At 71.9% G+C, this 57,671-nt stretch carries 53 protein-coding genes and 1 pseudogene (2 of these 54 running past the window's edge); 43 read left to right on the top strand and 11 right to left on the bottom strand.

Going from position 1 to position 57,671, the window contains the following annotated elements; all coding sequences use genetic code 11:
- The 15 genes from ftsW to ACUY4T_RS11745 form a co-directional block, all read left to right on the top strand.
- Window positions 1-884, top strand: the 3' portion of a protein-coding gene (gene ftsW / locus ACUY4T_RS11815; protein ID WP_446019136.1) for a putative lipid II flippase FtsW. 373 nt of this gene lie to the left of the window's left edge; 884 of the gene's 1,257 nt are visible here — the last part of the coding sequence; the start codon falls outside the window, past its left edge; it ends in the stop codon at window positions 882-884.
- A complete protein-coding gene (gene murG, locus ACUY4T_RS11810; protein WP_446019135.1) occupies window positions 881-1,981 on the top strand; it encodes an undecaprenyldiphospho-muramoylpentapeptide beta-N-acetylglucosaminyltransferase in 1,101 nt (366 codons plus the stop codon). Before ftsW ends, murG begins: the two co-directional genes overlap by 4 nt.
- 46 nt (window positions 1,982-2,027) lie before the next feature.
- Window positions 2,028-3,434 (top strand): UDP-N-acetylmuramate--L-alanine ligase, encoded by a 1,407-nt coding sequence (gene murC / locus ACUY4T_RS11805; RefSeq protein ID WP_446019133.1) that lies wholly within the window; start codon window positions 2,028-2,030, stop codon window positions 3,432-3,434.
- Between the two features lie 10 nt (window positions 3,435-3,444).
- A complete protein-coding gene (locus tag ACUY4T_RS11800; protein ID WP_446019132.1) occupies window positions 3,445-4,503 on the top strand; it encodes a cell division protein FtsQ/DivIB in 1,059 nt (352 codons plus the stop codon).
- A gap of 162 nt (window positions 4,504-4,665) precedes the next feature.
- Window positions 4,666-5,856, top strand: coding sequence for a cell division protein FtsZ (gene ftsZ, locus ACUY4T_RS11795; protein ID WP_446019131.1), 1,191 nt, complete (start codon window positions 4,666-4,668; stop codon window positions 5,854-5,856).
- Window positions 5,857-5,902: 46 nt separating this feature from the next.
- Window positions 5,903-6,574 carry a YggS family pyridoxal phosphate-dependent enzyme gene (locus tag ACUY4T_RS11790; protein ID WP_446019130.1) on the top strand — a complete coding sequence of 224 codons (672 nt, stop codon included), beginning with the start codon at window positions 5,903-5,905 and terminating at the stop codon, window positions 6,572-6,574.
- 33 nt (window positions 6,575-6,607) lie between these two features.
- Window positions 6,608-7,081 carry a cell division protein SepF gene (locus ACUY4T_RS11785; RefSeq protein WP_446019129.1) on the top strand — a complete coding sequence of 158 codons (474 nt, stop codon included), beginning with the start codon at window positions 6,608-6,610 and terminating at the stop codon, window positions 7,079-7,081.
- Window positions 7,082-7,090: 9 nt separating this feature from the next.
- The gene (locus ACUY4T_RS11780) at window positions 7,091-7,396 is read left to right on the top strand and encodes a YggT family protein (protein WP_446019128.1); all 306 of its coding nucleotides are present in this window, start codon (window positions 7,091-7,093) and stop codon (window positions 7,394-7,396) included.
- A 114-nt stretch (window positions 7,397-7,510) separates the two neighbouring features.
- Entirely contained in the window at window positions 7,511-8,200 is a 690-nt protein-coding gene (locus ACUY4T_RS11775; RefSeq protein ID WP_446019127.1) for a DivIVA domain-containing protein, read from the top strand.
- The gene (gene lspA, locus ACUY4T_RS11770) at window positions 8,190-8,810 is read left to right on the top strand and encodes a signal peptidase II (protein WP_446019126.1); all 621 of its coding nucleotides are present in this window, start codon (window positions 8,190-8,192) and stop codon (window positions 8,808-8,810) included. Before ACUY4T_RS11775 ends, lspA begins: the two co-directional genes overlap by 11 nt.
- Window positions 8,810-9,730, top strand: a complete 921-nt coding sequence (locus ACUY4T_RS11765; protein WP_446019124.1) for an RluA family pseudouridine synthase — start codon at window positions 8,810-8,812, stop codon at window positions 9,728-9,730. Before lspA ends, ACUY4T_RS11765 begins: the two co-directional genes overlap by 1 nt.
- A 95-nt stretch (window positions 9,731-9,825) precedes the next feature.
- On the top strand, window positions 9,826-13,356 hold the full coding sequence (gene dnaE, locus ACUY4T_RS11760) for a DNA polymerase III subunit alpha (RefSeq protein ID WP_446019123.1): 3,531 nt from the start codon (window positions 9,826-9,828) through the stop codon (window positions 13,354-13,356).
- Window positions 13,357-13,403: 47 nt separating this feature from the next.
- Window positions 13,404-14,717: a histidinol dehydrogenase gene (hisD, locus tag ACUY4T_RS11755; protein WP_446019122.1), complete on the top strand. Its 1,314-nt coding sequence runs from the start codon at window positions 13,404-13,406 to the stop codon at window positions 14,715-14,717.
- Window positions 14,718-14,741: 24 nt separating this feature from the next.
- The gene (nrdR, locus tag ACUY4T_RS11750; RefSeq protein ID WP_446019121.1) at window positions 14,742-15,215 is read left to right on the top strand and encodes a transcriptional regulator NrdR; all 474 of its coding nucleotides are present in this window, start codon (window positions 14,742-14,744) and stop codon (window positions 15,213-15,215) included.
- Between the two features lie 13 nt (window positions 15,216-15,228).
- Window positions 15,229-16,284 (top strand): quinone-dependent dihydroorotate dehydrogenase, encoded by a 1,056-nt coding sequence (locus ACUY4T_RS11745; protein ID WP_446019119.1) that lies wholly within the window; start codon window positions 15,229-15,231, stop codon window positions 16,282-16,284.
- 24 nt (window positions 16,285-16,308) lie between these two features.
- On the opposite strand, the gene ACUY4T_RS11740 is transcribed toward ACUY4T_RS11745, so the two are convergent.
- Window positions 16,309-17,367: an App1 family protein phosphatidate phosphatase gene (locus ACUY4T_RS11740; RefSeq protein ID WP_446019118.1), complete on the bottom strand. Its 1,059-nt coding sequence runs from the start codon at window positions 17,365-17,367 to the stop codon at window positions 16,309-16,311.
- Window positions 17,368-17,472: 105 nt separating this feature from the next.
- On the opposite strand from ACUY4T_RS11740, the gene ACUY4T_RS11735 reads away from it, so the two are divergent.
- From ACUY4T_RS11735 to ACUY4T_RS11715, 5 genes are all read left to right on the top strand, one after another.
- On the top strand, window positions 17,473-18,138 hold the full coding sequence (locus ACUY4T_RS11735) for a TetR/AcrR family transcriptional regulator (RefSeq protein WP_446019117.1): 666 nt from the start codon (window positions 17,473-17,475) through the stop codon (window positions 18,136-18,138).
- 110 nt (window positions 18,139-18,248) lie between these two features.
- Window positions 18,249-19,061 (top strand): ABC transporter ATP-binding protein, encoded by an 813-nt coding sequence (locus tag ACUY4T_RS11730; RefSeq protein WP_446019116.1) that lies wholly within the window; start codon window positions 18,249-18,251, stop codon window positions 19,059-19,061.
- Entirely contained in the window at window positions 19,058-19,750 is a 693-nt protein-coding gene (locus ACUY4T_RS11725; protein WP_446019115.1) for an ABC transporter permease, read from the top strand. The genes ACUY4T_RS11730 and ACUY4T_RS11725 overlap by 4 nt, the downstream gene beginning before the upstream one ends.
- Window positions 19,747-20,508 (top strand): ABC transporter permease, encoded by a 762-nt coding sequence (locus ACUY4T_RS11720; protein ID WP_446019114.1) that lies wholly within the window; start codon window positions 19,747-19,749, stop codon window positions 20,506-20,508. Before ACUY4T_RS11725 ends, ACUY4T_RS11720 begins: the two co-directional genes overlap by 4 nt.
- Window positions 20,505-21,443, top strand: coding sequence for an ABC transporter substrate-binding protein (locus ACUY4T_RS11715; protein WP_446019113.1), 939 nt, complete (start codon window positions 20,505-20,507; stop codon window positions 21,441-21,443). Before ACUY4T_RS11720 ends, ACUY4T_RS11715 begins: the two co-directional genes overlap by 4 nt.
- Before the next feature lie 164 nt (window positions 21,444-21,607).
- Here ACUY4T_RS11715 and ACUY4T_RS11710 read toward each other — a convergent pair.
- From ACUY4T_RS11710 to ACUY4T_RS11700, 3 genes and pseudogenes are all read right to left on the bottom strand, one after another.
- Window positions 21,608-22,246 (bottom strand): annotated as a pseudogene (locus ACUY4T_RS11710) (DedA family protein); the annotation flags it as partial.
- Between the two features lie 44 nt (window positions 22,247-22,290).
- Window positions 22,291-23,217 carry a M56 family metallopeptidase gene (locus ACUY4T_RS11705; RefSeq protein WP_446019112.1) on the bottom strand — a complete coding sequence of 309 codons (927 nt, stop codon included), beginning with the start codon at window positions 23,215-23,217 and terminating at the stop codon, window positions 22,291-22,293.
- A gap of 1 nt (window position 23,218) precedes the next feature.
- On the bottom strand, window positions 23,219-23,590 hold the full coding sequence (locus ACUY4T_RS11700) for a BlaI/MecI/CopY family transcriptional regulator (RefSeq protein WP_446019111.1): 372 nt from the start codon (window positions 23,588-23,590) through the stop codon (window positions 23,219-23,221).
- Between the two features lie 108 nt (window positions 23,591-23,698).
- Between ACUY4T_RS11700 and ACUY4T_RS11695 the strand changes: the two genes are divergently transcribed.
- The 10 genes from ACUY4T_RS11695 to holA all read left to right on the top strand — a co-directional run bounded on the left by ACUY4T_RS11695 (window position 23,699) and on the right by holA (window position 39,807).
- The gene (locus ACUY4T_RS11695) at window positions 23,699-25,111 is read left to right on the top strand and encodes a cytochrome ubiquinol oxidase subunit I (RefSeq protein ID WP_446019110.1); all 1,413 of its coding nucleotides are present in this window, start codon (window positions 23,699-23,701) and stop codon (window positions 25,109-25,111) included.
- A gap of 12 nt (window positions 25,112-25,123) precedes the next feature.
- Window positions 25,124-26,128, top strand: coding sequence for a cytochrome d ubiquinol oxidase subunit II (gene cydB, locus ACUY4T_RS11690; RefSeq protein WP_446019109.1), 1,005 nt, complete (start codon window positions 25,124-25,126; stop codon window positions 26,126-26,128).
- A gap of 1 nt (window position 26,129) precedes the next feature.
- Window positions 26,130-27,752, top strand: a complete 1,623-nt coding sequence (gene cydD, locus ACUY4T_RS11685) for a thiol reductant ABC exporter subunit CydD (RefSeq protein ID WP_446019108.1) — start codon at window positions 26,130-26,132, stop codon at window positions 27,750-27,752.
- Window positions 27,745-29,466, top strand: coding sequence for a thiol reductant ABC exporter subunit CydC (gene cydC / locus ACUY4T_RS11680; RefSeq protein ID WP_446019107.1), 1,722 nt, complete (start codon window positions 27,745-27,747; stop codon window positions 29,464-29,466). Before cydD ends, cydC begins: the two co-directional genes overlap by 8 nt.
- A gap of 132 nt (window positions 29,467-29,598) precedes the next feature.
- A complete protein-coding gene (locus ACUY4T_RS11675) occupies window positions 29,599-31,473 on the top strand; it encodes a PA domain-containing protein (protein WP_446019106.1) in 1,875 nt (624 codons plus the stop codon).
- A gap of 87 nt (window positions 31,474-31,560) precedes the next feature.
- Complete coding sequence (gene pabB / locus ACUY4T_RS11670) at window positions 31,561-32,955, top strand: aminodeoxychorismate synthase component I (RefSeq protein WP_446019105.1); 1,395 nt, start codon at window positions 31,561-31,563, stop codon at window positions 32,953-32,955.
- 89 nt (window positions 32,956-33,044) lie between these two features.
- Complete coding sequence (gene leuS, locus ACUY4T_RS11665) at window positions 33,045-35,621, top strand: leucine--tRNA ligase (protein ID WP_446019104.1); 2,577 nt, start codon at window positions 33,045-33,047, stop codon at window positions 35,619-35,621.
- A 96-nt stretch (window positions 35,622-35,717) separates the two neighbouring features.
- On the top strand, window positions 35,718-36,389 hold the full coding sequence (locus ACUY4T_RS11660; RefSeq protein WP_446019103.1) for a ComEA family DNA-binding protein: 672 nt from the start codon (window positions 35,718-35,720) through the stop codon (window positions 36,387-36,389).
- Window positions 36,390-38,762 carry a ComEC/Rec2 family competence protein gene (locus tag ACUY4T_RS11655; protein ID WP_446019102.1) on the top strand — a complete coding sequence of 791 codons (2,373 nt, stop codon included), beginning with the start codon at window positions 36,390-36,392 and terminating at the stop codon, window positions 38,760-38,762.
- Between the two features lie 28 nt (window positions 38,763-38,790).
- A complete protein-coding gene (gene holA, locus ACUY4T_RS11650; protein WP_446019101.1) occupies window positions 38,791-39,807 on the top strand; it encodes a DNA polymerase III subunit delta in 1,017 nt (338 codons plus the stop codon).
- Between the two features lie 113 nt (window positions 39,808-39,920).
- On the opposite strand, the gene rpsT is transcribed toward holA, so the two are convergent.
- From rpsT to ACUY4T_RS11630, 4 genes are all read right to left on the bottom strand, one after another.
- Complete coding sequence (gene rpsT, locus ACUY4T_RS11645) at window positions 39,921-40,181, bottom strand: 30S ribosomal protein S20 (RefSeq protein WP_067945396.1); 261 nt, start codon at window positions 40,179-40,181, stop codon at window positions 39,921-39,923.
- A 152-nt stretch (window positions 40,182-40,333) separates the two neighbouring features.
- Window positions 40,334-41,086, bottom strand: coding sequence for an alpha/beta fold hydrolase (locus ACUY4T_RS11640; protein WP_446019100.1), 753 nt, complete (start codon window positions 41,084-41,086; stop codon window positions 40,334-40,336).
- Between the two features lie 3 nt (window positions 41,087-41,089).
- Window positions 41,090-41,716 carry a response regulator gene (locus ACUY4T_RS11635; protein WP_446019099.1) on the bottom strand — a complete coding sequence of 209 codons (627 nt, stop codon included), beginning with the start codon at window positions 41,714-41,716 and terminating at the stop codon, window positions 41,090-41,092.
- Window positions 41,713-42,939 (bottom strand): sensor histidine kinase, encoded by a 1,227-nt coding sequence (locus ACUY4T_RS11630; RefSeq protein WP_446019098.1) that lies wholly within the window; start codon window positions 42,937-42,939, stop codon window positions 41,713-41,715. Before ACUY4T_RS11630 ends, ACUY4T_RS11635 begins: the two co-directional genes overlap by 4 nt.
- A gap of 79 nt (window positions 42,940-43,018) precedes the next feature.
- On the opposite strand from ACUY4T_RS11630, the gene lepA reads away from it, so the two are divergent.
- The 3 genes from lepA (at window position 43,019) to hemW (ending at window position 46,839) form a co-directional block, all read left to right on the top strand.
- A complete protein-coding gene (gene lepA, locus ACUY4T_RS11625; protein ID WP_446019097.1) occupies window positions 43,019-44,875 on the top strand; it encodes a translation elongation factor 4 in 1,857 nt (618 codons plus the stop codon).
- Between the two features lie 88 nt (window positions 44,876-44,963).
- On the top strand, window positions 44,964-45,611 hold the full coding sequence (locus ACUY4T_RS11620; RefSeq protein ID WP_446019096.1) for a DUF1990 domain-containing protein: 648 nt from the start codon (window positions 44,964-44,966) through the stop codon (window positions 45,609-45,611).
- A gap of 1 nt (window position 45,612) precedes the next feature.
- On the top strand, window positions 45,613-46,839 hold the full coding sequence (gene hemW / locus ACUY4T_RS11615; protein WP_446019095.1) for a radical SAM family heme chaperone HemW: 1,227 nt from the start codon (window positions 45,613-45,615) through the stop codon (window positions 46,837-46,839).
- On the opposite strand, the gene ACUY4T_RS11610 is transcribed toward hemW, so the two are convergent.
- Together ACUY4T_RS11610 and ACUY4T_RS11605 are read right to left on the bottom strand one after the other, a co-directional pair.
- Window positions 46,840-47,175 (bottom strand): DUF4870 domain-containing protein, encoded by a 336-nt coding sequence (locus ACUY4T_RS11610; protein ID WP_446019094.1) that lies wholly within the window; start codon window positions 47,173-47,175, stop codon window positions 46,840-46,842.
- Between the two features lie 264 nt (window positions 47,176-47,439).
- Entirely contained in the window at window positions 47,440-47,832 is a 393-nt protein-coding gene (locus ACUY4T_RS11605; protein ID WP_446019093.1) for a DUF4870 domain-containing protein, read from the bottom strand.
- Window positions 47,833-48,039: 207 nt separating this feature from the next.
- Here ACUY4T_RS11605 and hrcA point away from each other — a divergent pair, with 207 nt between their 5' ends.
- The 9 genes from hrcA (at window position 48,040) to ACUY4T_RS11560 (ending at window position 55,961) form a co-directional block, all read left to right on the top strand.
- Window positions 48,040-49,059 (top strand): heat-inducible transcriptional repressor HrcA, encoded by a 1,020-nt coding sequence (hrcA, locus tag ACUY4T_RS11600; RefSeq protein WP_446019092.1) that lies wholly within the window; start codon window positions 48,040-48,042, stop codon window positions 49,057-49,059.
- A gap of 61 nt (window positions 49,060-49,120) precedes the next feature.
- The gene (gene dnaJ, locus ACUY4T_RS11595; RefSeq protein ID WP_446019091.1) at window positions 49,121-50,221 is read left to right on the top strand and encodes a molecular chaperone DnaJ; all 1,101 of its coding nucleotides are present in this window, start codon (window positions 49,121-49,123) and stop codon (window positions 50,219-50,221) included.
- Between the two features lie 19 nt (window positions 50,222-50,240).
- Window positions 50,241-50,975: a 16S rRNA (uracil(1498)-N(3))-methyltransferase gene (locus ACUY4T_RS11590; protein ID WP_446019090.1), complete on the top strand. Its 735-nt coding sequence runs from the start codon at window positions 50,241-50,243 to the stop codon at window positions 50,973-50,975.
- A gap of 24 nt (window positions 50,976-50,999) precedes the next feature.
- Window positions 51,000-51,359, top strand: a complete 360-nt coding sequence (locus ACUY4T_RS11585) for an HIT domain-containing protein (protein ID WP_446019089.1) — start codon at window positions 51,000-51,002, stop codon at window positions 51,357-51,359.
- A gap of 76 nt (window positions 51,360-51,435) precedes the next feature.
- Window positions 51,436-52,470, top strand: a complete 1,035-nt coding sequence (locus tag ACUY4T_RS11580) for a PhoH family protein (RefSeq protein ID WP_446019186.1) — start codon at window positions 51,436-51,438, stop codon at window positions 52,468-52,470.
- A complete protein-coding gene (gene ybeY, locus ACUY4T_RS11575; RefSeq protein WP_446019088.1) occupies window positions 52,467-52,928 on the top strand; it encodes an rRNA maturation RNase YbeY in 462 nt (153 codons plus the stop codon). Before ACUY4T_RS11580 ends, ybeY begins: the two co-directional genes overlap by 4 nt.
- Before the next feature lie 2 nt (window positions 52,929-52,930).
- Window positions 52,931-54,253: a hemolysin family protein gene (locus tag ACUY4T_RS11570; RefSeq protein WP_446019087.1), complete on the top strand. Its 1,323-nt coding sequence runs from the start codon at window positions 52,931-52,933 to the stop codon at window positions 54,251-54,253.
- Window positions 54,250-55,143, top strand: coding sequence for a GTPase Era (gene era, locus ACUY4T_RS11565; protein WP_446019086.1), 894 nt, complete (start codon window positions 54,250-54,252; stop codon window positions 55,141-55,143). Before ACUY4T_RS11570 ends, era begins: the two co-directional genes overlap by 4 nt.
- Before the next feature lie 44 nt (window positions 55,144-55,187).
- The gene (locus ACUY4T_RS11560; protein WP_446019085.1) at window positions 55,188-55,961 is read left to right on the top strand and encodes an HAD family hydrolase; all 774 of its coding nucleotides are present in this window, start codon (window positions 55,188-55,190) and stop codon (window positions 55,959-55,961) included.
- On the opposite strand, the gene ACUY4T_RS11555 is transcribed toward ACUY4T_RS11560, so the two are convergent.
- Window positions 55,860-56,216 (bottom strand): hypothetical protein, encoded by a 357-nt coding sequence (locus ACUY4T_RS11555; protein WP_446019084.1) that lies wholly within the window; start codon window positions 56,214-56,216, stop codon window positions 55,860-55,862. The two genes, ACUY4T_RS11560 and ACUY4T_RS11555, sit on opposite strands and share 102 nt — an antisense overlap.
- Window positions 56,217-56,403: 187 nt before the next feature.
- Between ACUY4T_RS11555 and leuA the strand changes: the two genes are divergently transcribed.
- Window positions 56,404-57,671, top strand: the 5' portion of a protein-coding gene (gene leuA / locus ACUY4T_RS11550) for a 2-isopropylmalate synthase (protein ID WP_446019083.1). Its footprint extends 508 nt past the window's final position; only the first 1,268 of its 1,776 coding nucleotides appear in the window; it begins with the start codon at window positions 56,404-56,406; the stop codon falls past the right edge of the window.

The raw sequence follows: 57,671 nt of genomic DNA, 5'->3' as shown, positions 1-57,671 counted from the left end.
TCGGCGGCAACACCAACTGGCTCCGCCTCGGGCCGGTGCAGTTCCAGCCGTCGGAGCTGATCAAGGTGGCGCTCGTGCTCTGGCTCGGGCTCATCGTGACCAAGAAGAAGGACCAACTGGGCGACTTCGCGCACGGCATCTTCCCGATCCTGCTGGTCGGCGGAAGCGCCATCGGGCTCGTGCTCCTCGGCGGCGATCTCGGTACCGTGATGGTGATGGCGGGCATGCTGCTCGGCACGCTCTTCCTGATCGGCGTGCGACTCCGGCTGCTCGTCGTCCCGCTGCTGTTCGGCGCCGTCGCGCTCGCGCTCGTCGCCGTGTCCAGCGAGAGCCGCATGAAGCGCATCACGGCGTTCGTCCAGGAGCACTGCACGCAGTTCGACACGGCCGACTGCTGGCAGATCCAGCACGGCACGTTCGCACTCGCCAACGGCGGGATCTTCGGCGTGGGGCTCGGCAACTCGGCGGCGAAGTGGTCGTGGCTTCCGGCGGCCGACAACGACTTCATCTTCGCGATCATCGGCGAGGAGCTCGGCCTGATCGGTGCGGTCGTCGTGCTGGCCCTCTTCGTCGCCCTCGCCCTCGCCCTGGCCCGCGTCCTGCGGGCCGCCCAGACCCCGTTCGCCAGGACGGTGTCGGCCGCGGTGCTCGTGTGGGTCATCGGCCAGGCGTGTGTCAATATCGGTGTCGTGCTCGGCGTCTTCCCCGTCCTCGGTGTCCCCCTGCCGCTCGTCTCCGCCGGCGGCACGGCACTGCTCACCACGCTGTTCGCGATCGGCATCGTCCTGTCGGTCGCGCGCGATCCCGAGGCGCCGGCCCGCGCCGCCGCCCGGGCCGTGCAGCGGCGCGAGGCGCGCGCCACGAAGGCGGCCCGCGCACGATGACCACGTACCTGCTCGCCGGCGGAGGGACCGCCGGCCACGTCAACCCGCTGCTCGCCGTCGCCGATCGCCTGCGCGAGCGTCGGCCCGATGCCGAGATCCTCGTCCTCGGCACCGCCGAGGGACTGGAGGCTCGACTCGTGCCCGCCCGCGGGTACGAGTTGCTGACGATCGAGAAGGTGCCGTTCCCCAGGCGGCCCGATGCGGCCGCGCTGCGCTTCCCGGCGCGCTTCCGTCGCTCCATCGGCGACGTCGCGACGATCATCGCCGAACGCGGGGTCGACGTGGTGGTGGGCTTCGGAGGGTACGTCGCCACGCCGGCGTACCTGGCCGCCCGCCGGGCCGGCGTCCCGGTGGTGATCCACGAGGCGAACGCGAAGCCGGGTCTCGCGAACCGCCTCGGCGCCCGCTTCGCCCGCCGGGTCGGCGTCGCCTTCCACGGCACGCCCCTCCCGCACGCCGAGTTCGTCGGGATGCCGCTGCGGCGCGAGATCGAGGTGCTCGACCGCGCCGCACGCCGAGCCGAGGCCGCCGCGCTGTTCGGCCTCGATCCCGACCGTCCCGTCCTGCTCGCCACCGGCGGGTCGCTGGGGGCGCGCCGGATCAACCGGACGATGGTCGAGGCGGGAGCGCGGCTGGTGTCGAGCGGGTGGCAGGTGCTGCACGTCACGGGCGCGTCGTCCGACGTGGCGGACCCGGGACTGGACGACTACCGCATGGTCGAGTACGCCGACCGGATGGACCTCGCGCTGGCGATCGCCGACGTCGCCGTCTCGCGCGCCGGCGCCGCGACGGTCAGCGAGCTCTCGGCCCTCGGCATCCCCGCCGTGTACGTCCCGTACCCCGTCGGCAACGGCGAGCAGCGGTTCAACGCCGCCGACGTCGTCGGCGCCGACGGCGGGATCCTGGTCGACGATGCGGACTTCACGCCGGAGTGGGTGGAGCGCGAGCTCGTGCCGCTCCTGGCCGACCGCGAGCGCCTCGAGTCGATGGCCCGCGCCGCGGCATCCGCGGGCGCGCTGGACGGCACCGACCGCATGGTCGCGCTCGTCGACGGCGCGCTGGGCGGACCGGCCGCACCCCGCCCGCAGGGCGCGTAACGTTGACGTCGACCGCCGCACACCACCGAGGAAGCATCGCGACACCGTGACCATCAAGCCCGATCTCTCCGCCCCCGTCCCCGCCGACCTCGGCGCCGTCCACTTCGTCGGCATCGGAGGATCGGGCATGAGCGGCATCGCCCGGCTCGTGATCGGAGCCGGCCACCGGGTGACCGGCTCCGACGTGCGCGATTCCGACAACATCGCCTCGCTGCGTGAGCTGGGGGCGACGATCGCGATCGGCCACGCGGCGGAGAACCTGCCCGACGACGTCGACACGGTCGTCGTCACCGGCGCGCTCTGGCAGGACAACCCCGAGTACCAGCTCGCGCTGGAGCGCGGCGTCCCCGTCCTGCACCGATCGCAGGCGCTCGCGTCGGTCATCGCCGGTCAGCGACTCGTGTCGGTCGCCGGTGCGCACGGCAAGACCACCTCGACGGGCATGATCATCACGGGCCTGCTCGGCCTCGGCGAGGACCCGAGCTTCGTGAACGGCGGCGTGATCGAGGAGCTCGGCGTGAGCTCGGCCTCGGGCTCCGGGGAGCTGTTCGTCGTCGAGGCGGACGAGTCGGACGGATCGTTCCTGCTCTACGACACCTCGGTGGCGCTGATCACCAACGTCGACCCGGACCACCTCGACCACTACGGCTCGCTCGAGGCGTTCGAGCAGGCCTTCGTCGACTTCGCCGACCGCGCGCGCGAGTTCGTGGCGATCTCCTCCGACGACGCCGGCGCGAAGCGCGTCGCCGAGCGCCTGTCGCACCGGCGCGTGCTCACCTTCGGCGAGGCCGACGACGCGACGGTGCGCGTGCACGGGATCGAGACCTCGGGGCCGGTCGCGTTCGCGATCTCGTACGAGGGCGCGGAGTACCGCGCTCGCCTCCGGGTGCCGGGGCGGCACAACGCCATCAACGCGGCCGGCGCCTTCGCGGTGCTCGTGGGGCTGGGCTTCGACCCCGCAGCGTCGCTCGAGGGCATCGCCCGGTTCGCGGGGACCGGTCGCCGGTTCGAGCTGCACGGCACCGTCGACGGCGTGAGCGTCTACGACGACTACGCGCACCACCCGACCGAAGTCGCCGCAGCGCTGTCGGCCGCCCGCACCGTCGTGGGCGACGGGCGGATCATCGCGGTCCACCAGCCGCACCTCTACAGCCGGACCCGGCTCTTCGCCAAGGAGTTCGCCGAGGTGCTCGAGACGTACGCCGACGAGACGGTGGTCCTCGACGTGTACGGGGCGCGCGAGGATCCCGAGCCCGGCGTGACCGGCGCCCTGGTCAGCGAGCGCTTCGACCACCCCGAGCGCGTCGCGTTCATCGCCGACTGGCAGGAGGCCGCCGACCACACGGCGCGCATCGCGCGGCCGGGCGACTTCGTCATCACGCTGGGCTGCGGCGACGTGTACCGCATCGTGCCGCAGATCCTCGGCTCCCTCGAGCGCGAACAGCTCGACTGAGGCGGCGGACGTGAAGCGCCCGCAGGGGTTCGAACGGCCCGCCGGGGCCCGCCCGGGCGCGTCGCCGCGATCACGAGGCGCCACCCGACCCTCCGGGACTCCGGCCGACCAGACGCTGACCGAGCCGATCCGGCTGTCCGCCGAGCCGAAGGCGCCCGCGCGCCCGGCGCGATCGGCGGGTTCGACGCGCGCCGGGACCGCGCCGGCCGCCGACCCGGCGCAGCCCGGCGCAGCCGCGGGGCGGGACGGCGCCCGTCCGTCCGCGGGCGCGGGCGCGACGAAGGGGACCGATCCGCAGAAGGACGTCCGAGCGGCGCGACGCGCGCTCGCGTCCGCGGAGCGACGCCGCCGACGCTACGAGCGACAGGAGGTGCGGCGCTTCACCCGGCGCAGCCGACTGCGCCGGATGACCTGGATGGTCGGGATCGCCTCGGTCGCGGCACTCGCCCTGCTCGCCGTCGGCGTCGCGTACTCGCCGCTGATGGCGCTCCGCGAGATCCGCGTCGAGGGGGCCTCGCGCATCCCCGCGGCCGACATCCGTGCCGCGTTCGACGACCGCCTGGGCACGCCGCTCCCGCTGATCTCGACCGACGAGGTCCGCCGCACGCTGTCGGACTTCACGCTCGTGGAGACGTACTCGATCGAGACGGTGCCGCCCGGGACCCTCGTCGTGCGGATCGTCGAGCGGGTGCCGGTGGGCGTCGTCGCGATGGGTTCGGGATACGCCTCCGCGGACGCGGCCGGCGTCGTGGTGGATCGGTACGACGCGCCGCCGGACGGGCTGCCGCTCGTGACCGCGGAGGGCGGACTCGACGGCGACGCCTACCGGTCGGCCGGCGCCGTGCTGCGCAGCCTGCCGTCGGACCTCCGTGCCCGGGTCGCCCGGGTGACCGCCGACACGCCGGACGACGTCCGGCTCGAGTTCGCCGAGGGCGCCGTGGTGGTGTGGGGGAGCGCCGACGAGTCGTCGCTGAAGGCGACCGTCCTCGAGCGGCTGATGGCCGCGGCCCCGCCGGACCGCGTCGACCGGTACGACGTGTCGTCGCCGCTCAACGCGGTGACCGACTGACGCGGCCGGACCCTCGAATCCCATGCCGGATCGCGACACGCGGGACGGCCTCTCCGGCGGCTCGGGCTGCGCGGCTACCTTCGACTCAGGAATTGCATACTCGGCAAAACTTTAACCTTCGACTGGAGGTTGAGAGTTCAGAGTTCGCACGGAGGGCCGGACATGTCGACTAACCAGAACTACCTCGCCGTCATCAAGGTCGTCGGCATCGGCGGTGGCGGCGTCAACGCCGTCAACCGCATGATCGAGCTCGGACTCCGGGGAGTCGAGTTCATCGCGATCAACACCGACGCCCAGGCGCTGCTCATGAGCGACGCCGACGTCAAGCTCGACGTCGGCCGCGACCTTACGCGCGGTCTTGGGGCCGGCGCCGACCCCGAGGTCGGCCGGCGCGCGGCGGAGGACCACGCCGAGGAGATCGAGGAGGCGCTCGCGGGCGCCGACATGGTGTTCGTCACCGCAGGCGAGGGCGGCGGCACGGGCACCGGTGGAGCCCCGGTCGTGGCGCGCATCGCCAAGTCGATCGGCGCGCTCACCATCGGCGTGGTCACCAAGCCGTTCAGCTTCGAGGGCAAGCGGCGCCAGACGCAGGCGGAGCAGGGCGTCGCGCGCCTGAAGGAGGAGGTCGACACCCTCATCGTCGTGCCGAACGACCGGCTGCTCGAGATCAGCGACCGCGGGATCTCGATGCTCGAGGCGTTCGCCACGGCCGACCAGGTCCTGCTGGCCGGCGTGCAGGGCATCACCGACCTCATCACCACCCCGGGCCTCATCAACCTGGACTTCGCCGACGTGAAGTCGGTCATGCAGGGGGCGGGGTCCGCCCTCATGGGCATCGGCTCGTCGAGGGGAGCCGACCGTGCGATCAAGGCGGCCGAGCTCGCCGTCGCCAGTCCGCTCCTGGAGGCGTCGATCGACGGCGCCCATGGCGTGCTCCTGTCGATCCAGGGCGGTTCGAACCTCGGCATCTTCGAGATCAACGACGCCGCGCGCCTGGTCCAGGAGGCGGTGCATCCCGAAGCGAACATCATCTTCGGCGCGGTCATCGACGACACCCTCGGCGACGAGGTGCGGGTCACGGTCATCGCCGCGGGCTTCGATGGCGGCGACCCGATGCCGAAGCCGGTCGAGGCGAGGAAGCCCGCTGCCGTCCCGGCCGCCGTCGGCGCGGGAGTCGGGGGCGCGCTCGGCGGTTCCGACGCCGCGGAGCCGCTCGCGGAGATCGACATCGAGGAGCTGGTCGAGACGGCCAACTGGGGCGAGGCGGCCAGCACGACGGCCGACCAGATCGTCTCCGACCCGGCCTTCGCCGACGACTCGGACGACCTCGACATCCCCGACTTCCTGAAGTGACCGGCGGCGTCGCGCGGCGGCCCGCCCGTGGCCGGGCGGGGCTGCCGTGAGCCGGCTCGAGGAGCGCCTCGCCGGGGTGCGCACCGAGGTCGCCGACGCCGCACGGGACGCCGGCCGCGATGTCGCGGAGGTGACGACCATCGTCGTCACGAAGTTCCAGCCCGTCTCGCTCATCCGCGAGCTGGCGGCGCTGGGCGTCCGCGACGTCGGGGAGAACCGGCACCAGGAGGCGCAGGCGAAGGCGGCCGAGCTCGAAGGGCTCGGCCTCCGGTGGCACTTCGTCGGCCAGCTGCAGAGCAAGAAGGCCAGGCAGGTGCGCGCGTACGCGTCGGCCATCCACTCGGTGGACCGCGAGTCGCTCGTCGACGCGCTGCGTTCGGAGGAGACCGTCGTCGACTGCTTCGTCCAGGTGAACCTGACCGACGATCCCGGCCGCGGCGGCGTCGCGCCCGACGCGCTCGAGCCGCTGATCGAGCGGGTGCTCGCCACGCCGGGGCTCTCGCTGCTCGGCCTCATGGCGGTCGCGCCGCTGGGCGAACCCGCCCGGCCGGCGTTCGCGCGCGTACGGGAGCTCTCGTCGCGGGTGCGCGCGCTCGCACCTGAGGCGCGCTCCCTCTCGATGGGGATGTCGCACGATTTCCGCGACGCGATCATGGAGGGTGCGACACACCTTCGCATCGGCACCGCAATCACGGGCAATCGGCCGGCGGCCGGTTAGCCTCGAACCACGGAACCACTGACGGAGGCAGCGATGTCGAACCCGCTCAAGAAGACCATGGTCTACCTCGGCCTCGCCGACGAGGAGCTCGAGCCCGAGGCGCAGCAGCCCGCACCCGCGCCCGTCGTGCACGCCGCACCCGCGCCGGCTGCTCCCAAGGGCGGAGCCGCGGTCACGCCGCTCCGCAAGTCGCACGTCCAACCCACACCACCGCAGGCGGAGATGAACGAGATCCTCACGGTGCACCCGCGCCAGTACCGCGACGCCCAGATGATCGCCGAGTCGTTCCGCGAGGGGGTGCCGGTGATCATCAACCTGTCGCAGATGTCGGATGCCGACGCACGCCGCCTCATCGACTTCGCCAGCGGGCTCTCCCAGGGCCTGTACGGCAAGATCGAGCGCGTGACGAACAAGGTGTTCCTGTTGTCGCCCGCGCACGTCGTCGTCTCCGGCGAGGCGGGCGAGGGCGACGGCGACGTGGACGCGTCGTTCTTCTCGCACGCGTAGACTCCCGACGTGAGCGCCCTCGCCGTCGTCTGGAACCTGGTCTACACCCTCCTCCTCATTTACTTCTTCGCGATGTGGGCGCGGTTCGTGCTCGATCTCGTGCGCACGTTCAATCGGTCGTGGCGGCCTCGCGGCATCGTGCTGGTGCTCGTCGAGGCCGTCTACACCGTCACCGACCCGCTCGTGAAGTTCTTCCGGCGACTGATCCCGCCCATCCGTCTCGGGCAGGTCGCGCTCGACCTGGGGTGGAGCATCGCCATGCTCGTGGTCATCATCGCGATGACGGTGGTGTCCTCGCTCGCCGCCTCCTCCTGAGCGGATGACACGGCAGGGCGCGCCGCAGGTCGAGCCACTGCATCCGTGAGGGTCTCTTTGCTACCGTTAGCTGAACGTGATCGACAGTTCGACAGATTCGAGGGATGGGAAGCCATGGCGCTAACTCCGGAAGATGTGGTCAACAAGCGCTTCCAGGCGACGAAGTTCCGGGAGGGCTACGACCAGGACGAGGTCGATGACTTCCTCGACGAGGTGGTCGTCGAACTGCGACGGCTGAACCAGGAGAACGAGGAACTGCGCCAGCGACTCGCCGCTGCGGAGTCGCGCACGGGCGAGGCCGCGCCGGCGCCTGCGCCCGCCGCCGCGCCGGCCCCGGTGTACGCCGAGCCCGCCGCCGCGCCGCCCACGGTCGCCGTGCCCACCCACACCGCCTCCCCGCAGTCCGAGCTCGACGAGCAGACGAGCACGACGAACCTCCTCCAGCTGGCGCGCCGTCTCCACGAGGAGCACGTGCGCGAGGGCGTCGAGAAGCGCGACGCGCTCATCGCCGAGGGACACGCCACGGCTGCTCGGATCGTCGCCGAGGCCGAGGCGAAGCAGCGTGCGCAGATGGGCATCCTCGACCAGGAGCGGATGGCCCTCGAGAAGCGCGTCGACGAGCTGCGCGTCTTCGAGCGCGAGTACCGCCAGAAGCTGAAGAGCTACATCGAGGGTCAGCTCCGCGAGCTCGACACGGCGCAGCCGGTCCAGGTCTCCGGCGGCTCGGGATTCTCCGCACCGGTCGGCGGTCAGGGCATGTCGAACGAGCAGCCCTCTCCGACGTTCCAGGGCTTTGCGGGCTGACCGTCCGGCCAGGGGCGGCATCCTCGCGTTGCTCGTCCTGGTCGGCGTCGCCATCTCGATCTACGGCGTCGACCAGGCGAGCAAGCATCTCGTGGTCACGACCCTCGCCGAAGGCGAGGTCGTGCCGGTGCTCTGGAACGTGCTGCAGTGGCAGTTCGTCCGCAACCCCGGTGCCGCGTTCTCCATCGCCAGCGGGATGACGTGGATCTTCACGATCCTCGCCGCCGGCGTCATCACGTTCATCGTCTGGTTCGCCCGTCGCATCCGATCGATCGCGTGGGCGCTCGTGTTCGGCCTGCTGCTCGGCGGCGTGCTGGGCAACCTGACCGACCGGCTGTTCCGCGAGCCAGGCTTCGGCATCGGGCACGTGATCGACTTCATCTCGACGCCGTGGTTGATCCCGGCCATCTACAACGTCGCCGACATCGCGATCGTGTCGAGCATGGTGCTGTTCATGATCCTCACGATCCGGGGCATCGGACTGGACGGGAGCCGGCCGCCTCGCGACGGCGCCGGGCCCGCCGAAGCCGACGCGGGTCCCGGTGAGGCCGGGCCGGAGCGCGAGGCGCGCCGGGACGGCCGCGGGGTCGAACTCGCGCGCGAGTCCTGATGGAGCATCGATCGCTGCCCGTCCCCGACGGGCTCGACGGGGCGCGGGTCGATGCGGGTCTCGCGAAGCTGCTCGGGTTCTCGCGGACACAGGCCGCCGAGATCGCCTCTGCGGGCGGCGTGCGGCTGGACGCCGCGACGGTCGACAAGTCCGATCGGCTCCGCGCCGGCGCGTGGCTCGAGGTGAGCTGGGAACCGCCGAGGACCCTCGAGGTCGAGGCGATCGCGGTGCCGGACCTCGGCATCGTGCACGATGACGACGACCTGGTCGTGGTCGACAAGCCGTCCGGCGTGGCCGCTCACCCGTCGCTCGGATGGGACGGTCCCACCGTGGTCGGGGCACTGGCCGCCGCGGGCTATCGGATCTCGACCTCCGGCGCGCCGGAGCGGCAGGGCGTGGTGCACCGTCTCGACCAGGGCACGAGCGGGCTCATGGTCGTCGCGAAGTCGGAACGCGCCTACACCGATCTGAAGCGGAAGTTCCACGACCGCGAGGTCGAGAAGATCTACCACACGGTCGTGCAGGGACATCCCGACCCGCTGGCGGGCACGGTCGATGCGCCGGTCGGGCGCCACCCCCGCTCGGAGTGGAAGTTCGCCGTGACCGCCGACGGCAAGCACGCGGTCACGCACTACGAGACGCTCGAGGCCTTCCCGTACGCCTCCCTGCTCGAGGTCCACCTCGAGACGGGGCGCACGCACCAGATCCGGGTGCACATGGCGGCGCAGCGGCATCCGTGCGCCGGCGACGCGATGTACGGCGCCGATCCGACGCTGAGCGCACGGCTCGGGCTCGAGCGACAGTGGCTGCACGCGAAGCAGCTCTCGTTCGTGCACCCCGGGACGGGGGAGTGGACGACCTACGAGTCCGACTACCCGGCCGACCTGCAGCACGCGCTCGACGTCCTCCGCGGCGACTAGCCTCGCCGCGGGCCCGCGAGCGATGCGCTGCCGCGGGTCGGGCTCACGAGGTGGGCGGTGCGGAATACACTGTGAGCATCCCCGAAGCACCACCGATGAGGAGCCCTGTGGCCGCCGATTCCTTCGTCCACCTGCACGTCCACTCCGAGTACTCGATGCTCGACGGGGCCGCCAGGGTCGGCGAGCTGATGAAGGCCGCCGCGGCGGAGGGCATGCCCGCGGTCGCGATGACCGACCACGGCAACGTGTTCGGCGCGTACGACTTCTGGAAGCAGGCGACGGACGCCGGCGTGAAGCCGATCATCGGCACCGAGGCCTACCTCACGCCGGGAACCCACCGCACCGACAAGACCCGCGTCCGCTGGGGCAACGGCGGAGGCGACGACGTCTCGGGTTCGGGCGCGTACACGCACATGACGCTGCTCTCCGAGACCACCGAGGGCATGCACAACCTCTTCCGCCTCTCGAGCCGGGCGTCGATCGAGGGGTACTACTTCAAGCCGCGCATGGACCGCGAGCTCCTCCAGACGTACTCGAAGGGGCTCATCGCCACGACGGGCTGCCCGTCAGGCGAGGTGCAGACGCGCCTCCGGCTCGGCCAGTACGACGAGGCCGTCGCGGCGGCCGCCGAGTTCCGCGACATCTTCGGCAGGGAGAACTTCTTCGCCGAGATCATGGACCACGGCCTCGGCATCGAGAAGCGGATCATGGACGACCTGCTCCGCCTGGCCAAGCAGCTCGACCTGCCGCTCGTCGCCACGAACGACCTGCACTACACGCACGCGCACGACGCCAAGAGCCACGCCGCGCTGCTCTGCGTGCAGTCGGGCTCGACGCTCGACGACCCGAACCGCTTCAAGTTCGACGCCGACGAGTTCTACCTGAAGTCGGCCGCCGAGATGCGCCACCTCTTCCGCGATCACCCGGAGGCGTGCGACAACACCCTCCTCATCGCGGAGCGCTGCGACGTGCAGTTCAACACCAGCGCGAACTACATGCCCCGCTTCCCGGTGCCCGAGGGCGAGAGCGAGCAGAGCTGGTTCGTGAAGGAGGTCGAGAAGGGACTGCACGAGCGCTACCCGGCGGGCATCCCCGACGACGTGCGCAGGCAGGCCGACTACGAGGTCGGCGTCATCTCGCAGATGGGCTTCCCCGGCTACTTCCTCGTCGTCGCCGACTTCATCAACTGGTCCAAGCGCAACGGCATCCGGGTGGGGCCGGGCCGCGGCTCCGGCGCGGGCTCGATGGCCGCCTACGCGATGAAGATCACCGACCTCGACCCGCTCCAGCACGGCCTGATCTTCGAGCGGTTCCTGAACCCCGACCGCGTGTCGATGCCCGACTTCGACGTCGACTTCGACGAGCGTCGTCGCGGCGAGGTCATCAGGTACGTGACCGAGAAGTACGGCGACGAGCGCGTCGCGCAGATCGTCACCTACGGCACCATCAAGGCCAAGCAGGCGCTGAAGGACTCGTCGCGGGTGCTCGGATTCCCCTTCGGCATGGGCGAGAAGCTCACGAAGGCGATGCCGCCGGCGGTCATGGGCAAGGACATCCCGCTCTCGGGCATCCTCGACAAGGACCATGCGCGCTACAAGGAGGCCGGAGACATCCGCGCGCTCATCGAGACCGACGCCGAAGCGAAGACGGTCTTCGACACGGCGCTCGGGCTCGAGAACCTCAAGCGTCAGTGGGGCGTGCACGCCGCGGGCGTCATCATGTCCAGCGAGCCGCTCATCGACATCATCCCGATCATGAAGCGGGAGCAGGACGGCCAGATCGTCACGCAGTTCGACTACCCGGCGTGCGAGTCGCTGGGCCTGATCAAGATGGACTTCCTGGGCCTCCGGAACCTCACGATCATCGACGACGCGCTCGACAACATCGAGGCGAACCGCGGGTTCCGGCCGGTCCTGGAGGACCTGGCGCTCGACGACCAGGACGCCTACGCCCTGCTCTCCCGCGGCGACACCCTCGGCGTCTTCCAGCTCGACGGCGGGCCGATGCGGTCGCTGCTGCGGCAGATGAAGCCCGACAACTTCGAGGACATCTCGGCCGTCATCGCGCTCTACCGCCCGGGCCCGATGGGTGCGAACTCGCACACGAACTACGCGCTCCGCAAGAACGGCCTGCAGGAGATCACGCCGATCCACCCCGAGTTCGAGGAGTCGCTGAAGGACATCCTCGACACGAGCTACGGCCTGATCATCTACCAGGAGCAGGTCATGGCGATCGCGCAGCGCGTCGCGGGCTTCAGCCTCGGCCAGGCCGACATCCTGCGCCGTGCGATGGGCAAGAAGAAGAAGTCCGAACTCGACAAGCAGTACGAGGGCTTTGCAGGCGGCATGAAGGCGAACGGCTACTCCGACGCCGCGATCCAGAAGCTGTGGGAGATCCTGCTCCCGTTCTCGGACTACGCGTTCAACAAGGCGCACTCGGCGGCGTACGGCGTGCTCAGCTACTGGACCGCGTACCTCAAGGCGCACTACCCGGCCGAGTACATGGCCGCGCTGCTCACGAGCGTCGGCGACGCGCGCGACAAGCTCGCGCTCTACCTCAACGAATGCCGCCGGATGGGCATCAAGGTGCTGCCGCCCGACGTGAACGAGTCGATCGGGTTCTTCGCCGCCGTCGGCGACGACATCCGCTTCGGCCTGGGTGCGGTCCGCAACGTCGGCTTCAACGTGGTCGACGCGATCCGCGCCGCCCGCGACGCGAAGGGGCGCTTCGAGTCCTTCCACGACTTCCTCAAGAAGGTGCCGACTCAGGTCGCGAACAAGCGCACCGTGGAGTCGCTCGTCAAGGCGGGCGCCTTCGACTCGCTCGGACACACGCGCCGTGCACTCGTGGAGATCCACGAGGGCGCCGTCGAGGCCGCCGTGAAGGAGAAGCGCGCCGAGGAGAACGGCGACATCGGCTTCGACTTCGACAGCCTGTTCGACGACCACGAGAAGGCCGCCGCGCCGTCGCCGGTGCCCGACCGCCCGGAGTGGGCCAAGCGCGACAAGCTCGCGTTCGAGCGCGAGATGCTCGGGCTCTACGTGTCCGACCACCCGCTTGCGGGACTCGAGACGACGCTCGCCAAGCACGCGTCGACCACGATCACCGACCTCATGACCTCCGACGGCACGCAGGACGGCGACGTCGCCACGATCGCCGGCCTCGTCACGAGCGTGCAGCACCGCGTCGCACGCCAGTCGGGCAACCAGTACGGGATGATCCAGGTCGAGGACTTCTCCGGCGAGATCACCGTGATGTTCATGGGCAAGGCGTACCAGGAGTTCGCTCCCGCCCTGCGGGGCGACTCGATCGTCGTGGTCCGAGGGCGGGTCAGCCTGCGCGACGACGGGATGAACCTGCACGCCTACAGCGTCTTCGAGCCCGAGGTCGGCCAGGGCGACGAGAACGGGCCCGTGATGATCTCCCTGCCCGACGTGCGCGCCACCACCGAGACCATCTCGGCGCTCGGCGAGGTCCTCGTCCGGCACCGCGGTGACACCGAGGTGCGTCTGAAGCTGACGAAGGGTCGCACCGCACGGGTCTTCGAACTGCCGTACCCGGTCGCGGTGAGCGCCGACTTCTACGGAGAGCTCAAGAGCCTGCTCGGTCCGAACTGCCTGACCTGATGCGCGCCCAGCGGGTGCCCGGCGGCGATCGCTAGGCTGGGCGGGCCATGCTACGCACCATCGACCTCCGCGGCTCCCGCCCGACCGCCAACGAACTGCTCGCGCTCGTCCCGCGCGCCGCGACGGACGTCGCGGCCGCGCTCGATCCGGCTCGGGCGCTCATCGACGACGTCCGCGAACGCGGAGCGGCCGCGCTGCTCGACCAGGCCGAGCGGTTCGACCGTGCGCGGCCCGCGTCGGTCCGGGTCCCGCACGACGAGCTCGTCGCGGCGCGTGATGCGCTCCGCCCGGAGGTGCGCACCGCAGTCGAGTCGACCATCGACCGCGTCCGCGCCGCGAGCGCCGCGCAGGTGCCCGCTCCCAGGACGACCGTGCTCGCGCCCGGGGCCATCGTCGAGCAGCGGTGGCAGCCGGTCGCCCGGGTGGGGCTCTACGTGCCGGGCGGCAAGGCCGTCTACCCGTCGAGCGTCGTGATGAACGTCGTGCCCGCGCAGGTCGCGGGCGTCGGCTCCATCGCCCTCGCATCGCCGGCGCAGGCGGCGCACGGCGGCCGCATCCACCCCACCATCGCGGGCGTCGCCGCGCTCCTCGGCATCGACGAGGTCTACGCGATGGGCGGCGCTGGGGCGATCGGCGCCTTCGCCTACGGCGTCCCCGGCATCGGGCTCGACCCCGTGCAGCGCGTCACCGGTCCGGGCAACGTCTTCGTCGCCGCCGCCAAGCGCCTCGTGCAGGGGGTGACCGGCATCGATTCCGAGGCCGGCCCGACCGACATCCTGGTCATCGCCGACCGCACGGCCGACGCCGACCTCGTGGCCTCCGATCTCGTGAGCCAGGCCGAGCACGACGAACTCGCCGCCGCGGTGCTCGTCACCGATGCGCCCGAACTCGCCGAGCAGGTGCAGGCGCGGCTCGCGGTGCGCACGGCCTCCACCCGGCACACCGACCGCATCCGCGCAGCGCTCGAGGGGCCGCAGTCGGCGGTCGTGCTCGTGGACGACCTCGAGCAGGCGGCGGACTTCGCAGATGCGTTCGGCGCCGAGCACCTCGAGATCCAGGTCGCCGACGCCGACGCCGTCCTCGCCCGGATCGAGAACGCCGGGGCGATCTTCGTCGGGCCGTACTCGCCCGTGAGCCTGGGCGACTACGCGGCGGGCTCGAACCACGTGCTGCCGACCGGCGGTCAGGCGCGGTATGCGTCGGGACTGTCGGCGGCGACGTTCCTGCGCCCGCAGCAGGTCGTGCGATACGACCGGGCGGCGTTGCACGCCGTCGCCCCGGTCATCGCGACCCTCTCGGCGGAGGAGGACCTCCCCGCGCACGCCGAGGCCGTCACCGCGCGGTTCGGTGACCGACCCTGACCGTCCCGCTACGCTGGGAGCACCATGCACTGCCCCTTCTGCCGCCATCCCGATTCGCGCGTCATCGACTCCCGAACGAGCGACGACGGGCTCTCGATCCGCCGGCGCCGCCAGTGCCCCGAGTGCGGCCGCCGCTTCTCCACGACCGAGACGGCCAGCCTCGCGGTGATCAAGCGGTCGGGCGTGATCGAGCCGTTCAGCCGCGAGAAGGTGGTGCTCGGCGTCAAGAAGGCGTGCCAGGGCCGGCCCGTCACCGACTCCGACCTCGCCGTGCTCGCCCAGAAGGTCGAGGAGACCATCCGCTCGACCGGCGCGTCGCAGATCGAGGCGAACGACATCGGGCTGGCGATCCTGCCGCCGCTGCGCGAGCTCGACGAGGTCGCGTACCTCCGATTCGCGAGCGTCTACCAGGCCTTCGAGTCGCTCGACGATTTCGAGGCCGCCATCGGGCAGCTTCGCGAGGAGCACGGTCGGCTTCCGGCGCGCCCGGTCGAGTAGCCTGATCGTCGGCATGTATCGACTCCTCTTCTCCCAGGTCTTCTCGCGCATGGACCCCGAGCGCGCCCACCACCTCGCCTTCGGCGTCATCCGCCGCCTGCCGGCCCTGGGGATCGGCCGGCTCGTCGAGCGCTTCACGGCGCCGGCGCCCGAGCTCGCGGTCGACGCGCTCGGCCTGCGCTTCCCGTCGCCGTTCGGCGTCGCCGCCGGCTTCGACAAGGACGCCCTCGCCGTCGTCGGACTCGGCAACCTGGGCTTCGGCCACGTCGAGGTCGGCACCCTGACCGCACTCGCGCAGCCCGGCAACGACCGGCCCCGCCTGTTCCGCCTCATCGCCGACCGCGCGCTGGTCAACCGCATGGGTTTCAACAACGGCGGTGCGGATGCCGCCGCCGGCCGCATCTCGCGCCTGTCGCGTCGAGCGCGTCGCCCCGTGCTCGGCGTGAACATCGGCAAGAGCCGCGTGACCCCGGTGGAGCGCGCCACGGAGGACTACGTGCGCAGTGCGCGGGTCCTGGCGCCGCACGCGGACTACCTGGTCGTCAACGTCAGCTCGCCGAACACCCCCGGCCTCCGCGGCCTGCAGGAGCTCGATGCGCTCGCGCCGCTGCTCGAGGCGGTCCGCGACGCCGCCGGGCGCACGCCGCTGCTGGTCAAGATCGCGCCCGACCTCGATGATGCCGAGGTGGTGCGCATCTGCGGGCTCGTCCTCCGGCTGGGCCTGGACGGCATCATCGCCACGAACACGACGATCTCGCGAGCGGGCCTCGTCACGCCCGCCTTGGAGGTCGAGGCCATCGGTGCCGGCGGGCTCTCCGGGGCGCCGCTCGCGGCGCGATCGCTCGCGGTGCTGCAGCTGATCCGTGCGAACGTGCCCGAGGAGCTGTGCGTGGTCTCGGTCGGCGGCGTCGAGACCGCCGGCGACGTGCAGGAGCGGCTGGATGCCGGCGCGACCCTGGTGCAGGGCTACACCGGCTTCGTCTACCGCGGTCCGCTCTGGGCGCGGCAGGTCAATCGCGGGCTGGCCCGCCTCCGACGGGAGCGCCGCGCCGCGGCATCCGTCGCCTGACCCCGGTCGCCCACCGCCGGGCGCTCAGAGCATGCCGATGTCGGACAGCCGCTCGGCCAGCGTCGCGCCGTCGCTCGCGGACACCCACGGCACGTCGGCGCCGTGCTGCTCGGCCTTCGTGCGACCGCCGGCGAGGACGGCCTCGCCGACGGAGAGCTCGCGGATGGCCACGGCCGCGACGCGCTCCGGATGCTCGGCCGCGAACGCGGCGTAGAGCTCCTCGTCGTGCTGCCCGTCGTCGCCGATGAGGAGCCACCGGACGTCGGGGAACTCCTCGGCGAGACGCCGGAGGTTGTCGGACTTGTGCTGGCGGCCGCTCCGGAACCAGCGATCGTGCGTCGGGCCCCAGTCGGTCAGCAGGATGGGACCGGCGGGATACAGGTTGCGCGACAGGAAGCGCGTGAGCGTCGGCGCGACGTTCCAGGCGCCCGTGGACAGGTAGACCACTGGCGACCCGGGATGCCGGCGGACCAGCCGCTCGTACAGCACCGCCATTCCGGGCGTGGGGCTGCGGGCGTGCTCGTCGAGCACGAAGGTGTTCCAGAACGCGACGAACGGACGCGGGAGTGCCGTCACCATCACGGTGTCGTCGATGTCGGACAGGATCCCGAAGTCGACATCGGGCGCCACGACCCAGATCGGCGCCTCGACCGGTTCGGACCCCTCGACCTGCAGGACTGCGCGGTTCCACCCCGGGGCGAGCCGAGCGGGCACCCGCGTGTCGACGACGCCGCCGCGATCGGCGACGACCTGGATCTCCTCGCCGCCGACCCGGATGGTCACCCGCACGTCGCCGACCGGGACGCTCGTGAAGCTGCGCCAGCCCCGGATGCCCTGTTCCCGGCGGCGACGACGTCGCTTCGACGTGCGCTCGGCCGACGCGGGCCTCGAGAGCAGCACCCGGCAGAAGACGCGGACCCACTCCGTCGAGCCGTAGCCCGTGTACGGCACGACCGTCGGCACGTGGCCGCGACGGCGCGCCCACCCCTCCCGGACGTCGTGGATCCAGTCTTCGAGGCGCGCGGCCCCGTGCCGGGCCGGCCGACGCCGGGGACCGGCCGGGGCGGGGGAACTCACCGGCATCCCAACAGTCTCCATGCAGTCCCGAGGATGCGTCAAACCTGCCGGCGGGACGGTCCGCGTCCGCCGTTCGCGCAGGTAGAGTAGTCCGGCAAGTGAGGAGGTCCCGTGCCCAACATCGACCTGATCCTCGGGACCGACCACGGCCGGAGGCGCTCGGTCCGGACCGAGCCGACCCAGCGCCGCAGCAGCCAACGGCTGGACGCGCTGCTCGACGCCGCGGCCGAGATCGTCGACGACCTCGGCTTCGAACGGCTCACCACCCAGATGGTCGCCGAGCGCGCCGCCGCGTCGATCGGAACGGTCTACCGGTACTTCCCCGACCGCGTCGCGGTGCTGCACGCGCTGCGTGATCGCAGCGTCCGCCGCTACCGGGAACGGCTCGCCGAGGCCCTCGAGCGCGCCGAACTCGACGAGTGGTGGGACGTGGTCGACGTCGCGCTCGGCGTCTGCGCCGAGCTGTACCGCGACGAGCCCGGGTTCACCGTGATCCACGCCGCCCCGCGGGAGCTCTCCGACGACGGCGAGGCCGAGATCGCGCACCGGCTCGCGCGACTGCTCGAGCACGACTTCGGCCTCCGCAACGACGCCGACGCGCGGTTCCGGCTCGGCGTCGCGGTCGAGGTCGGCGAGGCGCTGATCCACCGTGCCTTCGCACGCGACGCCTCCGGCGACCTGCGGTACCTCGACGAGGCCCGCCGCGTCGTCCGCGCGCACCTCGAGGAGCATTTCGCCGAGCGGGTGCCGGCGCGCGCCGCGACGTCCGCCGCCTGAGAACCTGCCGAGACCGGCGCCCGGGCGACGCGTTCCGTTGCGACGGACTGCCGGGAGGTGTTTGGCTTGACCTTGCGCCGATCGGCGCCCCGCAGCAGGGGAGAGGCAGCATGATCGAGTTCCGCGGCGTCACCAAGCAGTTCCCCGACGGTACGGTCGCCGTCCGCGACGTGGACATCGTCGTCCCGCCGCGCCGGACCACGGTGCTCGTCGGCTCGTCCGGGTCGGGCAAGACCACCCTGCTGCGCATGATCAACCGCATGGTCGACCCCACCGCCGGCCAGGTCCTGATCGACGGCACGGATGTCGCGACCGTGGACCCGGTCAGGCTTCGGCGCGGTATCGGCTACGTCATGCAGAACTCCGGACTCCTTCCGCACCGGAAGGTCGTCGACAACGTGGCGACCGTGCCGGTGCTGCGCGGCGAGTCCCGACGCGAGGCGCGCGCCCGGGCGCTGGAGCTCATGGACACCGTCGGGCTCGACCGTTCCCTGGCCGACAAATACCCCGCCCAGCTGTCCGGCGGGCAGCAGCAGCGCGTGGGCGTCGCACGCGGGCTCGCGGTGGACCCGAACATCCTGCTGATGGACGAGCCGTTCGGCGCGGTCGACCCGATCGTCAGGTCCGAACTGCAGCAGGAGCTGCTCCGGCTGCAGGGCGAGCTCGGGAAGACCGTCGTGTTCGTCACGCACGACATCGACGAGGCGTTCCTGCTCGGCGACCAGGTGGTGATCCTGCGCACGGGCGGAGAGATCGTGCAGACCGGCTCGCCCGCGGAGATCCTGGCGAACCCCGCCGACGAGTTCGTCGCCGGCTTCATCGGCGCCGACCGGGGTCGGCGCACCCTGCACATCTCCGACGTCGACGGGCGTCGCGTGGTCGTCGACGACGACGGGCGGCCGGCAGGGGTCCTCGCCTCGTGAACTGGCTCTGGGGCAACCTCGACCGGGTGGCCGAGCTCGCGCTCGTGCACCTGGGATTGTCGGTGCCGCCCATCATCCTGAGTTTCGTGATCTCCGTTCCGATCGGATGGGCGGCGTGGCGCTACCGGTGGTCGCGGGGCGCGGTCCTCGGCGTCGCCGGGATCCTCTACGCCATCCCGTCGCTGCCGCTGTTCATCGCGCTGCCCGGCATCATCGGCACGTCGGTCCGATCACCGGTCAACGTCGTGGTGGCGCTCACGCTCTACGGCATCGCCCTGATGGTGCGCTCGGCCGCCGACGGCTTCGGCGACGTCGACCCCGGGGTGCGCCTGTCGGCGACGGCGATGGGCTACTCGCCCTGGCGCCGGTTCTGGGGCGTCGAACTGCCGCTGGCCGGCCCCGCGCTGCTCGCGGGCCTGCGGGTGGTCATCGTGAGCACGGTGAGCCTCGTCACCGTGAGCGCCGTCCTCGGCATCCAGAGCCTCGGCAGCCTCTTCACCGACGGATTCCAGCGCAACATCCCGCTCGAGATCGCCACCGGCATCGTCGCCACCGTGGTCCTGGCGCTCGTCCTCGACCTCGCCGCGGTGCTGCTCGGACGCGCGCTCATGCCCTGGACGAACGTCGACGCGCGCTCCCGCCGCGCCGCGCGGCGATCGATCCGCGACCCCGAGGGAGCGGTGGCATGAGCCTCTTCGCCGACGCGTTCGCGTGGATCCTCGACCCGGCCAACTGGTCGGGGCCGGACGGCATCGGGGCGCAGCTGTGGTTCCACCTCGTCTTCAGCCTGGCCGTGGTCGCGGGCGCCGCCGTGATCGCACTGCCCATCGGCGCGTTCGTCGGGCACACCGGTCGCGGGCGCGAGGCGGCCGTGACGATCTCCGGCGGGATGCGTGCGCTGCCCACGCTGGGCGTGCTCACGATCATCGCGCTCGCGCTCGGGGTCGTCCTGATCGCGCCGTACATCGCGCTGGTCATCCTGGCGATCCCGCCCGTGCTCGCGGGGGCGTACGCCGGCATCGGCGCCGTGGACCGCCGCACCGTCGACGCCGCGCGCGCCATGGGCATGACCGAGCTGCAGATCGTCGGCCGGGTCGAGTTCCCGATCGCGTTGCCCACGATCATGGGCGGCATCCGGTCGGCCGTGCTCCAGGTGGTGGCGACCGCGACCCTCGCCGCGTACGTCGGCGGTCCCGGCCTCGGCACGTACCTGTTCCTCGGCATCCAGACCCGCGACTACCCGTTGATGCTGGGCGCGTCGATCCTCGTGATCGCGCTCGCGCTCGTGCTCGACGCGGTCTTCGCCGGCCTGCAGCGACTCGTCGTGCCCGCGGGCGTCCGCGCCGCGCGCGGCGGTGAAAGGCTCCGTCTCCGGCCGGCCCGGCCGCAGGCGGTCGAGGGTGCGCCCGCGCAGCGGGCCCCCGTCAACGAAGGGAATGCATCATGAGGTCCGCAACTGGAAGAGGCCGGCTCGTCGCACTGGCGGCGGTCGCGGTCGGGGCGACAGTGGCCCTGGCAGGGTGCGCGTCGGGGGATCCCCTCGAGGAGGAGCCGGGCGGGAGCGGCGACGACTCCGGAACGTCCGAGACGATCGTCGTCGGCTCCCAGGACTACTACTCGAACGAGATCATCGCCGAGATCTACGCGCAGGCGCTCGAGGCGAACGGCTACACGGTGGAGCGCGAGTTCCGCATCGGCCAGCGCGAGGTGTACATCCCCGAGATCGAGGCCGGCGAGATCGACCTGTTCCCGGAGTACACCGGCAACCTGCTGCAGTACTACGTGCCCGACACCGCGGCCACCACCTCCGACGACGTGTACGCCGAGCTCGAGGCGGCGCTCCCCGACGGGCTCCGCGTGCTCGAGCAGTCGGCCGCGACCGACCAGGACTCGTACAACGTGACCCGCGAGTTCTCGGAGGCCAACGGCGTGACCAGCCTCGCCGACCTCGCGGACGTGTCCGATCCGATCACACTCGGCGGCAACGCCGAACTCGAGACGCGCCCGTACGGTCCCGACGGCCTCGCCGAGGTCTACGGCGTCGACGTCGGCTTCACCGCCATCCAGGACTCTGGTGGCGCGCTCACCCTGAAGGCGCTCACCGACGGGCAGGTGCAGATGGTGAACATCTACAGCGCCGACCCGAACATCGCGACGAACGACCTCGTCACGCTGGAGGACCCGGAGGGCCTGTTCCTCGCCTCGAACGTCGTGCCGGTCGCGAGCGAGAAGGTCACGGACGAGATCGCCGCGATCATCGACGAGGTCAGCGCGGCGATGACCCCCGAGGCGCTCGTCGAGCTGAACGCGCAGAGCGTGAACGAACAGCGCTCGGCCGACGAGATCGCCGCCGAGTGGCTGGAGTCGGAGGGCCTCCTCTAGGAGTCGCCCGTGCGCTCGGAAGGGCCGGTCGCCTCGGCGGCCGGCCCTTCTCCGCGCCCGGCGCGATCGACCGTGTCCGCGGCGTGGTCCGGGGCCGGCGCGTCCACGTCGGCGTGCGGGGCGATGCCGTGCGGGGCGACCACGGCGCCGGCGTCGTGCACCGCGTCATCCGCCATGTGCCGGGCCTCGAGCCGCAGGAGCACCTTCTTGCCCGCCCAGACGAGCAGGAAGAACAGGACGATGACGCCGACGAACAGGTACCCGGCCCAGTGGAGGTCGTCACTGAGGCTCCGGTATCCGCCGGCCGCGGCCGATCCGACGCTGACATAGGCGAACGCCCAGATGAAGCACGCCGGCGTCGTCCAGGCGAGGAACCGGCGGTAGGGCATGTCGCTCATCCCCACGGTGAGCGGGACGAGCGAATGGAGGACCGGGAGGAATCGGGAGATGAAGACCGCCGGACCTCCGCGCCTGGCCAGGTACCGCCGTGCGCGGTGCCAGTTGTGCTCGCCGATCCGGCGCCCCAACCGGGACCGCTCGATCTTCGGCCCGAACCACCGGCCGATGCCGAAGCCGATCGACTCGCCGACCAGGGCGCCGAGGATGACCGTGACGGCGAGCGCGACGTACTCGACGGCGCCCTCGACCCCGGTGGAGGCGACGATCACGATGCTGTCGCCGGGCACGACGAGGCCCACCAGCACCGAGGTCTCGAGCATGATGCCGAGGCCCGCGAGCACGGTGCGCAGGACCGGGTCGACGTCGGCCACGGTCTCGAGGATGCCGTCGAGCAGCTCGTTCATCGTGTCGAGCCTAGGGGCTGGTGCACCCGGGCGGCTGGGAGCCTTCAGAACGCGACGGCGCCCAGGACCACGACCGGCGTCGCGACGATGACGCCGGCTGCGATCCAGCTCCCGCTCCGGGCCGCGGTCGGCAGCGCGCGCTGCCCCGGCTCGAGGCGCACGAGCCGCTGCTCGAGCATCTCCGCGTCCGGGTTGACGCCGCCCGCGTCGCCGTAGGCGCCGGGCTCTCCGGAGCTGCCCACCAGCACCAGCGCCCGCCGCAGGGGGAGCGGGCCGGTGACGCGGCGCGCGCCGTCGTCGGCCAGCAGCTCGGTGAGCAGGGCGACCGCGCGTTCTGCCCGGTTGGCGATGGGGAACCAGGGGAGTGCGGCGTGCCAGGCCCGGAAGGCCAGGAGCACGAGGTGGTGGAACTGGTCGAGGTGGGCGCGCTCGTGCGCGACGACCGCCCGCAGCTCGTCCTCGTCGAGGAGCTCGACGAGTCCCTGGGTGACCACCGTGGCGGTGCGGAGGCCGGGAACGCAGTACGCGACCGGCACGGGGTGCGAGAGCACCCGGGGAGCCGAGGGGTCGCTGCCCGGCTCGGCGAGCAGGTCGACGAGTCGGTGCTGGCGACGCCGGGCCCGTTCGGCCCGGACCGCGGTGGCCGCGAGGTTGAGCGCGAGGTGCACCGCCAGCCCGAGGGCGAGCGTGAGCGCGGCGAGGTGCACGACCCCGAAGTCATCGGGGATCGGGCCCGAGACGAAGGCCGGGACCAGTTGTCTCGCGGCGCCCGCGATGGAGCCCGCGGGGGCGCTGCCGAACACCAGGAGGGACCCGATCATCGCGAGGCCCCCGCCGAGCGCGATCGCCTGCCAGAGCGCGAGCGCGGTCGCAGGCGAGCGTGTCGGCCAGGTCGCGCGCGAGAGCGCGACGGGCACCGGCCAGGCGAGGGCGAGCGCGAACACGCCGAGGACGACCGCGGCGACGATCACCTCAGCGTCGCACCAGTTCGTCGAGGAGCCGGCGCAGCGTGCGCGCCTCGCCGTCGCTCACCGTGCCGACGAAGCGCGCGAGCGCGGCGTCGCGGTCGGACGAGGAGGACAGCACCTCGTGCATGAGCTCGGCGGTGTGCTCGGCACGGGAGAGCAGCGCGTGGTACCGATGCGGACGGATCTCCCGGGCGCGGGCGACGAACCCCTTCCGCTCCAGGCGCGACAGGACCGTGAGCACGGTCGTGGTCGCGGGGGTGCGGCCGGGGTCGGCGGCGTCGGCGAGCCGCTCCCGCACCTCGTTCGCGGTGAGGGGATGCTCGCTCTTCCAGAGCTGCTCCATGACGGAGCGCTCGAGCTCGCCGAGTCCTGCCATACGACGAGGATACCGCGCAAGGGCCCTTCGGTTCTACACGGCGTAGAAAAGTGCTCTACGCTGGGACCAGCATCGCGTCGCCGTTCCCTCCCATGAAAGGGGCCCCCAGTGAACGAGCTCCTCGATCCGCTCCTGCTCGCCAGGTGGCAGTTCGGACTCACCACGGTCTACCACTTCCTCTTCGTGCCCCTGACCATCGGCCTCGCGACGACCGCCGCCGTGTTCCAGACGGCGTGGGTGCGGACCGGCAAGGTCGAGTACCTGCGGATCACGCGCTTCTTCGGCACGATCTTCCTCATCAACTTCGCCATGGGCGTCGTCACCGGCATCGTGCAGGAGTTCCAGTTCGGAATGAACTGGTCGGAGTACTCGCGGTTCGTCGGCGACGTGTTCGGCGCGCCGCTCGCGCTCGAGGGCCTGCTGGCGTTCTTCCTCGAGGCCACGTTCATCGGGCTCTGGATCTTCGGCTGGAACCGGCTGCCGCAGAAGCTGCACCTGGCCACGATCTGGGCGACGGCGATCGGCACCATCCTCTCGGCCTACTTCATCATCGCCGCGAACGCGTTCATGCAGAACCCGGTCGGCTACGAGATGAACGCCGAGCGCGGTCGCGCCGAACTCGTCGACATCTGGGCGCTGCTGACCAACCCGGTGGCACTCGCGGCATTCCCGCACACGATCGCCGCGTCGTTCATGGTCAGCTCCGGCCTGGTCATCAGCGCCGCGGCATGGCACCTCGCACGTAACCAGCACCTGGACACCATGCGCCCCGCACTGAAGTTCGGCCTCTGGACCATGGTCGGCGCGGGCGCCCTCACCACGCTCTTCGGCGACCAGCTGAGCCTCGCCATGGTCGCGACGCAGCCGATGAAGATGGCGGCGGCCGAGGCCACCTACGACACGGTCTGCGGTGCGGACGCCTCGTTCTCGATCTTCACGCTCGGAACCCCCGACGGCAGCACCGAGCTGTTCTCGATCCGCGTGCCGTACCTGCTGTCACTGCTGTCGACGCACTCGTTCGACGGCTGCGTCGAGGGCATCAACGACCTCCAGGCGCTCTACGCCGACCTCTACGGTCCCGGCGACTACGCGCCGATCATCTGGGTCACGTACTGGTCGTTCCGGTGGATGATCGGACTCGGCCTCGCCCACGTGCTCGTCGCGGTCGTCGGGCTCTGGCTCACCCGCAAGGGGCGGATGCCGCAGCAGCGCTGGGTCTGGACGGTCGCGATCTGGAGCTTCCCGCTGTCGCTGGCCGCGATGATCGTCGGCTGGGTCTTCACGGAGATGGGACGGCAGCCCTGGATCGTGTTCAGCCTGCTGCCGACCCAGTCCGCGGTGTCGCCCAACGTCACGGGACTCGAGGTCCTCATCTCGCTGGTGGCGTTCACGCTCATCTACGGCATCCTCGCCGTCGTCGAGGTGAAGCTGATCCTCCAGGCGATCCGGAAGGGCCCGCCCGAGATCGCCGCGCCGGACCCGGAGACGGGCGAGGTCGAACACACCGCAACGGTCTACTAGGAGGAGACGGACATGGATCTCGCAGTGCTCTGGTTCTGGATCGTCGCCTTCCTGTTCGTCGGGTACTTCGTGCTCGACGGGTTCGACTTCGGCGTCGGCATGTCGTTGCCGTTCCTCGGCAAGGATGACACCGACCGCCGCGTGCTCATCAACACGATCGGCCCCGTCTGGGACCTCAACGAGACCTGGGTGATCGTGGCCGGCGCGGCGCTGTTCGCCGCATTCCCCGAGTGGTACGCGACGCTGTTCTCGGGGTTCTACCTGGCGCTGCTGCTCATCCTGCTCGCGCTCATCGCGCGCGGCGTCTCGTTCGAGTACCGGCACCAGCGGCCCGAGGCCGCCTGGAAGCGGCGGTTCGACTGGATGATCGTCGTCGGCTCGGCGGTCCCCGCCCTGCTGTGGGGGGTCGCGTTCGCGAACATCGTGCAGGGGGTCCCGCTCGACGCCGACCACAACTACACGGGCACCCTGTTCGACCTGCTGAACCCGTACGCCCTGCTCGGCGGGCTCACGACGCTCATGCTCTTCTTCACGCACGGCGCGGTGTTCGTCGCGCTGAAGACGGATGGCGACATCCGACTGCGTGCGCGACGCCTCGCCGCCCGGGCGGGAGCGATCACCGTCGTCGTCGCCGCCGCCTTCCTCGCCTGGACGGGCTTCGCGCACGGCACGGCCTGGTTCTGGGGGCTGGCCGCGGTCGCCGCGCTGGCGCTGATCGGCTCGTGGCTCGCGAACGGCCGGGGCGCGGAGCGCGTGGCGTTCGTGCTCATGGCGGTGACGATCGGTTCGGCGGTCTTCGCGCTGTTCGCCGCCCTGTTCCCCGAGGTCATGCCGGCCTCGAACGACCCGGCGAACAGCCTCACGATCGCGAACGCGTCGAGCACGCCGTACACGCTGACGGTCATGAGCTGGACCGCGGTCGTCTTCCTGCCGTTGATCCTCGCGTACCAGGGATGGACCTACTGGGTGTTCCGCAAGCGGATCACCCGGCAGACCATCGACGCCGCCGCGCACTGACGTGCGACCGCTCGATCCGAGACTGCTCCGCCGGTCGCGCGCCGCGCGGGGCTTCCTCGTCGGCGGGGCGGTGCTGGGGTTCGTGCAGGCCGGCGCGATCGTGGCCTTCGCATGGGCGCTCTCGACGCTCGTCGTCGGGTTGATCCACGGCGACCTGGCCGAGGCCGCGGCGCCGACGGTCGCGGTGCTGGTCGCCGCGGCCGTCGCGCGGGCCGTCGCCGGATGGCTGTGGGAGCAGCTCGGTTCGGCCGGGGCGATGCGCGTCAAGTCCGAACTCCGCGACGAGGTCCTGGTCGCGCTGGAGTCCCGCACGGGCGGAGGTCGTCCGGTCACGGCCCGGGCGGCCACGCTCCTCGGGCCCGGGCTCGACGCGCTCGACGAGTACTTCGGCCGCTACCTGCCCCAGCTCGTCCTCACCGTCGTCGCCACCCCCGTGCTGGTGGCCGCGGCCTGGGCCGCCGACTGGGTCTCCGGACTCGTCTTCGTGATCGTGCTGCCGCTCATTCCCGTGTTCATGGCGCTGATCGGCATGGCCACCGAGGCCGTGCAGCGGCGGCAGTGGGAGCGACTCCACTCGCTCGCCCGGGGCTTCCTCGAGGTCGTCGGCGGGCTCTCGACGCTCATGGTGTTCGGCCGTGCGGAGCGCCAGGTCGACCGCATCCGGACGGTGACCGACGAGTACCGTGCGAGCACGATGAAGGTGCTGCGCATCACCTTCCTCTCGGGGTTCACGCTCGAGCTCGCGGCGAGCCTGTCGGTGGCACTCGTCGCCGTGTCGATCGGCCTCCGGCTGGTCGCGGGCGACATGTCGTTCCTTCCGGGCCTGTTCGTCCTGATCCTGGCGCCGGAGGTGTTCCTCCCGATCCGGAACGTCGGCGCCGCGTTCCACGCCTCGACCGCGGGGCTCGAGGCCTCGCGCGACGCCCTCGACCTGCTCGACGAGGCAGCGGATGCCGCGGAACCCGCACCGTCTCCGTCGGCGCTCGCGCCCATCGGGCGTTCGGGGCTGCGTCTGCGGGGCCTGCGAGTGCAGCGGGACGTCGTCGTCATCGACGCGCTCGACCTCGACGTCGCGCCCGGCGAGTTCGTGGTGCTGACCGGACCGAGCGGTGTCGGCAAGTCGAGCCTCGTCGCGGCGCTCCTCGGCTTCGTCGAGCACGCCGGCGAGGCGACCCTCGACGGCGTCCCCGTCGGCTCCGCGACCCGATCCCGGTCGGCCTGGGCCGGACAGGTGCCGGTGCTGTTCGAGGGCAGCGTCCGCGAGAACGTGCGACTCGGCGCCGAGACGGCGTCCCCGGACCTCGCGGAGCGGGCGATGCGGCTGGCCGCGGTCGACGTCGACGGCGACCGGCTGCTCGGGCCGGGAGGCGCGGGGCTGTCCGGCGGGCAGGCGCAGCGGGTCGCGGTCGCGCGCGCAGTGCACCGGCTGCTCGCGACGGACGGCACCCTGCTGCTGCTCGACGAGCCCTCGTCGGCGCTGGACGCGGACCACGAGGCACGACTCGCCGACGGGCTCGGCGAGCTCGCCGCGGACGGGCGCGTCGTCGTCGTCGTGACGCACCGCCCTGCGCTCGCCCGGCGGGCGGACCGGGTCGTCGACCTCCTGGAGGCGGCTCGTGCCTGACCGCACCGAGGTACTGCGCGGGGCCGTGCCCCCGGTGCGCCGGCTGCTGCCGTCGGTGCTGCTCGGCATCGCGGCGGGACTCTCGAGCGTCGCCTTGCTGGCGGCGAGCGCCTGGCTCATCGCCCGCGCCGACGAGCAGCCGCCGATCCTGTACCTCTCGCTCGGGGTGGTGGGGGTGCGTGCCTTCGCGCTCGGGCGAGCCGTCTTCCGCTACCTCGAGCGCCTCGCCGGCCATGACGCCGCGTTCCGCCAGCTCGCCGAGATCCGCGCCCGCGTGTTCGAACGGATGCTTCCGGTCGCCCCCGACGGGCTCGCCGCCACGCGCCGCGGCGACCTGCTCGCCCGCTTCACGCGCGACGTCGACGAGCTGCAGGACGTCGCGCTGCGCATCGTCCAGCCACTCGCGAGCGCGGGCGTGGTCCTGCTGGCGGCGTTGGCCGGCCTCGCCTGGCTCGCACCGGCCTCGGCGGCGGCCGTCGCGGGATGCATCGCCGTCGCGATCCTGGTCGCGGTCGTCGCCCAGCAGGTGCTGGCCGCCCGGGCCGACGCGCGCCTGGCGCCGCTCCGCGGCCGGCTGCAGTCGGCGATCGTGGAGCACGTGCAGTCGCTCGACGTGCTTGTCGCGTTCGACGCCGCCGGAGCCGGCCGCGAACGCATCCGCGCCATCGGCGCCGATCTGGCGAGCGCGACCCGCGCGAGGGCACGAGCCCAGGGCTTCGCCGCCGCGGCGATGAGCGCGGTCGGCGGGGTCGCCGCCGCGTCGAGCCTGGCCGCGGCCGCACCGCTCGTGGTCGACGGCCGCATCGACGGTCCCACCTTCGCGGTGCTCTGCCTGGTGCCGCTCGCGATCGCCGAGGTGGCGGCGGCCATCCCGATCGCGCTGGGCTCGCTCCGCGCGGTGCGCGCGAGCGCGGAACGCGTCGCGGACGCCGTGGCCGACCCGGCTCCGCCGGAGGTCCCGTCCCAGCGTCCGGTCACGTCGGCGAGGGCGCCGGTTCGGCACGGCGGCGCACCGCACGTCCGGCTGCGCGGCATCCGGGCGCACTGGCCGCAGGGCGGAGCCCAGGCGGCATCCGCTTCGGCTCCCGGGTCGGAGCGCGCGGGCGGTCCGGCGCTGGACGGCTTCGACCTCGATCTCGCCCCCGGCGAGCGCCTGCTCGTCGAGGGCGCGTCGGGTGCGGGCAAGACGACCCTCGCGCACGTGCTCGTGCGCTTCCTCGAGTACGAAGGGTCGTATCGGCTGGGCGACGAGGAGGCGCGCGACCTCGATCCGCGCGACGTGCGACGGGTGGTCGGCCTCGTCGAGCAGCGCCCGTGGATCTTCGACGAGGACCTGCGGCAGAACCTCCGGTTCGCCCGGGACACCGCCACCGACGCCGAGCTGCTCGACGTACTCGCGCGCGTCGGCCTGAGCGACTGGGTCGCGCAGCGCGGAGGACTCGACGCGCGCGTCGGCGAGCGTGGCGCACTCGTCTCCGGCGGCCAGGCGCAGCGCATCGCGCTCGCCCGGGCGATGCTGGCGGACTTCCCGGTGCTGGTCCTCGACGAACCGACGGCGCACGTCGACCCGGAGCGGTCGGACGCGCTGCTCCGGGACCTGCTCGGCGCGATCGGGCCTGCTCGGAGCGTCGTGCTCATCTCGCATACGGGCGCACCGACGGGGCTCGTGGACCGGGCCGTCCTGCTCGGCCGATCGGACGGATCCCTCCGATAACGACGATTCCTCGCGTTGGGCGCACGGATGTTGCGTCTTCGCGCTCCCCCCTAGCCCGGGGGGGTACGGGTCTGCTTGAATCCGTCCCATCGTCCGCCCCCGGGCGAGTTTGCATCCGGCAGAGGAGCCTTCATGTACCGAAGCGCAGCACTCGCGGGCACGGCCGCCGTCGCAGCAGGAGTTCTCCTGCTCGGCGGCGGACCGGTGCTCGCGCACGACGAGCCCTACGTCGATGACGGGGTACTCGATTCCGGCAAGGAGACCCACGGTCACCATTCGCACGACCAGCAGCACGGCGAGGAGGAGGGCCACCTGCCCGCCTCGAGCGAGAACGTGCTGAAGATCAGCAACCTGGATCTCTTCGAGGATGAAGAGGAACCGGGTCGCATCGCCGACGTGTCGGCATTCGGGAACTACGCCTACCTGACCGCCTTCTGGGAGCCGGACTGCGACCGCGGCGGCGTCTACATCGTCGACATCTCGGACCCGGCGGCGCCCGAACTCGTCAACCGGATCCCGAGCCACCGCGGCACGTTCAGCGGCGACGGTTCGCAGGTGATGCACATCGACACCCCGCAGTTCACCGGCGACGTCCTGGCGTTCCAGAACGAGATCTGTCCCGGCGAGACGAAGGGCATCGGCGGCATGTCGCTCTTCGACGTGACCAACCCGCTCGAGCCGGTGAAGCTCGTCGAGGGCTGGGGCGACTTCTCGACGAAGGGCAACGCCCAGACCAAGTCGAACGAGGTCCACTCCGTCCGGATGTGGGCGGACGGCGACAAGGCGTACGCAGTCCTCGTCGACGACGAGGAGGGCACCGACGTCGACATCTTCGACATCTCCGACCCGGAGCGGCCGAAGCTGCTGTCCGAGACCGACCTCAGCGATGAGTCGGCGCAGCCGCTCGGGGAGGTGCACGGTGACGCCGTGTTCCTGCACGACATGGTCGTGGAGGAGGTCGACGGCGTCATGACGATGCTGCTGTCGTACTGGGACGGCGGGTACATCAAGCTCGACGTCGACGACCCGGCGCACCCGGTGTTCATCGCCGACACGGACTTCGCCCAGTTCGACCCGGTGCGCCAGGAGGTCGACGGGGTCGACATCACGCCCGAGGGCAACGGCCACCAGGCGGAGTTCACGAACGACCAGGAGTTCTTCATCGCCACCGACGAGGACTTCGACCCGTATCGCGTGACCGCCGAGATCGAGGGCGGCGGCACCTTCACGGCCGTGCAGGGTTCCGACGTGCCCCAGATCGACCCCGACACCTCGCTCAGCGGCGAGACCGTCTTCGTCGGCCTCGCGTGCGACGCGGCATCGGTTCCCGCGGCTCCGGCCGACGGCCCGACCATCGCGGTCATCGAGCGCGGCGTCTGCGACTTCACCGTCAAGGTGCAGAACGCCGAGGCCGCCGGCTACGACGGTGCGATCGTGTTCAACCGCACGGGCGTGGACGGCTGCGAGGCGCTCATCTCGATGCTCGTCGAGGCCGACATCCCCGCCGTGTTCGTGTCGCGCACCGACGGCTTCCGCATCCTGACCGGGGCGGTGCCGGGGGACTACACCTGCGACGAGTCCGGGGCCGGCACGTCCGCGCCGCTCGCGGTCGGCGCCTCGGGCCTCGACGTGGACGTCGCGGCCGAGTTCGACGGCTGGGGCTACGTGCACCTGTACGACGCCTCGACCATGGAGGACCTCGACCAGTACTACGTCCCCGAGAGCCAGGACGCGGCCTATGCGTCGGGCTTCGGAGACCTGTCGGTCCACGAGGTGGCCACCGATCCCGAGGAGGACCTCGCGTACATCTCGTACTACGCCGCCGGCTTCCGCGTGGTGGAGTACGACCGCGAGACGGGCCTGACCGAGGTGGGGCACTTCATCGAGGACGGCGGCAACAACTTCTGGGGCGTCGAGGTGCACCAGCACCCGAACGGCCAGAAGTACGTCCTCGCGTCCGACCGCGACAGCGGGCTGTACATCTTCCAGTACGACCCGGCGGACTGATCGGTTGATCCGCGGCGGGCGGGTGCGCGAGCACCCGCCCGCCGTTGCCGTGTCCGGCGGTCGCCGGCGCGGCAGTACCCTCGGAGGGTGCCACGTCGCATCCGGAGCCTCCAGTTGCCCGAGTGGCGCGACCCCGAGGCCGTGTTCCTCGCCCTCGCCGCCGGCGCCCGGCGCGTCGCGTGGCTCGACGGCGGCGATGCCGCCCGCGCCGGGCGCAGCGTGATCGCGATCGGCGACGACGCGCCCGCCGTGCTCGCCGGGGCCGACGACGAGCCTGGCGCCGTCTATGCGGCGCTGGCCGCGGAGCTCGGCGACGTCGAGGTCGAACCCTTCGCGGGGGAGCGCGCCGCGGTCGGCTGGCACGGCTGGTTCGCCTACGAGTTCGGCGCGCGGACCCTCGGACTGCCGGCCGCGCCGGCCGAGGCGCCGGACGCGGCCTTCTTCCTCGCCGATCGGGTGATCGTGTTCGAGCACGCCACCCGGACCGTCCGGCTGGAGTGGCTCGAGGCGGACGGCGACGACGACGACCGGGCTGCGGAGTCCGCGCGAGCGTGGGCGGACCGCGTCGCGCGCCAGCTGGCCGAGCTCGACGATCGGACTCCGCCGGTGGCGGCCGCGCCGGCGGCATCCGCAGCCGTCCGGTGGCGGCACGACGCCGAGGCGTACCGCGAAATGATCGCGGCGTGCCGTGCGGCCATCGTGCGCGGTGACGCCTACCAGCTCTGCCTCACCAACCGCGTCGAGCTCGACGTCGACGTCGACCCCGTCGAGGCGTACCTGCGACTGCGTCGCTCGAGCCCGAGCCACCACGGGGGGTTCGTCCGCTTCGACGACGTCGCACTGCTGAGCGCCTCGCCGGAGCAATTCCTGCTCGTCGAGCGCGACGGCACGGTGGCCACCAAGCCGATGAAGGGGACGCGTCCCCGCTCCCACGATCCGGTGACGGATGCCGGGCTCCGCGCCGAGCTCCACGCCAGCGAGAAGGAGCGCGCCGAGAACCTCATGATCGTCGACCTCATGCGCAACGACCTCGGCCGGATCGCCGAGCTCGGCACCGTCGCGGTGCCGAGCCTGCTCGAGGTGGAGGAGTACCCGCACGTGCACCAGCTCGTCTCGACCGTGACGGCGCGGCTGCGGCATCCGCTCACCGCGCTCGACGCCGTGCGGTCGGCGTTCCCCGCCGGGTCGATGACGGGAGCGCCGAAGGAGAGCGCGATGCGGATCCTGCACGGACTCGAGGACGGCCCGCGCGGCGTGTACTCGGGCGCCTTCGGCTGCCTCGGGGTCGACGGGGGCGCCGACCTGGCGATGGTGATCCGCTCGATCGTGCTGACCCCGGGGCGCGCCACCATCGGCACCGGCGGCGGCATCACCGCGCTCTCCGACCCCGACGAGGAGATCGAGGAGACCCGGGTCAAGGCCCGCGCGCTCATCGCGGTGCTCGGCGGCTCCGGGCCGCGGGCATCCGACGCCGCCCATTGAGTAGGCTTGACCCTCGGGCGCCGCGGCACCGTGCGCCCGTTCCGGGCCGGAGCGCCCGCCCCCTCACGCGCAGCACGATTGAGAGTCACGTGGCACACGAGCAGGACACCCCCGAGACCGCCGACGCCGGCGCCTACGACTTCGCCGCGATCCAGGCGAAGTGGAGCCCGGTCTGGGAGGAGCTCCAGCCGTTCCGTGCCGCGCAGCCGGGCGACACCCGTCCGCGCAAGTACATCCTGTCGATGTTCCCGTACCCGTCGGGCGACCTGCACATGGGTCACGCCGAGGCGTTCGGCTTCGGCGACGCCGCCGCACGGTACTGGCGCCACCAGGGCTTCGACGTGCTGCACCCGATCGGGTGGGACTCGTTCGGCCTGCCCGCCGAGAACGCGGCGATCAAGCGCGGCGCCGACCCGAAGGCGTGGACGTACGCGAACATCGAGCAGCAGAAGCGCTCGTTCAAGCAGTACGCGCCCTCGTTCGACTGGTCGCGCGAACTGCACACGAGCGACCCCGAGTACTACAAGTGGAACCAGTGGCTGTTCCTGAAGCTCTACGAGAAGGGCATCGCCTACCGCAAGGCCGGCCAGGTCAACTGGTGCCCCAACGACCAGACCGTGCTGGCCAACGAGCAGGTCGTCGACGGCCACTGCGAGCGCTGCGGCGCCGTCGTCACGAAGAAGGCGCTCACGCAGTGGTACTTCCGCGTCACCGACTACGCCGACCGCCTGCTCGACGACCTCAACCAGCTCGAGGGCAAGTGGCCGTCGAAGGTCCTCACCATGCAGCGCAACTGGATCGGGCGATCCTCGGGCGCGGACGTCGATTTCGCCATCGAGGGCCGTGACGAGCCGGTGACCGTCTTCACCACGCGGCCCGACACGCTGTACGGCGCCACGTTCATGGTCGTCGCCCCCGACTCCGAGCTGGCGGCCGAGCTCGTCGCCGGCGCGTCGGAGGACGTCCGCTCGAGGTTCGACCAGTACCTCGAGTCGGTGCGCGCCGAGAGCGACATCGACCGGCTCGCCACCGACCGGCCCAAGACCGGCGTGTTCCTCGACCGCTACGCGACCAACCCGCTGAACGGCGAGCGGCTGCCGATCTGGGCGGCCGACTACGTGCTCGCCGACTACGGGCACGGGGCGATCATGGCGGTTCCGGCCCACGACCAGCGCGACCTCGACTTCGCCCGCGCCTTCGAGCTGCCCGTGCGCGTCGTCGTCGACACGAACGCGCCCGTGACCGGCGTGATCCCCGTCATCCCCGTCGACGACCAGGGCGTGCCGCTGCCGCTCGAGGACCTGCCCGAGCTCGACCCGGCGTCGACCGGTGTCGCGCTCACGGGCGAGGGCCGGCTGATGAACTCCGGGCCGCTGAACGGGTTCAGCAAGTCGAACGCGATCCGGCGCGCCATCGAGATCCTCGAGGAGCGCGGCCTCGGGCGCGCGGCCAAGAACTACCGCCTGCGCGACTGGCTGATCTCCCGGCAGCGCTACTGGGGCACGCCGATCCCGATCATCCACTGCGAGCAGTGCGGCGAGGTGCCGGTACCCGAGTCCGAGCTGCCGGTGCGGTTGCCGGACGCCGCGGGGCTCGACCTGCGGCCGAAGGGCGCGAGCCCGCTCGGCGCCGCCGACCACTGGGCGCAGGTGGCCTGCCCGAACTGCGGCGGCGACGCCCGTCGCGACTCGGACACGATGGACACGTTCGTCGACAGCTCCTGGTACTTTCTGCGATACCTGAACCCGAACGACGACGATCGGGCGTTCGACCCGGCCGAGGCCGAGAAGTGGATGCCCGTCGACCAGTACGTCGGCGGGGTCGAGCACGCGATCCTGCACCTGCTGTACGCGCGCTTCTTCACGAAGGTGCTGTTCGACCTCGGCTATCTCGGCTTCACCGAGCCGTTCACCTCGCTGCTCAACCAGGGCATGGTGATCATGGACGGCCAGAAGATGTCGAAGTCGAAGGGGAACCTCGTCGAGTTCGCCTCGGAGCTCTCCGCGCACGGCGCCGACGCGCTGCGCGTGACGATGGCCTTCGCCGGCCCGCCCGAGGACGACGTCGACTGGGCCGACGTCTCGCCCGTCGGCGCGTCCAAGTTCCTCGCCCGCGCGTGGCGGATCTCGGGCGACGTCACCTCGAGCCCCGACGTGGAGTGGAAGACGGGCGACCCGGCACTGCGCCGCGTGACGCACCGCCTGCTCGCCGACGCCCCGGTGCTCGCGGAGTCGTTCAAGTTCAACGTGATCGTCGCCCGGTTGATGGAGCTCGTGAACGCGACGCGCAAGGTCATCGACTCCGGTGCCGGTCCCGCGGATGCCGCGGTGCGCGAGGCCGCCGAGGTGACCGCGATGATCCTCGACCTGTTCGCGCCGTACACGGCGGAGGACATGTGGCAGCGCCTCGGATACGAGCCCACCGTCGCGAACGTGGTGTGGCGCAAGGCCGACCCGGCGCTCCTCGTCGAGGAGTCGGTCACCGCGATCGTCCAGGTCGACGGCAAGGTGCGCGACCGCATCGAGGTTTCGCCGAAGATCGGCGCGGACGAGCTCGAGGCGCTCGCCCGCGCCTCGGAGGCGGTCGTGCGATCGCTCGGCGACCGCGAGGTCGCGAACGTGATCGTGCGCGCACCGCGCCTGGTGAACATCGCCACGCGCCGCTGACCGGACCCGCCCTCCACAGCACGGCGGCGGCACCGCTCGACCCGTGCCGATGCCGCGGGACGGCGCGGCAGGGATGCCGGGACGTAGCGTTCCGGCATGCCCGCGACCTCGCCGACCCCTCCGGCTGACGACCCGCTCGCCGCGCTCGACGGTGCCCGCGCCGCCCCCCGCGCGCGCATCGCGGTGGGCGCGGCGGTCGTCCTGTTCGTCGTCGTGGTCGCCGTCTCGGCGATCGTCACGTTCGGCTCGGCGGGCGGAGGGTCGCAGGGTGCGGTCGGAACGCCCGGCCTGCGGGTCGACCAGGCGGTCGAGGGCCCGGCGGGCGTGCCCGACGGCGACGGCTCGGCGCCGACGCTGCTGGTGCACGTCCTCGGTGCGGTCGCCCGTCCCGGGATCGTCGAACTCGCGCCCGGCGCGAGGGTGGTCGACGCCGTGGGCGCCGCGGGCGGGCTCACGGCCGAGGCCGATCCGGGAGGCGTGAACCTCGCCCGCGCCCTGGTCGACGGCGAGCAGCTCGTCGTGCCGGTCGTCGGTGCAGCGCCTGCGCCGTCCGCCGACGGCACTTCGGCCGCGTCGGGGCGTGTCAGCCTCAACGCCGCCGATGTCGCCGAACTCGACACGCTGCCGCGCATCGGCCCGGCGCTCGCCCAGCGCATCATCGACTGGCGCGAGGCGAACGGACCGTTCACCGACGTGGCGCAGCTGATGGAGGTCGCCGGGATCGGCGATGCCGTGTACGCGGGCCTCGTCGACCTCGTGGCGCCCTGAGTGCGTCGGCACGATCTCCGGCTGCTGCCCGCCGCGGTCGCCACGTGGGCGGGCGCGTGGGTCGCCACGGGAGCCGACGACCTCGGCATCCCGGGATGGGCGCCGGCGGGCGCCTGCTGGGCCGTCGCGGCGCTCGCCCTGTCGGTCGTCGCCGTCGGCCGTCGACGTACCGCCGAGCGGCCCCGGCGGAGCGGCGAACGAGGTCCGGAGCCGAACGCGGTCCGCCTGGCCGTGGTCGTCGCCGTGGCCGCGACCGGCGCGGCGCTGGCGGCCACCGTCGCCGGGGCGGCCGGCATGCACCGGGACGCCGGTCCCGTCGCGGCGGCCGCCGCCGACCGCGTGAAGGTCGAGGTCGAGGTCCGGCTCGAGGCCGCCGCGACGTCATCGGCGCCCGCACCGTGGGAGGCGGCGCCGACGACCTGGCGCGCGCCCGCGACGCTCGTCGCCGTCGACGGCAGCCCGCACCGGCCGCTCCGCGTCGAACTGGTCGCATCGGGCGCCGAGGCGCCGCCGGGCTTCGGCACGACGCTCGTCGCCAGCGTCCGCGCGTCCGCGCTGCCGAGGTCCGACCGCGAGGCGTTCCGGCTCACCGGAGAGGTCGATCGCATCCTCCCGGCGCCGATGATCGTCGCCTGGACGCATCCCCTCCGGGCGGGCCTCGCGGAAGCGGCCGCGCGACTCGGGGGCGACGGCGGTGCCCTCGTGCCGGGCCTGGCCATCGGCGACACCGCGGCCGTCACCGAGGGATTGCGCTCGGCCATGGCCGCCGCATCCCTCACCCACCTGACGGCGGTCTCGGGAGCGAACTGCGCGATCGTGACCGCGGCCCTCTTCTGGGCGGCCGGCCGCGCCGGGACGCGTCGCTCCGTCCGCATCGGCGTGGCGCTGGCCGGACTGCTCGGGTTCGTCCTGCTCGTCACGCCCGAGTCGAGCGTGATCCGTGCCGCCGTCATGGCGGTCGTCGTCCTCGTCGGTCTCGGGCTCGGGCGCGAGGGCGGCGGTGCGTCGGCGCTCGGCGTCGCGACCGTCGTGCTCCTGGCGGTCGATCCGTGGTTCTCGCGCGACTACGGCTTCGCGCTCTCGGTGTGCGCCACCGCCGGCCTGGTCCTGCTCTCCGCGCCGCTCGCGCGGTGGCTCGGCCGGTGGATGCCGCGATCGGTCGCGGCGGTCATCGCCATCCCGCTGGCCGCGCAGCTGGCCTGCCAGCCGGTGCTGATCCTCCTCGATCCGTCGCTGCCCGTCTACGGCGTGCCGGCGAACCTGCTCGCCGCGCCGGCGGCCCCGGTCGCGACGATCGCCGGCCTCGTCGGATGCCTCCTGCTCCCGTTGCTGCCGTCGGTCGGCTTCGCCGCGCTGCAGGTGGCCTGGCTCCCCGCGACGTGGATCGCGATGCTCGCCCGCGGCGCCGATCGACTGCCCGGCGGGTCGATCCCGTGGGTTCCCGAGTGGCCGGGGGTCGCCCTCTGCGCGATGGCCGTGGGGGCGGTCGTCGTCGCGGTCGCGCATCCGAGTCCACGGCGCCGGGGGATCGCCGCGGCGGTGCTCGTGCTGTCGCTCGCCGTCCCGATGGGCGTCGCCGCGGGCCGGCAGGTGGTCACCCGGATGACGCTTCCCGACGACTGGCACGTCCTCCAGTGCGACGTCGGCCAGGGCGACGCCGTCCTGGTCCGGGATGCCGGGTCGACGATGCTGATCGACACCGGGCCCGAGCCGGACGCGTTGGCCCGCTGCCTCGACCTGGCCGGCGTGCGGCGGCTCGACGCGCTCGTGATCACGCACTGGGATGCCGACCACGCCGGCGGCGCCGCGGCGGTCGCAGGGCGCGTGGCCGTCGTGCTGCACGGCCCCCTGGACGGCGACCGATCCGGTCGCGTCCTCCAGCCGCTCGTCGACGGCGGCGCCGAGGCGGTCGAAGTCGGCGCGGGCGCCTCGGGTGGGCTCGGCGGTGCCGAGTGGCACGTGCTCTGGCCGCCCGATCGTGCGGCGCCCGGCAACGACGCGAGCGTCGTCGTCGACCTGTGCACGGACCGGTTCCGCGCGGTCTTCCTCGGCGATCTGGGCGAGGCGGCGCAGGCGCGACTGCGGCTCGAGCACGACGTGGGCCGCGCCGACCTGGTCAAGGTCGCCCATCACGGCAGCGCGGACCAGAGCGAGGCCCTGTACCGCGAGCTCGCCGCAACGGTCGGACTCATCGGCGTCGGCGCGGACAACGGTTACGGGCACCCCACCGATGCGCTGCTCGGGCTCCTGGAGGATCGTGGGACGGCGGTCGTCCGGAGCGATCGGTCGGGCACGGCTGCGCTCGTGGTCGACGAGGACGGCGGGTTCGAGCTCTGGAGCGAGCGCGCCGACGGCGTCGGAGGCGGTCCGTAGACTGGAGCGGCAGACGGAGGGAGCGCGCGTGGCGGCACGAGCAGGCACGGCCAGGTCGAAGGCGGCGATCCCGCAACTCACGTGGAACCAGGTGCGGCCGGCCCCGGTCGTGCTCGTCTCGGGCGGCGAGGACGTCCTCGCCGAACGCGCGATCACGATGCTGCGCGACGCGCTGCGCGAGGTCGATCCGGCGCTCGAGGTGAGCGACCTCGACGCCGACGGATACCGCCGCGGCGAGCTGCTGACCCTCGCGAGCCCGTCGCTCTTCGGCGAGCCGCGGCTCATCCGCGTGGCCGGCGTCGAGCGGTCGACCGACGACTTCCTGCTCGATGCCCTCGAGTACCTCGACGCCCCGGCCGACGGCACCACCCTCGTGCTGCGTCATCGCGGCGGAATGCGGGGCAAGAAGCTCCTCGACGCCGTCCGCGCCGGCACCGGCGGCGGCATCGAGATCGTCTGCGCCGAGCTGAAGCGCGACTCCGACAAGCAGGACTTCGCGGCGGCCGAGTTCCGCCTCGCCGGTCGCCGCATCGCCCCGGCGGCCCTGCGCGCCCTCGTCGGCGCCTTCAGCGACGACCTCGGCGAGCTCGCGGCGGCCTGCCGCCAGCTGGTCGCCGACGTGCCCGGCGACATCGACGAGGCCACCGTCGCGAAGTACTACGGCGGCCGAGTCGAGACGACGGCCTTCACCGTCGCCGACGCGGCGATCGCCGGCCGTCACGGCGAGGCGCTCATCGCACTGCGCCACGCACTCGACTCCGGCGCCGACCCGGTGCCGATCGTCGCCGCCTTCGCGATGAAGGTCCGCACGATGGCCAAGGTCGCCGGCGCGCGCGGGTCGAACGCCTCCTCGCTCGGGCTCGCCCCCTGGCAGGTCGACCGCGCCCGGCGCGACCTCCAGGGCTGGGACGACGAGGGACTCGCCGCGGCGATCGAGGCCCTCGCCGCGACCGACGCTGCCGTGAAGGGAGCCGAGCGCGACCCGGTGTTCGCGCTCGAGCGGCTCGTGGGCGTGATCAGCGCCCGAGGTCGCGCGTTGGCCTGAGCTCGACCGGGACCGAGCCCGGTCCCGCACGCCCGTCGGGCCGCACGATCCGGGAACGCCGAAGGGCCCCGCGCCGTCACCGGCGGGGACCCTTCAGTCGAATGCTGCGTCGCTCAGAGCGCGGCGACCTGCTTCGCGATCGCCGACTTGCGGTTCGCGGCCTGGTTCTTGTGGATGACGCCCTTGCTCACGGCCTTGTCGAGCTTGCGGGTCGCGACGCGGAGTGCGGCGGTCGCCTTCTCCTTGTCGCCCTCGGCGATGGCCTTGCGGGTGGCGGTGATGACGGTCTTGAGCTCGCTCTTCACGGCCTTGTTGCGCTCCTGCGCCTTCAGGTTGGTGCGGATGCGCTTGATCTGCGACTTGATGTTTGCCACGTGGTTCGTCTTTCGTGTGTTCTGCGGGTACCGGGAGTTGCCGCAATCGGTAGAGGGGCCGTCGCGGCGCATCGTGCGGGGTGGGACCCACACGCAAGCCAACAGGCAACGATACCAGCAAGGGGCGGGCGACGCCAAAGCACGAGCGGTCCTCAGGCGTCGGCGCCGAGCGCCTCCCGTCGGGCGGCGCGGAGCTCGAGTTCGGCGACCGCGCCGAGCACGACGGCGGTGAACTCCGCGGGTCGAACGAGGCTGACGAGGTGCGTCGCACCCTCGATGTGCACGAGCCGTCCGTCGCGGGCTGCCCGCAGCATCCGTCGCTCCTCGATCCGGAAATGGTCGTACCGGCCGTTGACGAACCAGATCGGCACGGTCACGGCGCCGATCGCGGCCTCGATGTCGAGCCGTGCGACCGCATCGATGGCGGGCTGCATCACGTCGAGCGCGACACCGCCGGCGATGACGTCGTCGACGGCCGCGGGGGAGAGGAACACCCGCGCCATCGCGTCGTTCAGGCCGCGGCCGCGGTCGGGGAGCCGACGGATCGCGCCCGCGAGCGCCAGGTACCCGCGCAGCCCCGCGCCCCGCGGGCGGGTTCCGCAGGAGGCGGCCACGAGGCCGTCCAGGCGATGCGGATGCCGCGCCGCGTACTCGATCGCGAGGTAGCCGCCGAGGCTCAGGCCCACGAGGAGCCGCGGCACCGTCGGGTCGGCGGTGCCGAGCGCCTCGTCGATCGCGCGCATCGCCGCGTCGAGCGTGAACGCCTCGCCGAGCCGCCTCCCGTGGCCCGGCAGGTCGACGGTGACGACGTCGAGGTCGCGGTGGGACAGCCGCGCGACCTGGCCGCGCCACATGGTCGCCGACGTGCGGATGCCGTGGACGAGGACGACCGTCGCGCGCGCCATCCGTCAGCCCGCCCGGATGGCGCCGAGCTCGCGCGCCTTCGCGACGGCGGCCGTGCGCGACCCGACGCCGAGCTTGGTGAAGATGTGCACGAGGTGGGACTTGACGGTCGCCTCGCTGAGGAAGAGCGCCTGCCCGATCTCGCGGTTCGTGCTCCCCGCCGCGACGAGCGCGAGCACCTCCGACTCGCGCACGGTGAGGCGCTGGTCGGGGCTGCGCTGCGATGCGTCGAGACGGGACGCGACCGCCGGCGCGAGCGCCGACTCGCCCGACGCGGCCGCGCGGATGGCGGACACGAGCTCGCCGGGCGGAGCATCCTTGAGCAGGTATCCGCTCGCGCCGGCCTCGATGGCGCCCAGGATGTCGGCGTCGGTGTCGTAGTTGGTGAGCACGAGGACGCGCGGCGCACCCGCGGTCGCTCGGATCCGGCGGGTCGCGTCGACCCCCTGCAGGCGGCCCGGGAACTGCAGGTCCATCAGCACGAGGTCGACGCCCGGCCCGGCGGCGAGCGCCACGGCCTCTTCCGCGGTCGCGGCCTCGCCGACCACCGAGAGGTCGGGCTCGGCCTCGAGGAGCGCCCGCATCCCCGCCCTGACCACCGGATGATCGTCGCTCAGCACGAGCCGGATCATCCGTTCACCGCCGGGATGCGCACGGACAGGGCGGTGCCGCTGCCCGGGGCGGACTCCACGTCGGCGGTGCCGCCGAGCGCCTCGGCGCGCTGCCGGATGGCCCGCAGGCCGAACGATGCGGCGTCCGGTCCCTCGGACTCGAGCGAGGCCGGGTCGAATCCGAGGCCGTCGTCCACCACGTCGAGCGCCACCTCGTCGCCGAAGTAGCTGAGCGTCATCTCGGCGCGCGCCGCCTCGGCGTGCTTGACGACGTTCGAGAGCGAGCCCTGCGCGATGCGCAGCAGCGTCGCCTCGATCGACATGGGCAGCGGCACCGGTTCGCCGCTCAGCGAGAACGAGATCCGGGTGCGCGAGCCGGCCTGGGCGGCCTGCTCGTTCGTGGCGGAGGCGAGCCGGCGGAGCGCGCCCGGAAGGGTCTGCTCATCGAGCGCGGGCGGGGTGAGCTCGCGGATGAACCGACGCGTCTCCTGCAGGTTGTCGGCGGCGGTCTCGCGCGCCAGGCGGAGCCGGTCGCGAACCGCGTCGTCGTCGACGTCGCGCTCGGCGGCGTGCAGGAGCATCTGGATGCTCGACAGGCCCTGCGCGACCGTGTCGTGGATCTCGCGCGCGATGCGCTCGCGCTCGGCGAGCGTGCCCGCCTCGCGGCTCGCCGCGGCGAGCTCCTCGCGGGTGGCGAGGAGGTCGAGGATGAGCGACTGCCGCTCGCGAGACTCGACGGCCATCGCTCGGTACCCGAGGCCGATGATGACGGCGACCCCGGCCGAGATGAACGGTCCGAGGATGCTGCCGACCTCGAACCCGAGGTGCGAGGTCGTGCTCCAGACGCTCAGCAGGAAGGTCACGCCGACCAGCGGCACCGCGAAGCGGGCCGGGAGCACGTGCAGCTCGAGGAAGAACAGCGGGAACGCCAGGAACGCGGCATCCGGGGTGAGCGCGGCGAGGCCGAGCCAGAAGCCGAGCAGCATGACCAGCCATCCGGCGCGCATCCAGGGCGAGACGACCTGGTGGGCCGTGACGACGCCGACGGCGTAGGTGCCGACGAAGGCGATCGAGAGGATGGCGATCGCGACGAGCTGCGCATCGGCGCTGAACACCGCCCGCGCGAGGACGAACACGGTGAGCCCGACGACGAGCACGTGCAGCCCGACGCGCAGGGACCGGAAGACGGGGCGCAGCGCCGACGGCTGCACCCGTCCGACGAGTGGGGCATCGAGCACGGTCATGGTGCGTTTCAGCGTAGTCCCGGGGCCTCCGGGCGGCATCCGTCGAAAGTGGGATCGCGCGCATGGGAGAATCGTGGGGATGTCTCCGAGAGCCGCTGAACCACCGGTGCCCGCCGCCACCGAACCCGCGCTGATCCGCAACTTCTGCATCATCGCGCACATCGACCACGGCAAGTCGACGCTCGCCGACCGCATGCTGCAGATCACCGGCGTGGTCGCCGACCGCGACATGCGCGCGCAGTACCTCGACCGCATGGACATCGAGCGCGAGCGCGGCATCACGATCAAGAGCCAGGCCGTGCGCATGCCGTGGGAGCTCGGCGGCACGGGCTACGCCCTGAACATGATCGACACGCCGGGTCACGTCGACTTCAGCTATGAGGTGTCCCGCTCGCTCGCCGCGTGCGAGGGCGCGATCCTCCTCGTGGATGCCGCCCAGGGCATCGAGGCGCAGACGCTCGCGAACCTGTACCTGGCGCTCGAGAACGACCTCGAGATCATCCCGGTGCTGAACAAGATCGACCTGCCGGCCGCGGAGCCGGAGAAGTACGCCCGCGAGCTCGCCGACCTCATCGGCGGCTCTCCGGACGACGTGCTGCGCGTCTCGGGCAAGACCGGGATGGGCGTCGAGGACCTGCTCGACCGGGTGGTCGAGCGCATCCCCGCCCCGGTGGGCGACGCGGACGCCCCGGCGCGGGCGATGATCTTCGACTCCGTCTACGACAGCTACCGCGGCGTCGTCACCTACGTCCGCATGGTCGACGGCCAGCTGAACCCGCGCGAGCGCATCCAGATGATGTCGACGAAGGCGACGCACGAGATCCTCGAGATCGGCGTGAGCGCCCCCGAGCCGACGCCCACCAAGGGCCTCGGCGTCGGCGAGGTCGGCTACCTGATCACCGGCGTGAAGGACGTGCGCCAGTCGAAGGTCGGCGACACCGTGACGAGCGCCGCGAAGCCCGCGCCCGAGCCGCTCGCCGGCTACACCGAGCCGCTGCCGATGGTCTTCTCGGGGCTGTACCCGATCGACGGCAGCGACTACCCCGAACTCCGCGAGGCGCTCGACAAGCTCAAGCTGTCGGATGCCGCGCTGGTCTACGAGCCCGAGACGTCGGTGGCGCTCGGCTTCGGCTTCCGATGCGGGTTCCTCGGCCTGCTCCACCTCGAGATCGTGACGGAGCGCCTGCGTCGCGAGTTCGGCCTCGACATCATCGCGACCGCGCCGTCCGTCGTCTACGAGGTCACGACCGAGGACAAGAAGACGGTCACGGTCACCAACCCGAGCGAGTTCCCCACCGGCGGGAAGATCGCCGAGGTGCGCGAGCCCATCGTCAAGGCCGCGATCCTCGCGCCGAAGGACTACGTCGGCACCATCATGGAGCTCTGCCAGTCGCGTCGCGGCACGCTGCTCGGCATGGAGTACCTCGGCGAGGATCGCGTGGAGATCCGATACCACATGCCGCTCGGCGAGATCGTGTTCGACTTCTTCGACAACCTGAAGTCGAAGACCGCCGGGTACGCGTCGCTCGACTACGAGCCCGCCGGCGACCAGGCCGCCGACCTCGTGAAGGTCGACATCCTGCTGCAGGGCGAGCAGGTCGACGCGTTCAGCGCGATCGTGCACCGCGACAAGGCGTACGCGTACGGCGTGCTGATGACCGGGCGCCTGCGCGAGCTCATCCCTCGGCAGCAGTTCGAGGTGCCGATCCAGGCGGCGATCGGCGCGCGCATCATCGCGCGCGAGTCGATCCGCGCCATCCGCAAGGACGTCCTCGCGAAGTGCTACGGCGGCGACATCACCCGCAAGCGCAAGCTCCTCGAGAAGCAGAAGGAGGGCAAGAAGCGCATGAAGATGGTCGGCCGCGTCGAGGTGCCCCAGGAGGCGTTCATCGCCGCGCTCTCGGGCGAGACCGAGAAGAAGGACGCCAAGAAGTAGTCGGACGCGTGGGCGGCAGCGCGTCGCCCCGCGAGCAGCGCGGGCGGTCGATTCCGGCCGCGGCGCGGCGCCGAAGTACGATGTTCGGATGACTCGACGCAGCACGTTCACCGACCAGTCGGTGACCTACGGCGCGATCGGCGCGACCCTCGACCCCGACCTGCTGCGCTATCCGCCCGCAGGGTTCCGGCCCGCGGAGGACTCCGTCAGGCTCGGTTCCGGTCGCGACCGCTTCGATCGCGCCGCCGAGGAGCTCATGACGTGGGGCGTGCAGAAGGGCGCCGGATTCGACGTCGCCGACATCGCCCCCGGGACCGGCGCGCAGTACACGGGCATCGTCTACGACGCCGACGGGTCGCCGCGGTCCGACCAGCCGTCGGCGCGGAGCGAGCAGCGATTCGCCGCCGACGGCACGCCGTTCGTCTCGGCGGGCATGACCGCGACGCTCAAGCGCCGCGGGCGCCTGCGCACGCGCTCCATCCCGATCCTCGTGGTGTACGTCGTCGACGAGCCGGGGCGGATCGGATTCGCCTACGGCACGGCCGGCGAGGCCCCGGAGCACGGCGAGGAGTCGTTCGTGCTGGAGCACCGCGACGACGACACCGTCTGGCTCACGATCCGCTCGGCGCTCGAGCCTCGGGGCGGCATCCACCGCCTGGTCGCGCCGCTCGTGCGACGTCGTCGCCGCGACCTCACGCGCGACGAGCTCCGCGCCCTGCACCCCGCCTACACCTGACGTGGCCGGTCCGCTCCCGATCGCCGACCCGGCGCCCGCCGACGGCCTGCTGCCCGGCGGGGCGACGACGGATGCCGCGACGCGCGCGTTCGGCGTCTACGTGCACGTCCCGTTCTGCCGGGTCCGCTGCGGGTACTGCGACTTCAACACCTACACCGCGGGCGAGCTCCGCGGCGTGACGCAGGCGCAGTACGCCGACCAGGCGATCGACGAGATCCGCTTCGCGCGCGGGGTGCTCGCCGCATCCGGCGCCCCGGACCGGGCGGCGCGGACCGTCTTCTTCGGCGGCGGCACGCCGACGATGCTCCCGGCCGCCGACCTCGTTCGGATGCTGGCGGGCGTGCGCGACGAGTTCGGGATCGCCGACGGCGCCGAGGTCACCACCGAGGCGAACCCCGACTCGGTCGGGCCCGACGACCTGAAGCGGCTGGCCGACGGCGGGTTCACGCGCGTGTCGTTCGGCATGCAGTCGGCGGTGCCGCACGTGCTCGCGGCACTCGACCGCACCCACGACCCGGCGCGGGTGCCGCTCGTGGTGCGCTGGGCGCGCGCCGCCGGCCTCGACGTCAGCCTCGACCTGATCTACGGCACGCCGGGGGAGTCGCTCGACGACTGGCGCACCAGCGTCGACGCGGTGGTGGCCGAACGCCCCGACCACGTGAGCGCCTACGCGCTCATCGTGGAGGACGGCACGAAGCTGGCGCGGCAGATCCGCCGCGGCGAGCTCGCGCCGATCGACGACGACCTGACCGCCGACATGTACGAGCTGGCCGACGACCGGCTCACCGCAGCCGGATACGAGTGGTACGAGGTCTCGAACTGGGCGACCGGTGACTCGCACCGTTCCCGTCACAACCTCGGCTACTGGCGCGGCGACGACTGGTGGGGCATCGGCCCCGGGGCGCACAGCCACGTGGGCGGGGTCCGCTGGTGGAACGCCAAGCATCCCGCCGCCTACGCGGAGCGCCTCGCGGCCGGGGTCTCGCCCGCCGTCGGCCGGGAGACGCTCGATGCGGCGACGCGCGAGACCGAGCGGGTTTTGCTCCTCACCCGGATCCGCGAGGGACTCGAGGTCGCGTCGCTGCGCACCGCCGGCCGGCACGCGGTCGCCGGACTGATCGCCGACGGCCTCGTGGACGCGAAGAACGCCCTCGCCGGGCGACTCACGCTGACCCGGCGAGGGCGTCTGCTGGCCGACGCCGTCGTGCGGCGCCTGCTCGAGGAGTGATCAGCTCACGAACTTGATTGCGAGCGGGTAGGTGTACGGTTCGCCCTTGTTCGCGGTCACCGCTGCGATGATGCTGAACACGATGCGGACGATGTACACGGCAACCAGCAGCGGGACGCCGATGACGGCGAGGATCACCGTGACCGACAGTATCCAGCCGACAACCTCGGCAATGAGCATTGTCAACTGGAAGTTCAACGCGGTGGCCGAGTGATTCCGCACGAAGGCCCCGCGGTCCTTCAACACCAGGTAACCGATCAGAGAAGGCCAGAATGCGAAGATCGCGCCGCCGATGTGGATCAGGGTGGCCCACAGCCGCTGGTCGGGCGGGCTCATCTCCTGGGCCGCGCCGGCGGGTCCGCCCGCGGGCGGGGGCGGCGGGGGCGTCCCGCCGGGAGGGGGAGGCGGAGGCGGCGGGGGAGCGGCGTCGCCCGGAGGCGGCGTGCTCGGCGGGTTGGGCGGTGTGGGAGGTGGTGCGTCGGACATGATGCTGGCTCCTTGGTCGGTCGCACGCCGTGTCGCGAGGCGTTTCCTCATGCTGGCACAGGGCGACGCGCCGGTCGAGGGGTCTCGGACCGGCGCGTCGCGGGTCGCCGGCGACTACTTGATGAGTCGCAGTGCGAAGGGGTAGCGGTAGTGGCGGCCCTCCTTGGCCTGCAGGAACGCGATCACCGAGAAGACGACGCCGAGGATCCACGGCACGTACAGCAGGATGCCGAGCACGGCGCCGACGCCGAAGGTGACGACCGTGAGGATGGTCACGACGATCCAGAGGGCCACCGTGGCCAGGGTCAGGGTGATCTGGAAGTTCAGCGCCTCCTTCGCCTCGGTGTTCGTGAACGAGCCGCGGTCCTTGAAGACGAGCCAGATGATGAGCGACGGCAGGATGCCGAGGATGCCGCCGAGGTGGGCGAACGAGCCCCACTGGACGTCCTGCTCGTGCGAGAGCGGCGCGGCGGGCTGGGGAGCGGGCTGGGGCGTGGGGTCGGTCATGCGGGACGAGGCCTTTCGGGTTGAGGGGGATGCCGTGGTCGTCCGCCCGCGCGGGGGCGATCGCCCGTGGCGATGCACACGCTACTGCCGAGGGGCGCGGCCCGGCAACGGTGGCGTGGAGGAATCTCGCGGTAGGATTGGCAGTCACGCGAACCGAGTGCTAAGCCGGGTCCGCGGGACGGTCGGTCGTGGAGGGAAGCGAGGGTCATGGTCTCGGAACGCAGTCTCGCCGTCCTCCGCGCGATCGTGCAGGACTACGTCGCCTCGCGCGAGCCGGTCGGATCCAAGACCATCGTCGAGCGCCACCACTTCGGCGTGTCGGCGGCGACCATCCGCAACGACATGGCCCTGCTCGAGGAGGAGGAGCTCATCGCGGCCCCGCACACCTCGTCGGGGCGCATCCCCACCGACAAGGGCTACCGGGTCTTCGTCGATCAGCTCGCCGACATCCGGCCCCTCACCACCGCCCAGCGGCACGCGATCGAGACCTTCCTCGGCGAGTCGAACGACCTCGACGAGCTGCTCGCACGGACGGTGCGCCTGGTCTCCCAGCTGACCCGCCAGCTCGCCGTCGTGCAGTACCCCAGCTTCACCCGCGCCCGCGTGCGCCACGTCGAGCTGGTCTCGCTCGCGCCGACCCGGGTGCTCTGCATCCTCATCTCGGACTCGGGCCAGGTCGAGCAGCGGCTCGCCGAGCTCGACCAGCCGGTCGACGAGGAGACGCTGCACCGGCTCCGCAACCGCCTCAACGAGGTCGCCGCAGGGCTCACGATGACGGATGCCGCGGCCGCGCTGTCCCACGAGACCGCCGACGCCGACCGCGCCCACGCCGAGGTGCTCCGCACCCTCGCGGCGACGCTCGCCGACCAGGCGAAGCTGACCCGGAGCGATCGGCTGGTCGTCGCCGGCGCCGCGAACCTCGTCCGCACCGAGCAGGACTTCGCCGGCAACATCCTCGGCGTCATCGAGGCGATCGAGGAGCAGGTCGTGATCCTCCGGCTCTTCGGCGAGATGAACGCCGACGAGCCCCTCGCCGTGCGCATCGGCCGCGAGAACGCGGCCTACGGGCTCGGCGAGACCTCCGTCGTGTCGAGCGCGTTCGAGATCCCGGGGCGCGACGTGTCGCGACTGGGGATCGTCGGTCCGACCCGCATGGACTACTCACAGAGCATGGCCGCCGTACGCGCGGTGGCCCGGTACCTCTCGCGAACGCTCGGCGAGAACTGACCCGCGCGGAGCCGCCCGAGCGGCGGCATCCGTCACCGGCAATCGAAAGGAATCCGCCTCCGTGGCAGACCACTACGAGGTCCTCGGCGTCTCCCGCGACGCCAGCCCCGACGAGATCAAGAAGGCGTACCGCCGCCTCGCCCGCGAACTGCACCCCGACGTGAACCCCGGCGCCGAGGCGTCCGAGCGCTTCAAGCAGGTCACGCACGCGTACGACGTGCTGTCCGACCCGAAGCAGCGTCAGCAGTACGACCTCGGCGGCGGACAGGGCGGGTTCAACGGCGCCGGCTTCGGCGGCTTCGGCGACATCTTCGAGACGTTCTTCGGCGCCGGGCAGGCCAGCCGCGGCCCCCGTTCACGTCGCGAGCGGGGCCAGGACGCGCTGATCCGGCTCGAGGTCGGCCTCGAGGACGTGATCTTCGGCACGCACCGCGACATCGAGGTCGACACCGCGGTGACCTGCGAGACCTGCCACGGCTCGTGCTGCCAGCCCGGGACCTCGCCAGTCACGTGCGACATCTGCGGCGGCACCGGGCACATCCAGCGCGCCGTCCGCTCGCTCCTCGGCAACGTGATGACCTCGAGCCCGTGCGGCTCGTGCCGCGGCTACGGCACGATCATCGCCACGCCGTGCGCCACCTGCCAGGGGCAGGGCCGCGTCCGCGCCCGGCGCACCGTCTCGGTCGACGTCCCGGCCGGCGTCGACACCGGCGTCCGGCTGCAGATGCCGGGCTCCGGCGAGGCCGGCCCCGCCGGCGGACCCAACGGCGACCTCTACCTCGAGGTCAAGGTGAAGAACCACGAGGTGTTCAGCCGCAACGGCGACGACCTCCTGTGCACCCTCGAGGTGCAGATGACCGACGCGGTCCTCGGCACGACGGCGAAGGTGGCGGCGCTCGACGGCGACGTCGACCTCGAGCTGAAGCCCGGCGTGCAGTCCGGCGAGATCCTGACCGTGCGAGACCGGGGCATCACGCACCTGCGCGGCGCAGGCCGCGGCGACCTCAAGGTCGCGGTGCACGTCGTCACGCCGACCAAGCTCAGCCACAAGGAGCGCGAGCTCGTGCAGCAGCTCGCCAAGCAGCGCAAGGCGCAGCCGCCCCAGCTCGGGCACTTCCAGCAGGGCCTGTTCGCGCGGCTGCGCGACCGGTTCCTCGGGTGACGCAGGCTCGGATGCCGCGATGAGCAGCCTCTACCTCGACGAGGACCTCGACCTCGACGGCGTCGCCGCCGGGGACGAGGTCGTGCTCGCGGGCGATGAAGCGCGGCACGCGGTGACGGTCGCGCGCGTGCGCGTCGGCGAGCGCGCGGCGGTCGGCGACGGCCGGGGACGGATCGTCTCCGGAACGGTCACCGCGGCCGAGCCGCGCCGGCTCGAACTGGTGGTCGACGCGGTGCGCGACGAGCCCGAGCCGTCGCCGCGGCTCACCCTCGTGCAGGCGCTCGCGAAGGGCGACCGCGACGAGCTTGCCGTGCAGGCCGCGACCGAACTCGGCGTCGACCGGATCGTGCCGTGGTCGGCCAGGCGCTCGGTGTCGCGCTGGGAGGGACCGAAGGCAGAGAAGGGGCGGGCCCGCTGGACTGCGATCGTCCGCGAGGCGGTCAAGCAGTCGATCAGGTCGCGGATTCCATCGGTCGAGCCCGTCGCAGCGACGCGCGAGCTCCCGGCGCGACTGCAGGGCGAGCGGATGCTGCTGCTCGTGCCGGGCGCCGAGACCCCGCTCGGCGGCATCCGTCACGACGGTCGCGACCTCGCGCTCGTGGTCGGGCCGGAGGGCGGTATGGACCCGGCCGAGATCGAGCGGCTGGTGGAGGCGGGCGGCGAGCCGGTGCGGCTCGGCGAGTCGGTGCTGCGCACCTCGACCGCCGGGCCTGCGGCGATCGCGGTGCTGTCGGTCGCGCTCGGGCGGTGGTGAGGCATCCGTCGCTACGATGGTGGGATGAGCGGAACCGCCGAACCCACGGTCTTCGAGCGCATCGCCGCGGGTGAGATCCCGGCGCGCATGGTCGTCGAGACCGATCGCGTGATCGCGTTCCACGACATCGCGCCCCAGGCGCCCGTCCACGTCATCGTGACGCCTCGCTCGGGCGAGTACCGCGACGTCGTCGAACTGGCGGCGGGCGACCCCGGGCTGCTCGCCGAGCTCGTGTCGGTCGCGCGCGGCATCGCCGACGACCTCGCCGGCGGCCAGTTCCGCCTGGTCTTCAACACGGGGCCCGCCGCGGGCCAGACCGTGTTCCACGTCCACGCCCACGTGCTCGGCGGCGGGCTCGAGGAGGGGTCGCTTGGCGGGCGCTGACGATTCGGGCGAGGCCCGGCCCCTCGCTCCCGAAGCACGCCCCGACGAGGAGCGGCTCCACGTCGACGGCATCGCGATGGTCCGGCTGCTGGGCCCGCAGGACCGCCTGCTCACGACCATCGAGCGTGAGTACCCCGGCGTCGAGGTGCACGTGCGCGGCAACGAGATCGCGATCCGCGGCGACGACGACGATCGCCGGCGGGTGCGCCGCTTGATCGAGGAACTGCTCGAACTCGTCCGCGGCGGCGAGGACCCGACGCCCATCGAAGTGAGGAGCTCCGCCCGCATGCTCGACGCCGACCCGAACTCCCGGCCGTCCGAGGCGCTGGGGCAGGTGATCGTGTCCGCCCGGGGCCGCTCCATCCGGCCCAAGACCGAGGGCCAGCGCGCCTACGTCGACGCCATCGACGAGCACACCATCGTGTTCGGCATCGGGCCGGCCGGAACCGGGAAGACCTACCTCGCGATGGCCAAGGCCGTGCAGGCGCTGCAGCGCAAGGAGGTGAACCGCATCATCCTCACACGCCCCGCCGTGGAGGCGGGGGAGCGGCTCGGCTTCCTGCCCGGCACCCTGACGGAGAAGATCGACCCGTACCTGCGGCCGCTCTACGACGCGCTGAACGAGATGATGGATCCCGAGCTCGTGCCCAAGCTCCTCGCCTCTGGCACGGTCGAGGTCGCCCCGCTCGCCTACATGCGCGGGCGCACGCTCAACGACTCGTTCGTCGTGCTCGACGAGGCGCAGAACACCACGCCCGAGCAGATGAAGATGTTCCTCACCCGGCTCGGGTTCGGCTCGCGAATGGTCGTGACCGGCGACATCACGCAGGTCGACCTGCCGGGCGGCTCGTCGGGCCTCCGGCTCGTCACCCGCATCCTCGACGGCGTCGACGACATCCACTTCGCGAGGCTCACGAGCGACGACGTCGTGCGCCACAGCCTCGTCGGTCGCATCATCGACGCCTACACCGAGTACGACCAGCGGGCGCAGGCCCAGCGATTCGAGCGGGAGCAGGCACGCGAGTTCGCCAACCGCGCGGAGCGCCGCGGCGCCGACCGGCGCGGTGCGAGCGGGCCGCGCGACCACCTGCCCAGGAAGAGGAGCACGTGAGCATCGAGGTCAACAACGAGTCCGCCGTCGAGGTCGACGAGGCGGCGCTCCAGCGGCTCGCGGTGTACGCGCTCGACGCCCTGCACGTCCACCCGGACGCCGAGCTGGCCATCGTCCTCGTCGACGAGGGCGCCATGGAGCAGCTCCACGTGCAGTGGATGGACGAGCCCGGCCCCACGGACGTGCTCAGCTTCCCGATGGACGAGCTGCGCCCGGGCACCGAGGACCAGCCCGCACCGCCCGGACTGCTGGGCGACGTCGTCCTCTGCCCGCAGGTCGCCGAATCGCAGGCGAAGGCCGCCGGGCACTCGCTGCTCGACGAGCTGCAGCTGCTCACCGCGCACGGCATCCTCCACCTGCTGGGGTTCGACCACGCCGAACCCGAGGAGGAGCGCGAGATGTTCGGACTGCAGCGCGACCTGCTCGTCGGCTTCGCGATGCAGGAGCGCCGCCGCTGACCATGATCCTGCCCTGGCTCTTCCTCGCCGCGGCCCTGGTCCTCGTCGGCTTCGGCGGTCTCATGGCCGCGGTCGATTCGGCCATCGGCGTCAGCTCCCGCGCCGACCTCGTCGAGATGTCCGTCGGCGCGCGGGCCGAGCGCTCCCTCCGCGCCATCGCCGACGACACCGGAGCGCACGTCAATGCCGTGAACTTCATGCGCATCCTCACGGAGACGACGGCGGCGGTGCTCGTCACGCTCGCGTTCACGTTCTTCCTCGACGACGTGGGGCTGGTCCTGCTCGTGTCGGCGCTGATCATGACCGCGGTGTCGTTCGTGCTCGTCGGTGCGAGCCCGCGCAGCGTGGGCCGGGCCCACGCGGCCACGGTGCTCCGGCTCGCCGCGCCGATCGTGCGCTTCGTGCGCCTGCTGCTCGGCCCGCTCGCGAACGCGCTCGTCGCGCTCGGCAACCGCGTGACGCCGGGCCGGGTCCGGTTCGCGGGCGTCTCCAGCGAGGAGCAGTTGCTCAGCATGGTCGACGAGGCCACCGAGCTCGAGGTGCTCGACCAAGGCGACCGCGAGCTCATCCACTCGATCTTCGAGTTCAACGACACCCTCGTCCGCGAGGTCATGGTGCCCCGCACCGACATGGTGACCATCGACCAGTCGGCGCACCTGCCGCAGGCCATGGCGCTGTTCCTGCGGGCGGGATACTCGCGCATCCCCGTGGTCGAGCGCGAGGCCGACGACATCGCCGGGGTGCTCTACCTCCGCGACCTCGCCAAGCTCGGGTTCGAGCGCCCGCTCGACGCGGAGTCGCTCACCGTCGGCGACCTCGCCCGCCCCGCCGTGTTCGTCCCGGAGTCGATGAAGGCCGATGCGCTGCTGCGCCAGATGCAGACGGAGTCGAACCACCTGGCGATGGTCGTCGACGAGTACGGCGGCATCGCCGGCCTCGTCACCATGGAGGACCTGATCGAGGAGCTCGTCGGCGACATCTCGGACGAGTACGACCGCGAGGCCGCGCAGGTCGAGGAGCTCGGCGAGGGCCGGTTCCGGATCAACGCGCGACTGCCGGTCGACGAGCTCGGCGAGCTGTTCGGCCTCGACCTCGACGACGAGGACGTCGACTCGGCCGGCGGGCTGCTGGCGAAGGAGCTCGGCCGACTGCCGCAGCCGGGCGATCGGGCCGCGGTCAGCGGGCTGACGCTCGAGGCGGAGCGCACCGAGGGACGCCGCAAGCGCATCGCGACGATCCTCGTCGAGGCCGACCAAGCACTGATCGACGTGCGCGCCGCGTTCGCGGGCGACGACGCCGCATCCATCGAGGGAGAGCGACCATGACCGACTACCGCGCAGGATTCGTCTCGTTCGTCGGCCGGCCCAACGTGGGCAAGTCGACGCTCACCAACGCGCTGGTGGGCGAGAAGGTCGCGATCACGAGCTCGAAGCCCCAGACCACGCGTCGCGCCATCCGGGGCATCGTGCACCGTGAGTACGGCCAGCTGATCGTCGTGGACACGCCGGGGCTGCATCGCCCGCGCACGCTCCTGGGGGAACGCCTCAACTCGCTCGTGCAGACCACGCTCGGCGACGTCGACGTGATCGGCTTCTGCGTGCCGGCGAACGAGGCGATCGGCCCGGGCGACCGGTTCATCAACGAGCAGCTCGACCCGTACCCGCGGGCGAAGAAGGTCGCGATCGTGACGAAGACGGATGCCGCGGGCAAGGGCAAGGTCGCCGAGCAACTGCTCGCCGTCTCGCAGTTGCGCGAGTGGGACGCGATCATCCCCGTCTCCGCACCGAAGGGCGAGCAGCTCGACGTGCTGGTCGACGAGCTGCTGCAGCTCATGCCCCAGTCGGAGCAGCCGCTCTACCCGGCCGAGACCACGACCGACGAGGACACGGCCGAGCGCATCGCGGAGTTCGTGCGCGAGGCCGCGCTCGAGGGCGTCTCCGACGAGCTGCCCCACTCGATCGCCGTGACCGTGGACGACATGATCGAGCGCGAGGACAAGGACCTGCTCGAGGTCTACGCGAACCTGTACGTCGAGCGCGACAGCCAGAAGGGCATCATCATCGGCAAGGGCGGCTCGCGGCTCCGCGAGGTCGGCGAGCGCGCACGCGCGCAGATCGAGCAGCTGCTCGGCCGGAAGGTCTACCTGGCGCTGCACGTCAAGGTCGCGAAGGACTGGCAGCGCGACCCGAAGCAGCTCGGCCGCCTCGGGTTCTGACGCCCGTGGCGGGTCCGTCTTCGCGACACGGAGTCGGGCCGTTCGTGGTGTTCGACTGCGACGGCGTGCTCGTCGACTCGGAGCGTCTCGTGCAGCGCGTGGAGATCCAGCTCATCACCGAGCTGGGCTGGCCGATCACGCTGGAGGAGATCCGGAGCGAGCACCTCGGCAGGTCCGCCGCCGAGGTCATGGCCAACATCGAACGACGGATCGGCCGGGCGATCCCGGATGACTTCGTCCGACGCCGCGATGACCTGCTCAGGGTGTCGTTCACGACGGAGCTCGAGGCCGTGGCGGGTGTGCGCGAGGCGCTGGACGAGCTGGACGCCCGGGGGTACCGCTCTTGCATCGCGTCGTCCGGCACCCACGACCGGATGCGGCTCACGCTCGGGCGGACGGGCCTGCGGTCCCGGTTCGAGGGGCGGATCTTCAGCGCGAGCGAAGTGGAACGGGGCAAGCCTGAGCCCGACCTGTTCCTGCATGCCACACGGCGGATGGGGGTGGCGCCGTCGGACTGCGTCGTCGTCGAGGACAGCCCGGCGGGGATCACGGCCGCCGGGCGCGCGGGCATGCGATCCATCGGGTTCGCCGCCGACACCCCCGCCTCCCTGCTCCGCGGGGCGGACCTCACGATCGAGCACATGGATTCGCTCGTCGAGACGATCAGCCGGCTCTCTAGAACTGACCTCGGGCCGCGGTCGTCCGTGCCGCCCGGTTCAGGTCCCGACGCCGAGTGCCGCGAACGCGTTGCCGGCCTGGAACACCGCGAGCGCGAGCACCAGCGCGACGGGCGGGATCCACGCGGCGCGGCGACCTGAGCGGATCAAGGCGATCGAGGCGACGAGGGCGAGGATGCCGACGACGATGGTGCCGAACCGCGCGATGTGGTGGCCCGCGAGGATCACTCCGTAGTCGCATTCGGTCACGGGCGGATTGCACCGGTCGCCGACGAAGAACACGACGACCGCATACCACGCCAGGGCCGCCAGCGCCGGCGCGAGCATGACCAGGCCGACGACGGTCAGGCCGCGATCGGCGGCATCGGCGGGGGGTCGAACGGGGCTCGGCTGCACGGATCGAGCATGGCACGCGCCGTCGTCGATGACGGGACTGCCGCTCCGCCCCGCGCGGATGTTAGCCTTGTCGCGTGCTTCACGGCCTGCTTCTCCTTAGCTGCCGCAGCGAGTCCTAGTTCACAGGCCTCCCTCGCTGCGGAGTCCGTCGTCGGCTGAACCCCCCGAAGAGCGAGAAGAGCACCTCATGAAGAACACCCAGAAGCCCTCCGCGATGCCGGTGCATCGCTACCGCCCGTACGACGAGCAGGTCCGCGTCGACCTGCCGGATCGCACGTGGCCGTCCAACCGCATCGAGAAGGCGCCGCGCTGGTGCGCGGTCGACCTGCGCGACGGCAACCAGGCGCTCATCGACCCGATGAGCCCAGAGCGCAAGCGGATCATGTTCGACCTGCTCGTGCGCATGGGCTACAAGGAGATCGAGGTAGGGTTCCCGTCGGCGAGCCAGACCGACTTCGACTTCGTGCGCAGCCTCATCGACGAGGGCGCCATCCCCGACGACGTCACCATCCAGGTGCTCACCCAGGCCCGGGACCACCTGATCGAGCGCACGTACGAGTCGATCCGCGGGGCGAAGCAGGCGATCGTGCACCTCTACAACTCGACGAGCGTGCTCCAGCGCGAGGTCGTGTTCCGCACCGACAAGCAGGGCATCATCGACATCGCCCTGCACGGCGCGCGCAAGTGCCGCGAGATGGAGGCGACCGTGCCCGGCACGACCGTCTACTACGAGTACTCGCCCGAGAGCTACACGGGCACCGAGCTCGAGTTCGCGGTCGACGTCTGCAACCGGGTGCTCGAGGTGCTCGAGCCGACGCCCGAGCGCAACGTCATCATCAACCTGCCCGCGACCGTCGAGATGGCCACGCCCAACGTGTACGCCGACTCGATCGAGTGGATGTCGCGGCACCTCGCGCACCGCGAGAACGTGATCCTGTCGCTGCACCCGCACAACGACCGCGGCACGGCGATCGCGGCCGCCGAGCTCGGCTACATGGCCGGCGCCGACCGCATCGAGGGCTGCCTGTTCGGCAACGGAGAGCGCACGGGCAACGTCGACCTCGTCGCGCTCGGCATGAACCTCTTCACCCAGGGCATCGACCCGCAGGTCGACTTCTCGGACATGGACGAGATCAAGCGCACCGCCGAGTACTGCAACCAGCTCCCCGTGCACGAGCGCAGCCCCTGGGCGGGCGACCTCGTCTACACCGCGTTCTCCGGCTCCCACCAGGACGCGATCAAGAAGGGCTTCGAGGCGATGGAGGCGCGCGCCGCCGAGCGCGGCGGCACCGTCGACGACCTCGTGTGGGCCGTCCCGTACCTGCCGGTCGACCCGAAGGACATCGGCCGCAACTACGAGGCCGTCATCCGCGTCAACTCGCAGTCGGGCAAGGGCGGCGTCGCCTACCTGCTGAAGAGCGACCACGCGCTCGACCTGCCGCGGCGCCTCCAGAT

This window comes from Agromyces arachidis (genome assembly GCF_052805135.1).
Note: the sequence above shows the minus strand (reverse complement) of the source record. Positions and strands in the feature narration are given on the sequence as shown.

Excerpts from the sequence above, each read along its gene's own strand:
- murG (WP_446019135.1), top strand. The coding sequence starts at position 881 with ATGACCACGTACCTGCTCGCCGGCGGAGGGACCGCCGGCCACGTCAAC.
- ftsZ (WP_446019131.1), top strand. The coding sequence starts at position 4,666 with ATGTCGACTAACCAGAACTACCTCGCCGTCATCAAGGTCGTCGGCATC.
- ACUY4T_RS11785 (WP_446019129.1), top strand. The coding sequence starts at position 6,608 with ATGTCGAACCCGCTCAAGAAGACCATGGTCTACCTCGGCCTCGCCGAC.
- ACUY4T_RS11775 (WP_446019127.1), top strand. The coding sequence starts at position 7,511 with ATGGCGCTAACTCCGGAAGATGTGGTCAACAAGCGCTTCCAGGCGACG.
- ACUY4T_RS11765 (WP_446019124.1), top strand. The coding sequence starts at position 8,810 with ATGGAGCATCGATCGCTGCCCGTCCCCGACGGGCTCGACGGGGCGCGG.
- dnaE (WP_446019123.1), top strand. The coding sequence starts at position 9,826 with ATGAGGAGCCCTGTGGCCGCCGATTCCTTCGTCCACCTGCACGTCCAC.
- hisD (WP_446019122.1), top strand. The coding sequence starts at position 13,404 with ATGCTACGCACCATCGACCTCCGCGGCTCCCGCCCGACCGCCAACGAA.
- nrdR (WP_446019121.1), top strand. The coding sequence starts at position 14,742 with ATGCACTGCCCCTTCTGCCGCCATCCCGATTCGCGCGTCATCGACTCC.
- ACUY4T_RS11745 (WP_446019119.1), top strand. The coding sequence starts at position 15,229 with ATGTATCGACTCCTCTTCTCCCAGGTCTTCTCGCGCATGGACCCCGAG.
- ACUY4T_RS11740 (WP_446019118.1), bottom strand. The coding sequence starts at position 17,367 with ATGCCGGTGAGTTCCCCCGCCCCGGCCGGTCCCCGGCGTCGGCCGGCC.
- ACUY4T_RS11730 (WP_446019116.1), top strand. The coding sequence starts at position 18,249 with ATGATCGAGTTCCGCGGCGTCACCAAGCAGTTCCCCGACGGTACGGTC.
- ACUY4T_RS11720 (WP_446019114.1), top strand. The coding sequence starts at position 19,747 with ATGAGCCTCTTCGCCGACGCGTTCGCGTGGATCCTCGACCCGGCCAAC.
- ACUY4T_RS11715 (WP_446019113.1), top strand. The coding sequence starts at position 20,505 with ATGAGGTCCGCAACTGGAAGAGGCCGGCTCGTCGCACTGGCGGCGGTC.
- ACUY4T_RS11700 (WP_446019111.1), bottom strand. The coding sequence starts at position 23,590 with ATGGCAGGACTCGGCGAGCTCGAGCGCTCCGTCATGGAGCAGCTCTGG.
- cydB (WP_446019109.1), top strand. The coding sequence starts at position 25,124 with ATGGATCTCGCAGTGCTCTGGTTCTGGATCGTCGCCTTCCTGTTCGTC.
- ACUY4T_RS11675 (WP_446019106.1), top strand. The coding sequence starts at position 29,599 with ATGTACCGAAGCGCAGCACTCGCGGGCACGGCCGCCGTCGCAGCAGGA.
- ACUY4T_RS11660 (WP_446019103.1), top strand. The coding sequence starts at position 35,718 with ATGCCCGCGACCTCGCCGACCCCTCCGGCTGACGACCCGCTCGCCGCG.
- ACUY4T_RS11640 (WP_446019100.1), bottom strand. The coding sequence starts at position 41,086 with ATGGCGCGCGCGACGGTCGTCCTCGTCCACGGCATCCGCACGTCGGCG.
- ACUY4T_RS11635 (WP_446019099.1), bottom strand. The coding sequence starts at position 41,716 with ATGATCCGGCTCGTGCTGAGCGACGATCATCCGGTGGTCAGGGCGGGG.
- ACUY4T_RS11630 (WP_446019098.1), bottom strand. The coding sequence starts at position 42,939 with ATGACCGTGCTCGATGCCCCACTCGTCGGACGGGTGCAGCCGTCGGCG.
- lepA (WP_446019097.1), top strand. The coding sequence starts at position 43,019 with ATGTCTCCGAGAGCCGCTGAACCACCGGTGCCCGCCGCCACCGAACCC.
- ACUY4T_RS11620 (WP_446019096.1), top strand. The coding sequence starts at position 44,964 with ATGACTCGACGCAGCACGTTCACCGACCAGTCGGTGACCTACGGCGCG.
- ACUY4T_RS11610 (WP_446019094.1), bottom strand. The coding sequence starts at position 47,175 with ATGAGCCCGCCCGACCAGCGGCTGTGGGCCACCCTGATCCACATCGGC.
- ACUY4T_RS11605 (WP_446019093.1), bottom strand. The coding sequence starts at position 47,832 with ATGACCGACCCCACGCCCCAGCCCGCTCCCCAGCCCGCCGCGCCGCTC.
- hrcA (WP_446019092.1), top strand. The coding sequence starts at position 48,040 with ATGGTCTCGGAACGCAGTCTCGCCGTCCTCCGCGCGATCGTGCAGGAC.
- ACUY4T_RS11590 (WP_446019090.1), top strand. The coding sequence starts at position 50,241 with ATGAGCAGCCTCTACCTCGACGAGGACCTCGACCTCGACGGCGTCGCC.
- ACUY4T_RS11585 (WP_446019089.1), top strand. The coding sequence starts at position 51,000 with ATGAGCGGAACCGCCGAACCCACGGTCTTCGAGCGCATCGCCGCGGGT.
- ACUY4T_RS11580 (WP_446019186.1), top strand. The coding sequence starts at position 51,436 with ATGGTCCGGCTGCTGGGCCCGCAGGACCGCCTGCTCACGACCATCGAG.
- ACUY4T_RS11570 (WP_446019087.1), top strand. The coding sequence starts at position 52,931 with ATGATCCTGCCCTGGCTCTTCCTCGCCGCGGCCCTGGTCCTCGTCGGC.
- era (WP_446019086.1), top strand. The coding sequence starts at position 54,250 with ATGACCGACTACCGCGCAGGATTCGTCTCGTTCGTCGGCCGGCCCAAC.